Genomic DNA, 57,671 nt, shown 5'->3' with positions numbered 1-57,671 from the left:
GCCCGTGGGGCAGCAGCAGCGTCACCGCGGACCGCTGGCCCCACTTCTGCTCGGACGACGCGATGTACTCGTCGACGACCGTCTGCGCGCCGTTGGCGAAGTCGCCGAACTGGGCCTCCCACAGCACCAGGGCTTCGGGACGGGCCTGCGCGTAGCCGTACTCGAAAGCAAGCGCCGCCAGTTCGGACAGCATCGAGTCGTACGGTGAGAAGCTCGCCGCCTGCGGGCCGAGGGAGCCCAGCGGGGTGTGCTCCGCGCCGGTGCGCCGGTCGGTCAGAACGGCGTGGCGCTGGCCGAAGGTGCCGCGCCGCGAGTCCTGCCCGGCCAGCCGCACCGGGACGCCCTCCAGCAGCAGGGAACCGATCGCCAGGGTCTCCGCGGTGGCCCAGTCGACCGTGCCGGTGTCGAGCATCTCCGCACGCCGGCGCAGCTGCGGCAGGACCCGCGGGTGCACGGTGAAGCCCGGGGGCAGGCCGGTCTGCGAGGCGATCACCCGCCGGGCCGTCGCCTCCTCGATCGCGGTCCCCGTGCCCAGGACGGCCGCCGGTCCGGCTCCGGTGCCGGGAAGGTCCCCGGCCGGTGCGGGAGCGGGCAGCGCCCGGGTCTCGGCGAAGGCCCGGTCCAGGTGATCCCGGTAGTTGCGGCGGGCGCCCTCCACCTGCCGTTCGCCGATGTCCCCGCGGCGGACCAGGGTCTCGGCGTACAGCGTGCGCACCGAGGCCCTGGCGTCGATGCGGTCGTACATCACGGGCTGGGTGATGGACGGGTCGTCGACCTCGCTGTGCCCGTGGCGCCGGTAGCAGATCAGATCGACCACGACGTCCTTGTGGAACGTCCGGCGGTAGTCGAAGGCCAGCCGTGCGACGCGGTCGACGGCCTCCGGGTCGTCGCCGTTGACGTGGAGGATCGGCGCCTCGACCATCCGTGCCACATCGGTGGCGTAGGTGCCCGAGCGGCCGTTGGCGGGCAGCGTGGTGAAGCCGACCTGGTTGTTGACGACCACGTGGACCGTCCCGCCCGTGCGGTAGCCCGGCAGTTGCGACATGTTCAGGGTCTCGGCGACCACGCCCTGGCCGGCGAAGGCCGCGTCGCCGTGGACGGCGACCGGCAGCACGGGGAAGGGACCGTCCTGGTCCGCGGCCCTGTCCTGCTTGGCGCGCACCACCCCCTGGGCCACCGGTCCCACGATCTCCAGGTGCGAGGGGTTCGCCACGACCGAGACGGCGATCGTGCCGCCGTCGAGGGCCTGGTAGGTGCCCTCCGCACCCAGGTGGTACTTCACGTCCCCCGATCCCTGCACCGACCGGATGTCCACGGCGTCCTCGAACTCGTGGAAGAGCTGCGCGTAGGACTTGCCGACGATGTTGGCCAGCACGTTGAGCCGGCCGCGGTGCGCCATACCGATGACGGCTTCCCGCACGCCGTCCTTGATCGCGCGCCGCAGCAGGGCGTCGAGCAGCACGATCGCCGACTCGCCGCCCTCCAGCGAATAGCGCTTGTGGCCCACGTACTTGGTCTGCAGGAACGTCTCGAAGGCCTCCGCCGCCCCCAGCCGGTAGAGGATCTGCAGTTGTTCGGCCCGGTCCGGCCGGTGCTGTGGGCTTTCGGCCCGCTGCTGGATCCAGCGGCGTTCGCGGGCGTCCTGGATGTGCATGTACTCGAAGCCGACCATGCGGCAGTAGGACTCCCGCAGGGCGTCCAGCACGTCCCCCAGGCGCATCGTGGCGTGCCCGGCGAATCCGTCGACGGCGAACTCCTCGGCCAGGTCCTCGTCGCGCAGCCCGAATGCCGCGATGTCCAGCTCCGGATGCCCGGCGGCCGGCCGTGGCGTGAGCGGGTCGGTGTCGGCCACCAGGTGGCCGCGTACCCGGTACGCGTGGATGAGCGCCGCGACCCGCACCGCCCTGACCGCCGCCTCGTCCCCGTCGTCGGGGCGGTGCGCCGTGGCGGTGCGTACCTGCTGGGCCGGCAGGGTGGCCGGGGCGGCGAAGAAATCCCGCCACGTCTGATCCACCGAGGCGGGGTCGTGCAGGTACTGCCGCCACTGTTCGTCCACGACCCATGCGTTGAGCCCGAATTCCAGGACCTGGGGCACCGGTCGGCCGGTGCGTGACATCGACTCCACAGCGAAGAACGCCTTCTTTCCTCATTCGGAGTTGACCTGGCCGACCGGATCCGATCTGGAACGATCTCCTCGGCCACGTCGCACCGGCAACGCTAGGACGCCGGGAAGGTCGTGACAGAGGGGCTGATATGACGCAACTGCCTCATGTTCGGACATCGGTCCGCAGGGTCCCGGCGGTCCCGGCGCCTACGGCGTGGTCGTCCCGGTGCGGTAGAACTCGGCCGCGGTGACGCCGGCGGCCAGCCCGCGCTCGGCGGCGACCGCGGCGATCGCCTCGTCGCCGACGGTGAGGTCGGCCTGGCCGTCCGTGGTGAAGTACGGCGCGATGAACGTGTCGTAGTGGGCCCGGGCCTCCTGCGCGGTCTGTCCGCCGAGGAACGTCTGCATGTGCCGCACCGTGGTGTCGGGGTCGTCGTGGATCACCCGGAGGGCGCGCCGGTGGGCGCGTACGACGGCCTGGACCGCGGGGGCGTCCGGTGAGATGAAGGTCGGGTCGACGGCCACGCCCACGGTGGGGATCCGGAAGTGGTCGCCGACCCAGGCCAGCACGTTCCAGCCGTGCTCTGCGGCCACCGCCTCCGGTGCCATGGTGCTGCCGACGTAGGCGGCGTCGATGCTGCCGTCGGCGAGGTGGCGCAGGTCCATGCCGTAGTCGCCGGGAGAGCGGACGACCGTCTGCAGGTCACGGTCCGGGTCGAGGCCGGCCTTTTGCAGCACGATCCGGGCGAACACGCCGGGCGCGGTGTGCGGGGCGTGGACGGCCAGCCGTCGGCCGGCGAGGTCGGACAGGGACGTCAGGCCGGGACGGGCCAGGAACCAGAACAGCGGGCGATGGGTGTTGACGCTGAGCGCGACCCACGGGGTGCCGTTGGCCAGCCGTGACAGCAGTGCCCGGCCCAGTCCGATGGTGGCGCAGCGGCGCAGCCGCTCGTCGTCCCAGGTGCAGCCGTCGCGCAGCGCGACGTGGACGCCTTCGTCGGTGTAGAAGTCCTGCTGGTCGGCGATGTAGGCCGCCAGCTCCTCGTGCAGGCCTCGTCCGACGTAGGCAAGGTCGATCGTGTGCATGAACGTTTTTCCTTGATCGTTTAAGGGTGTGGCCGTGGGGACGACGGTCGGCGGGGGCCTCAGTACATGGCCATACCGCCGTTGACCGCGGCCGTGGTGCCGGTCATGAAGGAGTTCTCCTCGGCGGCGTAGAAGGCGACCGCCTGGGCGACGTCGGCCGGGTGGGCGAGGCGGCCCAGGGGGGTGGCGGCCACCTGCCGCTGCCTCGTCGCGTCGTCGAGGACGGCGTCGGCCGTGCGGGACTCCACCGGGCCGGGTGAGACGACGTTGACCGTGATGCCCTGCGGGCCGAGTTCCTGGGCGAGGTACCGGGCGAACTGTTCCATGGCGGCCTTGGAGACGCCCAGCGCGATCATGCCCGCCCGCGGTCGGCGGCTGAGTCCGGTGCCGATGTAGACGAGGCGTCCGCCACCGCGCCCGGTCATGACCGGCAGGACGGCCTTGGTGACGGCGAACGCCGCGTGCATCTCGGCGTCGAGCTTGCCGCCCAGCTCCTCCCAGGTCATGTCCTCGAACGACTTGACCGCGTACGGGATGAGCGCGTTGTGCACGAGCACGTCGACGCCGTCCCAAGCCGCTCGGACCTGTCCCACCATCCGCTCGACGGCCGCCTCCTCGCGCACGTCGGCCTGCACGGCCATGGCCTGCCCGCCCGCGGCCTCGATGTCGGCCACGACCTCCTCGGCCGCCTTGTCGTTGCTGAGGTAGTTGACCGCCACGCGCATGCCGCGCGCGGCCAGAACCCGCGCCGTCGCCGCGCCGATCCCGCTGCTGGCCCCGGTCACCAACGCCACCCTGCCGGTCGTCCCGGTCATGGGGTCACCTCCTGATCGTCGTCGCGGGCCGTCGGGATGACGGCCCGGGGTTGTTCGTCGTCGGCGCCCCGGGCTTCGGGGCGGATCGCTCCGTGCAGCACGGTGTCGACGGTCACCCGCAGCAGATCGGCGGCGGTCCAGTCCAGTTCGTGCGGCAACCGTGAGGTGAGCAGACGCTCCAGCGCACCGCGGGTGATCTCGCTCAGCAGTTCGGGCGGCGCATGCAGCAGGCCCTGCCGGTGCCCCTCCAGGAACAGGTCGTCGAGCCGCCGGTAGACCACCGCGTCCACCCGCTGCTCCACGTACTGGCGCAGCATCGCGTCGCCGCCCCGCCCCGTCGCCAGCTGAGGTGCACCGATCCGCCCGAGCTCGCTGCCCGCCGCGATCAGGAACCGCTGCACCCGCACAGCGAACGGCTGCCCTGCTGCGTCCTCGGTCGCCGCCACCAGCGTGCGGTCCACCGCGGCGAACTGGCGGTCCAGCACCGTGGCCAGCAGGCTGCGCTTGTCGGGGAAGTGACGGTAGATCGTCTTCTTGCTCATCCCGAGCTCACGAGCGAGATCGTCCATGCTCGCCCGCGCGAAACCCGCCCCGAAGAACAGCCGGCCGGCCGCCTCCACGATCACGTCCGCACGCCGCTCGTCACTGGCGGAAACTTGAGAAACTGGATTAGTTTCCATAGTTCCCATCGTTGCCCTCCGTCTCTTGGGCTGTCAAGGCATGCCGTACGTCCCAAGTGCCTGCCGGCGAGGTCTGGCCGGGGGCGCTACCCGGCGGTGGCGAGCCCGATGAGCAGCAGGGCGATGTCGTCCGTCCGGGGCGCGGTCTGCCGTGCGTGGTCGATCAGGGCCGTGGCGAGCCGGTCCATGGGCTGGGTCGAGGCCCGGGCGAGCTGGGTGGCGAGCCCGGACATGGCGTCGTCCATGTCGACCCCGGGAGTCTCGACGAGGCCGTCGGTGTACAGGGCGAGGAGGGTGCCGGGGGTCAGCGGGATCTCGGTGGGGGGGTAGTCCGCGTCGGGGTCGATGCCGAGTAGCACGCCGGGTCGGAGCGGAAGGACCTCGGCGTGGCCGTCCGGGTGACGCACAACGGGCGGAGGATGACCGGCGGTGGCGAGGACGGCCCGGTGGCGGGCGAGGTCGAGGTGGGCGTAGAGGCAACTGACGAAGCGGCCCGGGTCCATGGCGACCAGCTGGCGGTTGGCCTGCGCGAGGGCCTGTGACGGCGTGGCCCCCGAGGCGGCGTGGGAGCGGATGGCGGGGCGCACCCGGCCCATGAGCGCGGCGGCGGTGACGTTGTGGCCCTGGACGTCGCCGATGACCGCGGCTGCGGTGGTGTCGTCGACCCGGACCAGGTCGTAGAAGTCGCCGCCGATGTCCATGCCGCGGACGCTGGGCAGATAGCGGGCCGCCACATCCAGTCCAGGAAGGTCGGGCAGCGAGTCGGGGAGCAGGGCCGCCTGCAGGGTCTTGGCGAGTTCGTTGCTGGTGTCGTACAGGCGGGCCCGTTCCAGCGCCTGCGCGATCAGTCCCGCGAGCGCGATGAAGACGACCCGCTGCTGGTCGGGAAAGGGGTGGGGCTGGTCGAAGGCGAACACGCACGAGCCCACCGGACGCCCGGAGGCGATCAGCGGCAGAAACGCCCAGGCATGCAGACCCTTCTGGTGCGGGGCGGGCGGGTAGGCCCGGGACAGCTCGTCGAAGGAGGCGAAGAAGCTGGGCACGCCGGTGGCGAGGACCTGGACCGCGGGTGCCGGGTGGGTCAGCGGCACGCCGTCGAAGTGTTCGAGCAGCGAGGGGTTGTAGCCGCTGCGGCCGATGACCCGCATTCTGCCGTCCTCGGCCGCGAGCAGGGCGACGGTCCGGGCTCCGAACGCCGGCAGCATCTCCTCGGTGACCAGATCGACCACGTCTGAGACGCCCACGGTTTCCGACAGGGCGGCGGCCAGGTGCAGCACCCGGTAGATCTCGCCCAAGCGGATCGGCTCGCCCTGGAACGTCTCCGTCATGGTGGGCCCCGGCTGCGAGTCCCCGCCCGGACCGGTCGGCGATATGCGGACGCTCACCCCCGAGCCGTCGGGATAGAGCTCGAACGCGAGCCACTGGTCCGGCGGGTGCATGGCGGTGTAGTAGCCGGGCTTCCGGCTGACCACGGTGGCGCGGAAGTGGTCCTCGAAGGCCGGGTCGGCGCACCAGGGCAAGGACTGCCACGGACGCGTGCCGATCAGATCGTCGGGGCTGCTCGCGCCCAGGAGGGCGGCGGCGGTGGCGCTGACGTAGGTGAACCTGCCCTGGAGGTCGAGGGAGCAACTGCCCCAGGGCAGCCGCTCGACGAGGTCGGCCGCGGCGAGCGCCTCGGCCGGCCCTCGCTTGCCGGCGGGCGGCTGCACCAGGGTGCGGGGTGTGGGTCCCGGGCCGACGGCGTGGCCGGTGTCGGCGGCGTCGCGCAGGAACCGCGCCAGACGCCGACCGGAGGCACGGACCCGTTCAGGGCTCGGGCCGTCGGTACTGGTGGCGCCGGCGCCGGGCCAGAACAGCAGCAGTGCGCCCCAGACCGTGGTTCCGGTGAGGAGCGGTGCCGCGGCCACCGCATGGTGGTAGGGCAGGGCGATCGCCGTGCGGGGATAGCGACGGGCGAGCTCTTCCGGGTCGCCGAGCCAGACGAGCCGCCGCTCGCGCACCGCGTCGGTCACGGGAAAGCGGCTCGCCAGCGGGACCCCGAACCAGGGCGCGAGATACTCCGCCGGGATGCCTGCGGTCACCTCCAGCCGCAGGGTCTGCCCGTCGGACGCCGGCAGGAAGACCGCTCCCGCGTGCACGCCCGTGTCGCGCACGGCGAGCTCCAGCAGCCGGTCCAGCTCGGCCCGGCGCAGTGACCCGGCGGTGGGTGAAGGGGAGCGGTGCCCGTCGGGCTGCGCCGCGCCGCCTTCCCGCATGGCGCACATACCAGTACCGTACGTCCGCACCCGCCGACCCCGCGCGGAGGCCGCTGCCGATTCCCGTCCCGGAGGCTGTTCCCCCTGGCGATCTGCTCGCCCCGCTCGTGTCAGCGTTCGAGGACGAGGGCGAGGCCCTGGCCCACGCCGATGCAGAGGGTGGCGACGCCCGTGCCGGAGCCGCGGCGGGCGAGCTGGTGGGCGACGGTGCCGGCGAGGCGGGCGCCGGAGGCGCCGAGGGGGTGGCCGAGCGCGATGGCGCCGCCCTGCGGGTTGAGGATCGCCGGGTCGAACTCCGGCCATTCGGCGAGGCAGCCGAGGACCTGGGCAGCGAAGGCCTCGTTCAGCTCCAGTACGTCGAGGTCGGCGAAGGTCCGGGCGGCCTTGGCCAGGGCCCGGTCGACGGCCTCGACGGGGGCGAGGCCGAAGTAGTCGGGGTCGATCGCGGAGACTCCGGTCGCGCAGACGCGTGCCAGCGGCTCGCGGCCGATGGCCTTCACACCCTCCGCGTCGGCCAGCAGCAGGGCGGCGGCGCCGTCGTTGAGGGGGGAGGCGTTGCCCGCGGTGACCGTGCCCTGCTCGGTACGGAAGGACGGCTTGAGCCTTGCCATCGCCGCGAGGGAGGCGTTCGGGCGTACGCACTCGTCGGCCGCGAACAGCTGGGGGTCGCCGGTGCGCTGCGGGACCGGGACGGGCACCAACTCGGAGTCGAACAGGCCCTGCTCCTGGGCGGCTGCGGCCTTCTGGTGGCTGTGCAGGGCGAACTCGTCCTGCTGCTCACGGCCGATCTTGTGCTTCTCGGCGATCAGCTCGGCCGACTCCCCGAGAGGGATGGTCCATTGCGGGTTCATCGCCGGGTTCACCATGCGCCAGCCCAGCGTGGTGGAGTACAGCTCGGCGTGGGGCGCCGGGAACGGCCTGTCGTTCTTGGGCAGGACGTAGGGGGCGCGGGTCATGGACTCCACGCCGCCGGCGATGGTGACGGAGGCGTCGCCGACAGCGATGGCGCGGGCGGCCTGGATGACGGCTTCGAGTCCGGAGGCGCACAGCCGGTTGACCGTCGCCCCGGGCACGCTGGTGGGCAGGCCGGCGAGCAGGGCGGCCATGCGGGCCACGTCGCGGTTCTCCTCGCCGGCGCCGTTGGCGTTGCCGAGGTACACGTCCTCGATGCGCGCAGGGTCCAACTGGGGTATGCGGGAGAGGAGTTCGCGGATGGCGTGGGCAGCCAGGTCGTCGGGGCGCACCGAGGCCAGGCCGCCGTTGTAGCGCCCGATCGGCGTGCGCACGGCGTCGACGATGTAGACGGGGTTCACAGCAGGCCCTCCGTGACGGTCAGCTTGGCGTCGGTCTTGGCGGTGATCTCCTCGACGTCGACGGAAGGTGCGCACTCGACCAGCACAAGCCCCTCGTCGGTGACGTCGAGGACACCGAGATCAGTGATGATCCGGTTCACGCAGTGCTTCCCGGTCAGCGGCAGCGTGCACTCGGTGCGGATCTTCGGCGAGCCGTCCTTGGCAGTGTGCGTCATGACGACGATGACCGTGCGGGCGCCGTGGACCAGGTCCATCGCACCGCCGATCCCCGTGATCATCTTTCCGGGGATCGCCCAGTTCGCCAGGTCCCCCTGCTCGGAGACCTGCATGGCACCCAGCACCGCGACGTCGATGTGGCCGCCGCGGATCATCGCGAAGGACAGTGCGGAGTCGAAGAAGGAGGCGCCGGGCAGGACCGTGACGGTCTCCTTGCCGGCGTTGATCAGGTCCGGGTCGACCTCGTCCGCACCCGGGTAGGGGCCGGTGCCCAGGATGCCGTTCTCCGACTCGAGGATCACCTCCACCCCTGGCGGCAGGTAGGTCGGGATCAGCGTGGGCAGGCCGATGCCGAGATTGACGTACTGGCCGTCGCGCAGCTCACGCGCGGAGCGGGCGGCCATCTCCTCACGAGTCCAGGCCATCAGCTGGTCACCGTCCGCCGCTCGATCTTCTTGTCCGCCGCCTGCTGCGGGGTGAGGGCCAACACCCGCTGGACGAAGATGCCGGGCAGGTGCACGGCGTCCGGATCGATCTCGCCGGGCTCGACCAGCTCCTCCACCTCCGCGATCGTGAGCCTGCCGGCCATGGCCGCGAGGGGGTTGAAGTTGCGGGCGGACTTGCTGAACACCAGGTTTCCGTGCCGGTCGCCCTGCGCTGCCCGCACCAGCGCGAAGTCGGTGCGGATGCCGCGCTCGAGCACGTACTCGGTGCCGTCGAAGACCCGCACCTCCTTGGCCGGAGAGGCCAGTGCGACCCCGCCGGAGCCGTCGTAGCGCCAGGGCAGCCCGCCCTCGGCGACCTGCGTGCCCACCCCCGCCGGGGTGTAAAAGGCGGGGATGCCCGCGCCGCCGGCGCGCAGCCGTTCGGCGAGCGTGCCCTGTGGGATCAGCTCCACCTCCAGCTCACCGGCCAGGTACTGCCGCGCGAACTCCTTGTTGGCCCCGACGTACGATCCTGTCACCCGTCCGATCCGGCCCGCCGAGAGCAGTACCGCCAGGCCCGAATCCATTGCCCCGCAGTTGTTCGAGACGACAGACAGCCCGCCGACCCCCCGCTCGAACAGGGCCTGGATCAGCACGTTCGGCACACCACTCAATCCGAACCCGCCCACGGCCAACGATGCTCCATCCGGCACATCCGTCACGGCCTCCAGGGCCGTACTGACCAATTTCCCCATGCTTTTCGGATCTCCAGATACTCGCGTGAATTCTGTGGCGTAGTGTTTTACGCCGCCGACATGTCCGCCCGATGTGCATTCAGCCTGCCGGGCCGTCCACTGAGACCTGGTTCCACGGTCCGATGCCACGGCGCGCTCGGCCATCCCGCAGATCGGCGATATTGGCAGCGATTCAAGTGCTGTGCTGTCGGCCGCTCTCGCCTGAATCGGGTATTTCACGTTCCTGCGAGAACGAGATGCCGAGGTGACAGACGGGCGACTCCGTACGCCACCAGCGCGAGCCCGAACACCTGGAGGGTCAGCCACCAGCCACCACGCAGCCTTTCCCCGTAGAGGGTGACGCCGAGCGCCACACTCACCGGTGTGTCCCCGAGGGTCAGGGCAGGCTGGGAGGCGACCAGCGGTCCGGGTTGCATGGCGTTCTCCAGCAGGAAGGCACCCATATCCCGGCGGCCGAGGGCGGCGGTCGAGGACTTCGTGAGCGCGGCAGTGAGGGAGTAGGAGACGGCGGCGGCCAGGCCCATGCACGCGGCGCGCGCCGCGCCGTCGGTCAGCCTGACCGCGACGCTGCACAGCACCACCACGGCGAGCAGGCAGCAGGTCAGCGCCGCTGTCCACCGAGCCGCGGGGATCCCGGGAGTGCCACCGGTCGGCGCGGCCGCGAACAACGCCAGGCCCAGGCCGCCCCCGATGCTGCCGACGGGCACCCAGCCGGCCCGGGGCGACGGGCGCCCGAAGACGATGCTCGCGAGCAGCAGCACGAATGGCAACTGCATCATGAAGAGCGGCTGTACGACCGCCAGGGCGCCGGTGGCCAGCGCGGCGCCCTGGAAGATCGCCGAGAGGGTGACCCCACCTGTGCCGAGCAGTCAGACCGGTGTGCGCAGCAGGTCCCACATCAGGCCGGTGCGCAGACCGCTGGACTGCGGGACAACGGTGGCGGCCCGGCGCTGCATCACGGTCCCCAGTGCGTTGGTTGCCGCCGCGAGCAGAGCGAAGATCGGCGACAGCACGGTCAACAGCGTGGGCTCCTGTCCCGTGATCGCTGCGATCGATGATCGATCGATCGATCGTGGGTGTGGGTCAGTGCTCGGCGAGAAGACGCATCAGTTGGGCATCCAGGTCGACATGTACGTCCTCGGTGCCGGGTGACACCACCCCATCGGTGCGTTGCAGGAACTCCGTCACGACCGGCCAGGGGAACATGAGGTCCGCCGTCCCGCGGGTGGCTTTGGTCACGGGAACGGGCAGCACTTGTTCACCGAATCGGGAGGCACCCTGGCCGTGAGGTGTTCGATGTTCACGAGAATCGACAGCGCGCAGCCCGGTCAGTGCTTGCCGAAGAAAATCTCCTTCACCTCGCGGATCGCGTAGTACACGAGGACGTAGCCGGCGAGCGGGTCCGCCCACCACCAGCCGGCAAGTGAGTTGAGGGCGAGGCCGGCCAGGACGGCAGCTGCGAGCAAGCCATCGATCAGGGTGACCCGGCCCTCGGCCCTCAGCACTGGGTTGTCCAACGCGGCCCCGGTGCGGGCCTTGCCCGCCGCGAGGGTGAACATCAACGCTGCGGTGATGGCGGTCCAGGCGATACCCAGGGGCGAGTGGTGCGGGCGGAAGCCGGCGGCCAGCACCCACGTCGACTGGACCAGGAGATAGGCGGCGAGGAGGGCGAAGCCGATCCCGATCAGCTTCAGCGCCCGCCTCTGCCGGCCCTCACCGCTTCCTGACAGCTCCCAGATGACCGCGGTGGAGGCCCCGATCTCGATCAGGGAGTCGAGGCCGAACCCGGCCAGGGCCACCGACCTGGCCGTGATCGCGGCTACGGCGAGCACCACGATGCCGATCACATTCCAGGCGAGGGTGGCGTACTCCAGGGCAAAGCCGCGGCAGAGCAGGGTCTGGCGGGCGACATCATCGGTGGTGGTCACGGCACGAGTCTCCCTGAGCCCTCCGCAGCTGCCGATGGCGAGGCGCTCCGTGTGCTGCTGACCCTTGTATTCCCGGTTCGGCACCCCTTGGCCTGAACCCTCGTCGCTCGTGAGTGCGGACCCGTCGGACGCCGTTCCGGTGACCTCGACCGGCACATCCGCCTGACAGAGGTCCGGATCCACGGTCCAGCCCGTGGACACCCACCGCATCGCGCAGACGAGTGATGTCCGTCGAGAGCCGGAGGCCCCGGGCGCGGAGCCAGTCCCACGAACAAGGTATTTCACCGCCGGCACCGGTTATCCCCAGCGGATTCCGTTGACCCCGGTCGTCCGGGCCGCCGAGAGTCTTGCTTCCACGCAGACGGCGGGACTGGGGAAATTCATGAAGACATTCGTGCATCGGGGGCAGATCACCAAGGTGGTCTTCGGCAGCGGTACGCGCAGCCGTATCCCCGAGGAGGCCGACGCTCTCGGATGCCGTCGGGTGCTCGTCCTGAGCGCACCCGGTCAGGTGGGCCAGGCGGCGGAGGTGCACGACGTCCTGGGCGGGGCCGCGGTGGGCACCTTCACGGAAGCCGCTCCGCACACTCCCGTCGAGGTCACGGAGAACGCGGTCGCCTATGCCCGGACGGTGGGAGCGGACTCGGTCCTCGCCGTCGGCGGTGGCTCGACCATCGGCCTCGGCAAGGCGATCGCCCTGCGGACCGGGATGCCGCAGCTGGCGCTGCCCACCACCTACGCCGGCTCGGAGATGACACCGATCCTCGGCGAGACCGAGGGGCACCGGAAGACGACCCGCCGGCTGCCGCAAGTGCTGCCGAGGACCGTGGTCTACGACGTCGACCTGACGCTCACGTTTCCCGCGGCGGCGTCGGTGGTCAGCGGCATCAACGCGATGGCGCACGCCGTGGAGGCCCTCTACGCACAGGACCGGGATCCGCTCGCCTTCCTGATGGCCGGTGAGGCGCTCGAATCCCTCACCCGGTCCCTCCCGGTCGTCGCGCAGCGTCCGGACGACGGCGAGGCGCGGGCCGATGCCCTGTACGGGGCGTGGCTGGCGGGCACGTGCCTGGGCACGGTGGGCATGGCCCTGCACCACAAGGTGTGCCATGTGCTGGGCGGCACGTTCGGGCTCGCGCACGCCGAGACCCACGCGGTCGTCCTGCCGCACGTGGTCGCCCACAACGCGGCGGCGGCCCCCGAGGCCATGGCACGCATCGCGGGTGCGCTGTCGGCGCCCGACGCGGCGAGCGGTCTCTTCGACTTCGCGCGACGGCTCGGCGCCCCCGGGGCACTGCGGGACCTCGGCATGCCGGAGTCGGGCATCGAGCAGGCGGCCGAACTCATCGTGCGCGACGGCTACTGGAACCCGCGGCCGGTCGAACGGGCCTCGGTGCACGCCCTCCTGACCGATGCCTGGGCAGGGCGGCGGCCGCGCACCCCACCCGGCGACGGACCTCGCCCGAGCGAGTCCGCGACCCACAACTCAACCATCACGGGAGCGCGTCATGCGTGATCTGACCAGCGACACCATCACCGAGGCCGTGATCTCGGCCATGCGGGAGACCAAGGACCCCCGCGTGGCCGAGATCCTGGAGTCAGTGGTGCGGCACCTGCACGCTTTCGTCCGCGACGTCGGCCTGACGGAGGACGAGTGGGCCCGGGCAGTGGACTTCCTGACGCGCACCGGGCAGACGTGCACCCCAACACGGCAGGAGTTCATCCTGCTGTCCGACGTGCTAGGCGTCACCATGCTGGTCGACAACCTGACCAACCGACGCTCCGGCGAGGCCACGGAGAACAGCGTGCTGGGCCCGTACTTCAGGGAGGACAGGCCCCAGCAGGCCGCATCCGCCGACATCTCCGGCGGGCTGCCCGGTACCCCGCTGTTCTTCGAGGGACTGGTCGTGGACCACGACGGGGCACCGGTGGCCGACGCGGCGGTGGACGTCTGGCACAGCGACTCGGACGGCCACTACGACATGGAGGTACCCGGTCTGGACGAGCCGGCCATGCGCGCGCTGTTCCGTACCGACGACGCCGGGCACTTCGGCTTCCGTTCCATCCGCCCGTCCAGCTACCCGATACCCGGCGACGGCCCGGTCGGCGAACTCATGAGTGCGACCGGCAGGTCGCTGATGCGTCCCGCCCATGTGCACCTGCTGATCGAGGCTCCGGGGTTCCAGCGCGTGACCACCATGCTGTTCCCCTCGGACGACCCCTACCTCGACACCGATCCGGTCTTCGGCGTCAGGGAGTCCCTGGTCGAGCGCTACGACACGTACGCGGCCGGCACCGGCCCCCGCGGCGGAGCGACCGAGGCGCCGTACACCCTGCTGCGCCGCACCTTCGTCCTCGAACCCCACGTCACGGGCTGACCCCCACCGCGCCACCACGACGAGAGCCGCTCGTCCGTGCGGACGACCGGCGTCGAACACTTCATCACACCGCGGGGTCCGGCCCCGCCCTCACGGAGGTCCTCAGATGAGTGAAACCGTTGATGTCGTCTTCGGGTTCCGAGCCACGATGAGCCGGCTCGCCACGGGAGTCAGCGTGATCACCACATGCGCGGGCAGCACGCCCATCGGCATGACGGCGAGCGCCGTCGCCGCGCTGTCCCTTGAGCCGCTCCAGCTGATCGTGTGCATCGGCAACCAGCTGTACACGCGGACCGCGATCGCCGAGCACGGCCGCTTCGCCGTCAACGTCCTGGGCGAGGACAGCGAACACCTCGCACGGAACTTCGCCGTCTCCAAGGCGGACAAGTTCGCGGGCGTGGAGACCATCGACGACCACGGCGTGCCGGTGCTGAGGGAGGCCATCGCGGCTGTCGTGTGTGACGTCTCCGCCGCGCTGCCCGGTGGCGACCACACCATATTCGTGGGCGACGTCCGCCACTTCGAACACCGCGTGGAAGGCCGTCCGCTGCTCCACTTCGGCGGAGACTTCGGCGCGCTCAGGCCCCACTGCTGACGCCGGCGGCCCGGCGAAGGCTGCCGTGACCCCCGGCCCACCACGGCTCCCGGCCCCCGGCGTCCGGCTCGTGCAGGCGAGCCGGACGCCGGGGCCGCACTCGTTCCGACGACCCCATCGAAGGTGCCATGACCAGCTCCGTGCCGGCCTTCAAGCTGCGCCCCGCCGACCAGCCCCCGCACCTGCTGACCCGGCCCCGGCTGCTGCGCCGGCTGGACGCGTCGACCGAGCCCGTCGTGGTGGTCTCCGCGCCCGCCGGCGCCGGGAAGACGGTGCTCCTGAGCGAGTGGGCGCAGCGCCCCGCAGCCCGCGGCGGGTGCGCCTGGCTCAGCCTGGACGCGTACGACAACGCCCCGGGCCGGCTCTGGGCGGGCATCCTGCGGGCGCTGCGGCACGTACGGCCGGAACTGCCCGTCCACCCACACAGCGGCGCGTGGACGCTCGATGCGTGGCCCGAGGAGATCCTGCCGGACCTCGTGAGCGGACTGCACGGCCAGGGACCCCTCACGCTGATCCTCGACGGGGTGGAATCGATCACGGACGCCGACGCGGTCCGCAGCCTGTCGGACTTCCTGACCAGGCTTCCGCATGGCTTCCGTGTCGTCCTGTCGACGCGTCACGTTCCGGGCGGGCCGGTACCCGCCCTGCGCGCCCGGGGCGCGGTCGCCGAACTGGATTGGGAGGACCTGGCCTTCACTCCGGAGGAGGCCGAGGCCGTGCTCACCGAACTGCTCGGGGCCGCTCCGGACGCGGAGACGTCGAGCGCGGTGTACCGGACCACGGAGGGGTGGGCGGCGGCGCTGTGCGTCATGGGCCGTACCCTCGCTCGCCCGTCGGGCATCGCCGGTACGGCCGCCGACCTGGCCCGCGGCGGGCGAGCGGTCACCGAGTACCTGGCCACCGAGGTGCTGTACCGGCTCACCACCGAGCAGCGCGAGTTCCTCCTGCGCACCAGTGTGCTCGACGAACTGAGTGCCGGGCCGTGCCGGGCCCTCGCCGGGGACCGGGCGGGCGTACTGCTGCGCGAGCTCGCGCGGACCGTCCAGCTGCTGGTCCCGGTGGCCGCCGAACCCTCGGCGTACCGGCGCCATCCCGCACTGTCCGCGCTGCTCTTCGACCTGCTCGGAGCCGAGGGGCGGGAGACCGTCGCGTCGATGCACCGGACGGCGGCCCGGTGGTACGCACAGCACGGCGGCACGACCGCGGCCGTCCGGCACTGGGTGCGGGGCGGCGACGAGGCCGCCGCCGTAGGGTCGGTACTCCGCGACTGGGAGAAGGCGATCTCGGCGGGCCGCAGCGGTGAGGTCGCGCAGTGGCTGGAGCTCCTGCCGCGCCGCACGGTCGCCGCGGACGCGAGACTGTGCGTCGTGGCGGCGATGGCGGCCCTCTCGGAGGGCGCTCCGGAGACGGCCCGGCGCTGGCTCGACGTGGTCCGGCTCAGGGAGCCGGGAGCGCAGACCTTCGGGGAGGGAAGCACGGTGTCCGACGCGGCAGCCGTCGCCCGGGCGGTGGCCTGCTGGCTGCAGGGGCAGATCCTGACCGGCGACCGGCTCGCCGAAACCGCCTTCGCCGGCACCGTCCCGCTGACGTCCTGGCGCGCTCTGGCCTGTACGGCCCGCGGTACCGCTCTGCTGTGGACCTCTCGGTACGAGGAGGCCGAGGCGCTGCTCGGCGAGGCGACCCGTGACGCACATGCCGCCGGGCACGGCCTGACGCTCGTCCGCGCGCTGGGGCTGCGGGCGCTGTGCGCCCTGCTGACCGGACGCCAGGAGCCGGCGCGCATGTTGAGCGACGCGGCCCTGGCCGCGGCCGGGACGGCCGGGCTGGAGCGGCACTTCGTCGCCGCGCCCGCCTACATCGGCCGGGCCGGCCTGCTCCTCGACGAGGGGCGGGCCGACGAGGCCGAGCGGACCCTGGCCGAGGCGGGAGCGGCGCTGGCCGACTCGTCCAGGACCGGCGGCGAACCCCAGATGCACGCCTGGTACCACGTCACACGGGCACGGCTTGCCGCTGCGCGGCACGACACGGCCGCCGCACGGGAGGCCCGCGAGACGGCCGAGCGGGCGGCGGCCCGGTGCGAGTCACCGGGAGTGCTCACCGAACTCCTCGGACGGGTCGTGCAGGACACCGTCGTGGGGCTCGTCGGGTCCGGGTCCCGGGAGCTGTCGCTGCGGGAACGCCGGGTGCTCCGCGCCCTGTGCGGTCCGCTGACACTGCGTGAGATCGCCTCCGAGTTCTACGTGTCCCACAACACCGTCAAGACACAGGTACGGGCGATCTTCCGCAAACTCGACGCGCACGACCGGAGCGAGGCGGTCGCCAGGGCCCGGGAGCGCGGCATGCTCTGACCCGGGCCCCGGCGTCCGGCTACCGGGCGTTCCGGCGCGTGCCGTCCTGTCGCCGGGCGTAGTCCGCCTGGGCCAGGTACGCGGTCTCCGGTTCCCCGTCGCCGGTCACGCTCTCGATGCCGCAGACCTTGCGGGCGAGGTCCGCCATGGTCCCGGTGGGAGACATCTCGGCACGCTTCATCGTGAGGCTCCGGATGGCCAGCAGGGGCGTGCCGTTGAAGTTCTCGAAGGTGCTGATGCGGTCGCCCCAGTCGGACAGGAACATGTCGCGGATCACCCGGCTGATCTTCAGCCGGTCGTGCGGCCTGCCGACCGGCCCGGTCTGCAGCGCCGCCAGCCACGGCCGCAGCTCGGGGCGCTCCCACTGCCCCTCGGTGGGGTAGATGAGCGCGGCGCGTCCGGACAGGTCGACGAGTTCGTGCGTCAGGTCGGTGATGTGCTCGATGTAGTAGGCCCGCCCGAAGTCGAACATCAGGACGTTCGGCTTGTAGATGCCGCCGGGAGTGAAGAACCCGTCGTCCTCCGAGGCGATCACGTGCGCCTTCAGCGTCTGGAGGAAGCCGGCGAACCGGGCGATCCTGGCCTGGACCGGAGGCAGTTGGTAGGTGCCGATGTGCTCGGTGATCAGCAGGGCCAGGCCGAGCATCAGCTCCGCCTTCACCATGGCACGCACCAGGGAGTGGTAGTGCAGCCAGTCGAAGACGCGCTGCGGGTACAGCGAGGCGTGCTCGGGGTTGCCGATGTGGAAGACCCGGTTCCAGGGGATGAGCACGTCCTCGAACACGATGATGCTGTCCAGCTCGTCACCCTGCGAGGCGAGCGGGTGCTCCACCTCCTCGCCGTCGCGGACGTTGCTCTCGCGGCAGATGATGGTGACCCCGGGGGTGTTGGGCTTCACGGCCCCGTAGATGATCTGCTCCGCCACGATGCCCGGGCGGTAGAAGACGCCGATGTGGATCCAGTCCCCGAAGGCCGCGCCGGTGCTGATGGACTTCACACCCCGCACGGTGATGCCCTCGTCCGAGGTGGCGATCACCCGCAGCGCGGGGGACTGGGCCTGTGCGGAATCGCGCGAGCGGTCCGCCTGCGGGTCGACGAAGGCCGGGGTCGCGTTGAGGTCCCCGTCCCGCATCACGTTCCAGAAGTCGAGGATCCCGCCGGTGAGGTCCCGCCCGTCGGTCCCGACGGACTGGCTGCTCCAGGGCTCGGGGTCGTCGACGTAGGTCAGCAGGACGTAGTTGTTGACATCCGGCGTACGCGGTATCGCACCGCCGCCCAGCTCCCGCTGCACCGTCTCCAGGTAGCGCCGCTTGCGCAGCAGGTCCTCCTTGGAGCGGTGCTGGAACCAGGTCATGGACCGCCGGACCCCGTCCTCGTCCAGGAACGTCATGACGTCCTGGAGGTCGGGGCGGTGGTGCAGGTCGTAGAAGTCCGCGATGCTGCGGGCGTACGCCCTGGTCTTGGGGTGCGTGGACACATCGGCGACGAGTTCGTCACCCACCCACACCGTGCGGCCGTCGTTCAGCGCCGCCAGGTATTCCTTGCCTGTACGCACGTCGTGCTCCTCTCGGGGGCAAGAGATCTGGACGACCAGGAACATGCGGCTCGGCGGGGTGAGCCGACGGTGCGGAACCGACAATCACCCGGGTGAAAGCGCCTGGCGCACAGGGACGGCCGTTGAGGGCGATGGGGCCGTGCGGCATGCTGACCCCATGCGCAGCACAGACCCCGCGGGTGACCGGCCCGGTGGGCGTGGGAACCGGGCCGTGAACGGCCTGCGCCTCAGGGGACGGGGCCGCGAGCTGGCGGCCGTCCGCGCGGCCCTGGACACGGTGCGGGGCGGGCGGGGTGCCTGCGTCGTCGTGGAAGGCGCGGCCGGCGTCGGCAAGAGCCGGCTGCTGGCGGAGCTGGACGGCATGGCACGGCGGTCCGGGTTCGACGTGGTGTCCGTACGGGCCGACGAACTCGACCAGTACGCCGCCGGGGCGGCCCTGCAGCTGGCCCTGCAGCCCTCCGACGGCTCCGCACGAGCCGCCGCGGCCACCGACGACCAGCGGCTGTGGCTGCTGGACAGCATCACGGACGACCTGGAGGACCGTGCCCAGCGCGCCCCGGTGGCGGTGCTCGTGGACGATGCGCAGTGGGCGGACGCGGCCACGCTCCTGGTGCTGCGCACCCTGCCCCGGCGGCTGGCGGCTTCGCGGATCCTGTGGGTGCTGGCGATACGGCCGGAGGCGGAGCGGCCGACCGTCGCCAGGGTGCGAGAGGATCTCGAACGTCTCGGAGCCCGCTGGCTGACCCTCGGCCCGCTGCCGCAGGAGGAGTTGCAGCACATCGCGGCCGACGTCCTCGGCGCGCAGCCGTCACTCGGGCTGGCCGGGCTGCTGCGGGGCGTCGCGGGCAATCCGTTCCTGGCGATCGAACTGGTGCGCGCCTTCGTCGACACGGACGCCGTCAGGGTGGAGGCGGGGGTGGCGAGCCTGGTGCACGACGGTATCCCCGTCGGGTTCCGGCGGAGCGTCGCCGCGCGTCTGGACCGGCTCCCGGAGGACGCCGTGCGCCTGCTCCAGGTGGGGTCCGTCCTCGGCCGGGAGTTCGACCTCGGCACGGCCGCCCGCATGCTCGGCAGGGAGGTGGGCAGCCTGCTGGCGGGTGTCGAGGCGGCCCTGAACGCCGGTCTGCTCTCCGGCGAAGGGCCGCGGCTGGCGTTCCGCCACGACCTCATGCGGCAGGCCGTCCACGAGAACCTGGCACCGGCCGTACGCGTCGCCCTGCACCGGCAGGCCGCCGACGTGCTGCGCGGCATCGGGGCACGATCGGCCGAGGTGGCCTGGCACGTCGTCCTGTCGGGCGGCCCGGTCGACGACGACGCCGTGACCTCGCTGACCACCGCGGTACGGGAGCTGTCCTCGTCGGCCCCCGACGCGGCCGCGGACCTCGCCCAGCAGGTCGCCGGGCTGCTGCCCCCGCACGACCCACGGCGCATCGCCCTGCTCACCGACGCCGCCGAGCACCTCGGCCGGACCCGCCGGGTACACCAGGCCCTCGACATGGTCGACGCCACCCTGTCGGACCGGCTGGAGCCGCTGCAGGAGGCGCGTCTGCGCCTGGTGGCCGCCGAGATCCACCAGGCCACGGGCGACGACGCCGCCGCGATGACGCACCTCCAGCGGGCTCTCGCCCTTCCCGGGCTGCCGGCCGACCTGCGGGTCCGGCTGCTGAAGACCAAGGCCACCGGCCACGTCTACCTCGGCGACATCACCGCAGCCGAGCAGACCGACATCGGACTGGTCGAGGCCTCCTACCGCAGCGAGGACCCGGCCGTCGTCGTCAGCGCCATGGTGTTCCAGTCGCAGACGTCCTTCTACCGAGGGCGTCTCGCCCGCGCCCTCGAACTCGCCGAGGAGGCCACGGCGCGTTCCGGCACCCAGACCGGCGTACTCCACCTGCGGCCACCGCGGATTCCCGCGCTCTGGCTGGCCACGGTGCTGACCGCCACCGACCGGCTCGCGGAGACCGGGCGGGTGCTGCGGGAGGGGCAGCGCGAGGCGGAGGCGATGGGCCTGGGCTGGTCGCTTCCCCACTGGCACGCGAGCCGGGCCTGCGCGCTGTTCGAACAGGGGGCCCTGGACGACGCGGCCGTGGAGGCCGAGGCCAGCCTGATGGTGGCCGAGGAGCTGGAGATCACCCAGCCGACTCCACAGGCCCGCTCCGTACTGGCACTGGTGGAGATCCGACGCGGTGACCTCGCCAGAGCCGGGGACCATCTCCGTGCCGCCGAAGCCGGATCCGGCACGAGCACCCAGCGGTTCGGCCCGTGGGTGTCGCTGGCGCGCGCCTGTCTGGCCGACGCGGAGGGCCGGGACGCCGCGGCGGCAGCGGCGCTGGACGCCGGCTTCGCGAACGCCGAGCCGGCACAGCTGCTCGCGGTGCCGCCGTCCCACTGGCCCTGGATCGTGCGCACGGCACTGCGCGGCGAGGACGTGCCGGTCGCGCGGGCCGTGTCCGGCGCCCTGCGCACCCTCGCCGGACAGGACGACAGCCAGCGGATCATCGGGGCCGTCCGAGCCCATGCGGACGGACTGCTCCACCACGACCTGGGTGCGCTGGAGTCCGCCGTCACCGGTTACCGGAGCACAGGCAGGAGGCTGGCCCTGGCCGGCGTCTGCGAGGACCTCGCAGGCCTGCTGGCCGCCTCGGGCGACACCGCGTCGGCGATCCCCTACCTCGAGGAGGCGGGCGAGCTGGCGTCGGCCTCCGGAGCCGTGCGCGATCACGAACGGATCACGCGGAATCTCAGACACTTCGGCGTGCGCACGGCCGCCCCACGGCACCACACGAGCGGCACACCGGGATGGGAGGGCCTGACCGAGTCGGAGCGGAAGCTCATCCCGCTCGTCGTGGAGGGGCTCACCAACCGGGCCATAGCCGATCGGCTCTACGTGTCCGTGCACACCGTCAACACGCACATGAAGCACATCTTCGCCAAGCTCGGTATCAACACCCGGGTCGAACTGACCCGGCTGGCGATCGAGCGGGGCTGAAACCCCGGGGGGCGGACTGAGCGACGCCCGCGGCGGCGGGCGCGTGCCGAGAATCCCGTGAACGAGCGATGCCGGCGCCCCGGGCCCGGGGGATGCTGGTCGCGACGGCGCCGCAGGTACGGCGCCGTCGGGGATCCGGACATTCACTTCCCTATTTCCGGAGGGAAGAGCGGAAACCGCCGACGCGGCCGGACCGATCCGGCATGGAGAAATTCGCCCGGGCCGAGCCCCGAATGTGCCACATATCGCATTAATGAGACATTGTGACGTGGACTCAGGCGGTTGTACGTTTCACCTGTGATGAGAATTTCAGCAGTTGCATTCATCGGTGCCGTGGCAGTCGCATTCGGAACTTTCGCAGCGACCGTGTCCCCCTGGTGGTGGCCGGCCGCCCTGCTTTTCGCGGCACTGACGGGCGTGGGTTCCTACGATCTCCTCCAAAAACGTCACTCGGTGCTGCGCAACTACCCCGTGCTGGGACATGTGCGCTTCATGCTGGAGTCGATCCGGCCGGAGCTGCAGCAGTATTTCATCGAGCGCAATTACGACGGCCGACCCTACGACAGGGATGTCCGCAGTCTCGTCTACCAGCGCGCCAAGGGCCTGGAGGCCGAGCAGGCGTTCGGGACCGAGCGGAACGTCTACGCCGAGGGGTACGAGTACTTCGAGTCGTCGATGAGGCCGCGCCCGGTGCAGGCAGAGCAGCCGAAGGTCCGCGTCGGCGGTCCGGACTGCACCAAGCCCTACGACATGGCACTGCTCAACGTCTCGGCGATGAGCTTCGGTTCGCTGTCCGCCAACGCCGTCCTCGCCCTGAACCGGGGTGCCGCCCTCGGGGGATTCGCGCACGACACCGGTGAGGGCGGCCTGTCGGAATACCACCTGCGTCACGGCGGCGACCTGGTGTGGGAGATCGGCACCGGATACTTCGGCTGCCGCACCGTGGACGGCCATTTCGACCGGGCGCGGTTCGCGGACAAGGCCGCTCACGACAGCGTGAAGTGCGTGTCCCTGAAGCTGTCCCAGGGAGCCAAGCCCGGCATCGGAGGGGTGCTGCCCGGGGAGAAGGTCACCGCCGAGATAGCCCGGGTACGCGGAGTCCCCGAGGGCCGGACCGTCGTCTCGCCCCCTTACCACGAGGTCTTCGGCACGCCACGGGAACTGGTCCGGTTCCTCGCGGAGATGCGCGAGCTGTCCGGGGGCAAGCCGGTCGGCTTCAAGTTCTGCGTGGGTTCCCGGCGGGAGTTCCTGGCGGTGTGCAAGGCGATGGTCGAGGAGGGCACCGCGCCGGACTTCATCATCGTGGACGGAGCCGAGGGCGGCACCGGAGCCGCCCCGTTGGAGTTCGCCGACCATCTGGGCAGCCCCCTCACCGAAGGGCTCGTCACCGTCCACAACGCGCTGGTCGGCGCGGGCCTGCGGGACCGGATCAGGATCGGCGCCAGCGGCAAGGTGGCCACCGGAGCCGACATCGTCAAACGCATGGTGCAGGGCGCCGACTTCACCAACGCGGCTCGCGCCATGATGTTCGCGATCGGATGCATCCAGGCGCAGAGCTGTCACACCAACACCTGCCCCGCCGGGGTCGCCACACAAGACCCGCGCCGCGCCCGCGCGTTGGACGTCGATGACAAGTCGGTCCGGGTCCAGCGCTTCCAGTCCGCCACGGTGAACAGCGCCATGAGGATCATCGCCTCGCTGGGCGTGAGCGGACCGGCCGCGCTGCGCCCGGACATGCTGCGCCGGCGCGTGGATCCGGTCACGGTCCGCTCCTACGCGGAGCTCTACGAATGGCTGGCTCCCGGGCAGTTGCTGATCGAGCCGCCGGAGTCCTGGGCCACGGACTGGAAGGCCGCCGATCCTGATCGCTTCACCGCCTGACCGGTCCCGCGGCGGTGAACGGGTGAAGAACGGGTGCGGCCCGGACGAGCGAAACGCAGGAGCCCCGGAACTCACCGTGCAGGCATCTCGTTCCGGACCGAGCCCGGTCCGGAACGAGATGCCTGCGCCTTCCGTGCCAGGTGATCCTCCTGGCCGACCGCGAGCCACGCCGAAAGCCAGGGCTCCAGTCCCTCTTCGAACGTCTGCCCGGCGTCGTCCTTGCCCGGGGCACCGTCTCCGGCGTTCATCGTGCAACACACTCCTGACTCCTCGGCCGGCTCAGCCGACCCGCCGGAATTCCGTGAGCCGGTTCCGGACCCAGGGGTAGAAACGGTCGAAGCGGTCGTAGGCGTGGCTGCCGCAATGCCCTTCCGGCGCTCTCCCGGCCGCGGGGAAAAGGGCGGCACTCGCGGAACCGCGGGCAACGAAGAGAACACCTGCGGCGACTGCGAGAAGAACAGCCACGACCGCTGTGCGACGTACGGGTTTCTGCATGGTCATTTCTCCTTGCTCCGGCGAACGACGGCAGGATCACTATGCGCCGCAGAAACGGCAGGGGGCGTCGCGCAATCTGGTGATCGGGCGGTGCGCGGCCGTATCAGGAAAAGGAACGGCGGGACCGATCACCAGATCATGCGATGCGCCTCGATTCCGGGCCGTGCCATTCTGGCCGGATGGAAAAGGGTGTTGTTCGGGTCGGCTGCCCGGGAATGAACGGCCGCCGATGAGTGATCAGACGAAAGTGATCGTCCTCGGCGTGATCGCCCTCGTCGTCGGGGTCGGCCTCGTTCTCGCGCTGCAGCCGGCCTGCACGTTCTGACGGCGGACGTCTCAGCTCCGCCCGGCGCCGAACTCGCCGGTTCCCCGCGCGGTGTTCGGCGCGGGCCACCAGGCCGCGTCCGAGATCGGGGTCGCCGGTGAGCCGGTGAGCCGGGGAACCACGTCGGTGACCACGGAGACCTCGCCCCGCTCGATCGCCTGGTACCAGGAGATCCAGGTCTCGATCTGTTCCCCGCTCATGCCCAGCCGCCAGCGCCGCGCGAAGGCTTCCTCAAGGGTTTCGGGTTCGTAGCGGTAGGGCCGGCCGGTGGCCGCGGCGATCCGGGTGACCGCTTCGCCGAGAGTCAGCGCCTCGGGCCCGGTGATCTCCAGGGTCGCGCCGTCGTACTCCGAGCGCGGACCGTCATCGAGGGCGACGGCCGTGATCACGTCCGCGATGTCCTCGTGGGTGACGAAGGCGGCCCGGCCGGTCGTCGCGGGGCCGCGCACGAGGAGTTCCGCGTCGGCGAGGGCCGCGGGCGTCGACGCGTAGAAGCCTGCCCGGAGGATCGTGTGGCGGATCCCGGCGCCGGCCAGGAACTGTTCGGTCAGCCACTGGTCGCGGGCGTTGAGATAGGTGGCGGCAGGCGCCGCGCTGACGAGCGACACGTACAGGACCCGGCGCACGCCGACCGCGATCGCAGCCTCGACCGCGGTGGCGTGTTCCTCCAGCCGGCGGCCGTTGCGGTGTCCGGAGACCAGGACGAGGGCCGACGCGCCGGCGAGCGCCCTGCGCATGCCCGCGGCGTCGGCGTAGGCGGCCGGACCGCGTCGCCGGGCGCCCGGCAGGTCGGGCATGCGGTCGGGACTGCGGCCGACGAGGAGCTGCGGGACCCCGTGGCCGGCGAGTCGGGCCGCGATCCGGCTGCCGAGCGCACCGGTGACCCCGGTGACCGCCACCGTGGCGTGATTCTTGTCAGACACCTTTTTCCCTCCACCCCGGGCCGATGTACATCCCGGCGTTCTTGTCTTCGCTCATGTCCGGCAAAGAGAGCAATGGGCTACGCCGCATCCTCCGGAGTGAGAGGGGGCCGGAGGCCCCCGCCAAGCGGGCGGTGCCGCCCGGCGCCGTCCGCTTGGTCACGATCCCTGTCTCACGATCCGTGTCGCGCGTGCCGGGGACCGAGGTGTTCGGTGCCTGCGCCGACCGGTGTCCGGCTGCGCCGGTCGTGCAGGGTGAAGTCGGCCCGAACGGCCACACCGGACTGCAGCAGCTTCTGGTGGACCAGGGGGTCTCGTCCGGGGTGCGACGCGACGACGCTGATATACCCCTCGGGAAGGCCGGTCACGGCGTACTCGCCCTGTGCGTTCGTCGTGGTGCGCACCAACTGCCGGCCACCGGTGTCCATGACGGTCACCGCGGCATGGCGGACGGGCTGCTGTTCGGTGTCGCGGACGGTGCCCTCCAGCATCGGCAACAGCTCGCCGAAGTGGTGCGGGCGGACCGGCAGCGGGGTGGGGACGGGTGCCTCCACGGTGGGGTCCTCCACCGGCGGCTCGGGAATGTCCTCCTGCTCGTCCTCGGCCCCCAGCGCCGCGGCTGCGCAGTGGTGCCGCCACGCGTCCAGGCCGAGCAGCGCCGCTCCCGCGGTGATCCACGCGCAGAGCACGAGGACCGGTCTCAGCACTCCCGCATCGTCGAAGTACATCACCCCCCTCAGGGCGTCGACCGCGTTGCCCAGCGGCATGACCGCGTGCAGCCCCTGGAAGAACCGAGGCAGCAGCGGGACGGGGACCAGGCCGCTGGACGGAACGCTCAGCACGACGTACAGGCCCAGACCCGCGAGCGGGAAGAAGTGCCGGACGAACGGTGCCATGCCGAGGGAGAAGGTGGCCACGGCCGTCGTGAGCAGGAAGGCGATCCCCAGGGCCGCGGGGTCGTCGGGGAAGAAGTCCAGTCCGACGCCGACGAGGAATCCCACCATGCTGAAGAGGCCGGCGGCGCCCGCGATCGTGATCAGCTTCCTGCGCCGGGTGAAGGTCACCGCCCGCAGCAGGGCCGTGGCGAGGATGTAGCCGGGGACGTTCCAGGCGATCCCGAAGTAGACCAGGGTCGTGCCGGTCCCGTCCTTGTCGACCGTGGGGGCCACGTCGGTGACCGTGAGCTTCTGGTGGTTGTGCGCCGCGAGCCGGCCGAAGCCCTTGTCCAGCGCCTGCTCCAGGGCCGAGCCGTTGGCCTCGGCCACGTACAGCACGGCGTGTTTGCCGTCGGCGGCGAAGCCTGCCACGGCGTCCCGGTCCAGCACCGCCCGCCGGGCGTCTCCGGCGTCCGCCACGGCGGTCACGTCGAACCCGGCCGGGTGCTCCCGCCGCAGCACGGTGTCGACCTTGCGTTCCAGCGCGAGATCGGCCACCGCGATCCTGGCGTGGTGGGGCTGGGGCTGGTGAAAGGCCAGCGGGAAGCAGAACAGCAGGCCCAGGAAGAGCAGCACCGGGATCGTCAGGGTCTCGACGAGGACCCGGGCCCCGGAAACGCCCCCGGCCCGCTCGGTCCGGGGCTTCACAGAACCACCCCTCGGCCGCCACGGCGAGCCGTGCCGCCGAGCCCGCGGGGCGCACGGGCAACCGTACGCCCGGCAGTCCCGAAGCCGCCTCTCCGGTGCAGGCCGGCCTGCAGTATTCGCGGTCCGAACAGTTTCACGGCGCCTCTCTCGACTGTCCCGCGCCCGGGCATCGTCAGGGCGCCATCTCGTTAACGTACCGATCGGAACATCTATGTCTGCTGGACCTTACGCGTACCGATCGGTACAGTCAAAGCGTGTCGCGCCCCGTCAATGCTGAAAAACGTGCCGAACTGCTGAAAAAGGTGGTGCACCACCTCCAGCACCACGGCGTCGCGCAGATGTCGCTGAGTCCGCTCGCCCAGTCGATCGGCACCACCAAGCGCATGCTGCTGTACTACTTCGGCAGCCGCGAGAACCTGCTGGCCCAGGCGCTGGCCACCAGCCGCCCAGACGCGCACGCCATGTTCGACGGCGTTCGGGACAGCGCGGAACTGCGTGCGGCGGCGCACACGCTGTGGGACGCCATGACGGTCGGGGAGCAGGCCGGGCCGGTGCGCATGCTGCTGCAACTGCTCAGCCTCGCCGCCACCGATCCGCATCAGTACGGCGCCGTCGCGGCCGAGACCGTCGAGGTCATGATCGGGCCCATCGCCGCGGCCTACGTCCGGCTGGGGCACCCGCCGCAGCAGGCGCGGACCGCGGCCACGCTGCTCGTCTCCGGACTGCGCGGTCTGTGTCAGGACCGCCTGGTGACCCACGACGCGGGCCGTACCGACGCGGCCGCCCACCGGCTGATCAAAGACGCGGTCGCGGCGGCCGACTGATCCGGTGCCCCGTTCCCGCCCGGTGACACGGCCGCACGGCCGACTCCGGACGGTGCCGACGGGAGTGATCCGGGAGCGCTCGGGGAAGGAGTCGGGGTGACGCCGCGGGGCGGTTCGGGCAGGTCCGTGCATCCGTGCCGACGTGCCAGGGCCCCTCGGCGGCAGCGGCACCCGGTGCTGAGCATCCTCGGCGGAAACGAAGGTCGACATCGTGCTCCGGAGACATCGCACGGCTCCGGCCCCACCTGCCGGTACGGACGGTGACGCCGGGCTCTTCACCCCCGACTCCGTGACCTGGCAGATGCACGGCGACCCCATGATGTGGGTCGCCGGCATCCGGGCGCTCTACCTCCAGGCCCTGCACCCTCGCGCGGTGCGCGGTGTCATGGAGAACTCCGACTTCCGCCGCGACGCCTGGGGCCGGCTCATGCGGACCGCGAACTTCGTCGGGACGACGACCTACGGCACCACCGAGGCCGCCGAGCGGGCCGGAGCGCGGATCCGGAAGATCCACAGCATGCTGGGCGCGACGGACCCGGACACCGGCGAACGGTACGGTGTGGACGAACCCGGCCTGCTGCTGTGGGTGCACTGCGCCGAGATCGACTCCTACCTGCACGTCGTCCGCCGCTCCGGCTTCCCGCTCACCGACGCGCAGGCCGACCGCTACATCGCCGAACACCGGGTCAGCGGCCGCCTGGTCGGCCTCGATGCCGCCGCCGTGCCGGGCGACCAGGCGGAGATGGCAGCCTACTTCGAGAAGGTACGACCGCAGCTCGCCGCCGGTGCCGACGCACACGCGGTCGACGACTTCCTGCTCCGCCCGCCGACCCACCCGCTCCTGATACTGGCGCGCGCAGCACTGTGGCGGCGCGTGGCCTGCCTCGCGTACGCCTCTCTGCCGCCGTACGCCCACGAGCTGTACGGCAGACCGGCCCCTCGACCCGCCGTCGTCACCCGCCGACTGCGCGCCACCGGCACCCTGTTGCGCTGCGTTCCCGCACGTCTGCGCTGGCAACTCCCGCCCAAACACATCCTGCGCGCCATGGCGAGGCTCGGCCCGGACGCACGCCCCGCACCGTACAAAGTCGGGCGATAGACAGCCATACTGGGCGAGCAGGGGGGTGTCACGGACCGCGACGGGGGGCGACGGCGCGCGATGGCTGACAGCAGGCTGGTCCAGGGGCGGTACCGGCTGCTCGACCTGATCGGGCGGGGCGGGATGGGCGAGGTGTGGCGGGCCCGCGACGAGTCACTCGGCCGGCAGGTCGCCGTCAAGTGCCTCAAACCGCTGGGCCCGCACCACGACCAGGCGTTCACCCGTGTGCTGCGGGAGCGGTTCCGGCGCGAGGCGAGAGTCGCCGCCGCCCTCTCCCACCGCGGGGTCACCGTCGTCCACGACTTCGGCGAGTACGACGGCATCCTCTACCTGGTGATGGAGCTGCTGGAGGGCCGCAACCTCAGCCAGCTCCTGGAGGACGACAAGCACCATCCGCTGCCCGTCGGCGACGTCGTCGACATCGCCGAACAGGTCGCCGCCGCCCTCGCCTACACCCACCGGCAGGGCATCGTGCACCGGGACCTGAAGCCGGCCAACATCATGCGGCTCACCGACGGCACGGTGAAGATCTGCGACTTCGGCATCGCCCGCCTCGGCCACGACATCGGTTTCACCTCCCGGCTGACCGGCACCGGCATCGCCATGGGCACCCCGCACTACATGTCCCCGGAGCAGATCGGCGGCACCGAGGTCGACCAGCGCAGCGACCTGTACTCGCTGGGCTGCGTCCTCTACGAGATCGCGACCGGGGCGCCGCCGTTCGACCTCGACGACGCCTGGGCGATCCTCGTCGGCCACCGCGACACCCCGCCCGCCCCGCCGCGCAGCCACCGCCCCGAGCTGCCCGGCTGGTTCGAGCAGGTCGTCCTCGACCTGCTGGCCAAGCGGCCCGAACAACGGCCGTACGACGCCGGGGAAGTGGGCCGCCGGATCATCTCCGGGCGGACGACACCCACCTACGTCCCCACCGTCGTCACCGCGCAGCCCCGGCTCCGCACCACGGAACCGGGCGCCCGCGAGCCCCGGCTGCCTTCCTGGACCCGGGGCATGACCACCGGCCACAAGGCGACCGGCGCCGCCCTGCGCACCACCCCGCCCGACCCTGGCGCCGGCCTCACCGGCGAGTGGACCGCCCGCCCGGCCGGCGGCGTCGCGGAACCGCTGCCGGCCGTCCCCGGCCCCTCCCCGGAGACCCTCGCCCTCCTCGCCGGCCGCCACAACGCCGGGCTCAGCCTGGGACGGCTCGGCCGCTGGGCCGAGGCCGGTGACGTGCACCGCGCCGTCGCCGCCGAACGCACCCGGCTCCTCGGCCCCGACCACCCCGACACCCTCGCCAGCCGTCACGAGATCGCCTTCATCCTCAGCCGCACCGGCCGTCCCGCCGACGCGCTGCGCGAGTACACCGAGGTCGCCGCCGCCCGCGAACACGCCCTCGGCCCCGACCACCCCGACACCCTCGCCACCCGCCAGGAGACGGCCTACGTGCTCGGCCGGTTGGGCCGCCATTTCGACGCCCACCAGGTCTACACGGCCGTCCTCGCCGCCCGGCAGCGGCTGACCGGCCCCGACCATCCGGACACCCTGCGCTGCCGCCACAACCTCGCCTTCAACCTCAGCCGGCTGGGCCGGCCGGAGGACTCGTACCGCATGGCCCACGAGGTGGCCGCGGCCCGCGCCCGGGTGCTCGGCCCGCTCCACCCCGACACCCTGGTCACGCGCTACGAAGTCGCCTACGCGTTAGGCCAGTTGGGCCGCTGGGAAGAAGCCCTGCAGACCTACCGCGAGGTGGCCGAGGCCCGCGGGCGCGCCCTCGGCGCCGACCACCCCGACACCCTCGCCGCCCGCTACGAGGTCGGCATCAGCCTGGGCCGCCTGGGCCGCAGTGCCGACGCGCTCGCCCTCTACCGCGCCCTGGTCGACGACCGTGCCCGCGTCCAGGGCCCGGCCCACCCCGAGACCCTGCGCGCCCGCCACGGCCTCGGCGTCAACCTCGGCCGCCTGGGCCGCTGGGAGGAGGCCCTGGCGGAGTCGCGCGACGTATGCGCGATCCGCGAACGGGTGCTCGGCCCGGACCATCCCGACACGCTGGTGAGCCGCCGCGAGGTGGCGGTGAGCCTCGGCTGGCTGGGACGCTGGGCGGACGCGCTGACGGAGTACAGGAGGGTGGCGAGCGCCCGGGAACGAGTCCTCGGACCCGACCACCCGGACACCCTCGCCAGCCGCAACGACGAGGCGCACTGCCTGGAGCAGTTGGGCCGGGGGGCCGAGGCGGTCGAGTTGTACCGGAGGACGGCGGTGCAGCGCCGGCGGAGGCCCTCCGACGGACGGCTGTGAAAACGCCCCGTGAGGGGCGCGGGGAACTGCGACCGGCCGCACACGACCCGCACCCCAAAACCGGCCCTCCTCGCAGAGCGAACCGGCACGCCTCTTACCCACCTAGATCATCGTGTGTTACGAAGAACCATGCCCGCTGCCACGGAACCCTCCCGCACCTACGACGCCATCATCGTCGGCGGCGGCCACAACGGCCTCGTCGCGGCGGCCTACCTGGCCCGGGCCGGCCGCACGGTCCTGGTCCTGGAGCGGCTCGGCCGCACCGGCGGCGCCGCGGTCTCCAGCCGCCCCTTCGCCGGCGTCGATGCCCGACTGTCGCGCTACTCCTACCTGGTCAGCCTCCTGCCGAGGAAGATCGTCCGCGACCTCGGCCTGAACTTCCGCGTCCGCGGCCGCACCATCTCCTCGTACACGCCCGTGGAACGCGGCGGGCGGCCGACCGGCCTGCTGATCGGCGGCGGCGAGCGGCGCATCCGCGAGGCCTTCGACCGGCTGACCGGAGCCAAGGCGGAGTACCAGGCCTGGCAGCGGTTCTACGGCACGACCGGCCGGGTCGCCGAGCGCGTCTTCCCGACGCTCACCGAACCGCTGCCCTCGCGCGAGGAACTCCGCCGCCGCATCGACGACGAGGCGGCCTGGCGGGCCCTGTTCGAGGAGCCGATCGGGGCCGCGATCGAGGAGAACTTCGCGGACGACCTGGTGCGCGGGATCGTCCTCACCGACGCGCTGATCGGCACCTTCGCCGACGCCCACGACGCCTCGCTGCGCCAGAACCGCTGCTTCCTCTACCACGTCATCGGCGGCGGCACCGGCGCCTGGGACGTACCGGTCGGCGGCATGGGCGCCCTCACCGACGCGCTGGCCGCCGCCGCGCGCTCGGCGGGCGCGGTGCTCGCCACCGGCCACGAGGCGGTACGAATCGAGACGGACGGCCGGAGCGCGGAGGTCGCCTACCGCACCGCGGACGGCGAAGGCGTCGCCGCCGCCCGGCACGTCCTGGTGGGCGCCTCCCCGCAGGAACTCGCCGCCCTCACCGGCGACCCGGCCCCGGAGCCAGCCGAGGGCGCCCAGCTCAAGGTGAACATGCTGCTCAAGCGGCTGCCCAGGCTGCGCGACACCGCCGTCGACCCGCGCGAGGCGTTCTCCGGGACCTTCCACATCGCCGAGGGCTACGGGCAACTGGCCACCGCGCACGCCCAGGCAGCGGCCGGCCGGCTGCCCGAGGCCCCGCCGTCCGAGATCTACTGCCACTCCCTGACCGACCCCACTATCCTCGGCCGTGACCTGGCCGAACGCGGCTACCAGACGCTCACCCTCTTCGGCCTGCACACCCCGGCCCGGCTCTTCGCCGCCGACAACGACGCCGTACGCGACGAACTCGTCAAGTCCACCCTCGCCCAGCTCGACGCCCACCTCGCCGAGCCGATCGTGGACTGCCTGGCCCTGGACGCCGACGGCCGCCCCTGCATCGAGGCGAAGACCCCCCTCGACCTCGAACGCGACCTGCGCCTGCCCGGCGGCAACATCTTCCACCGCGACCTCTCCTGGCCCTACGCCCAGGACGGCACCGGCCGCTGGGGTGTGGAGACCCGGCACGCCAACGTCCTGCTCTGCGGGGCGGGCGCGGTGCGCGGGGGAGGGGTGAGCGGGGTGCCGGGGCACAACGCGGCGATGGCGGTCCTGGAACAGCCGGCCGACTGACCCCTGGCCGGAACACGGTCAAAGAATCTGACGGGGCATCAGAAAACCTCTTCCGTCGACCGCACGACTGCGGCATCCTGCGCGCATGCAGACGGAGCTGAGCAAGACCCTGGGAGTCGAGCACGCCGTCTTCGGCTTCACGCCGTTTCCCGCCGTGGCCGCGGCCATCAGCCGGGCCGGCGGCTTCGGAGTGCTCGGCGCGGTCCGCTACACCGCCCCCGAGGACCTCAAACGCGACCTCGACTGGATCGAGGCGCACGTCGACGGGAAACCGTACGGGCTCGATGTCGTGATGCCCGCCAAGAAGGTGGAGGGCGTCACCGAGGCCGACGTCGAGGCGATGATCCCGGAGGGGCACCGGCAGTTCGTGCGGGACACCCTCGCCAAGTACGGCGTACCCGAGCTGGCCGACGGCGAGGCGTCCGGCTGGCGCATCACCGGCTGGATGGAACAGGTCGCCCGCACCCAGCTCGACGTCGCCTTCGACTACCCGATCCGGCTGCTCGCCAACGCCCTCGGCTCCCCGCCCGCCGACGTCGTCGACCGCGCCCACGACCAGGACATCCTCGTCGCCGCCCTGGCCGGCAGCGCCCGGCACGCGGTCAAGCACCGGGACGCGGGCATCGACATCGTCGTGGCCCAGGGCTACGAGGCAGGCGGCCACACCGGCGAGATCGCCACTATGGTCCTCACCCCGGAGGTCGTCGACGCCGTCGCCCCCCTGCCCGTCCTCGCGGCCGGCGGGATCGGGAGCGGCCGGCAGGTGGCCGCCGCGCTCAGTCTCGGCGCTCAGGGAGTATGGCTGGGCTCCATGTGGCTGACCGTCACGGAGGCCGACCTCTCCTCGCCCGCCGTGACCCGCAAACTGCTCGCCGCCGGCTCCGGCGACACCGTCCGCTCCCGCGCCCTGACCGGCAAGCCGGCCCGCCAGCTGCGCACCGAGTGGACCGACGCCTGGGACGACGCGAACGGCCCCGGCACCCTCCCCATGCCCCTCCAGGGCCTGCTCGTCGCCGAGGCCCTGACCCGCATCCAGAAGTACGAGGTCGAGCCCCTGCTCGGCACCCCCGTCGGCCAGATCGTCGGCCGCATGACCGCAGAACGCAGCGTCCAGGCCGTCTTCGACGACCTCACCCGGGGCTTCGAACAGGCCGTCGACCGCATCAACCGCATCGCCGGAAGGAGCGGCAAGTGACCAGCACGCCCCCCGCCGGGTTCTGGGCCCAGGCCACCAGCGATCCCGACCGCACGGTGCTCGTCGCGCCCGACGGCGAGGAATGGACCGCCGGCCGCCTGCACGCGGCCGTCAACCAACTCGTCCACGGGCTCCGGGCCGCGGGCCTGGAACGCGGCGACGCCTTCGCGGTCGTGCTGCCCAACGGGCCCGAGTTCTTCACCGCCTACCTCGCCGCCACCCAGGCCGGCCTCTACCTCGTCCCGGTCAACCACCACTTCGTCGGCCCGGAGATCGGCTGGATCGTCGCCGACTCCGGCGCCAAGGTGCTCATCGCCCACGAACGGTTCGCCGGCCCGGCCCGGCACGCCGCCGACGAGGCCGGCCTCCCGGCCACCCACCGGTACGCGGTCGGCGAGATCGAGGGCTTCCGCCCGTACGCCGAACTCCTCGACGGACAGCCCGGGTCGGCACCCGCGGACCGCGAACTCGGCTGGGTCATGAACTACACCTCGGGTACGACGGGCCGCCCCCGCGGCATCCGCCGTCCGCTGCCCGCCAAACGCCCCGAGGAGGCCTACCTCGGCGGCTTCCTCGGCATCTTCGGCATCCGCCCCTTCGGCGACAACGTCCACCTGGTCTGCTCACCGCTTTACCACACGGCCGTCCTCCAGTTCGCGGGCGCGTCCCTCCACATAGGCCACCGCCTGGTCCTCATGGACAAGTGGAACCCCGAGGAGATGCTCCGCCTGATCGACACACACAAGTGCACCCACACCCATATGGTCCCCACCCAGTTCCACCGCCTGCTCGCCCTCCCCGAGGATGTGCGCGCACGCCATGACGTCTCCTCCATGCGGCACGCCATCCACGGCGCCGCCCCGTGCCCGGACCACGTCAAGCGGGCCATGCTCGACTGGTGGGGTCCCAGCGTGGAGGAGTACTACGCGGCCAGCGAGGGCGGCGGCGCCTTCGCCACCGCCGAGGACTGGCTGAAAAAACCCGGCACGGTCGGCAAGGCCTGGCCCATCAGCGAACTCGCGATCTTCGACGACGACGGCAACCGGCTGCCGCCCGGCGAACTCGGCACCGTCTACATGAAGATGAACACCGGCGGCTTCGCTTACCACAAGGACGAGGCCAAGACGGAGAAGAACCGCATCGGCGACTTCTTCACCGTCGGCGACCTCGGCTACCTCGACGAGGACGGCTACCTGTTCCTCCGCGACCGCAAGATCGACATGATCATCTCGGGTGGCGTCAACATCTACCCCGCCGAGATCGAGTCCGTGCTCCTCTCCCACCCCGCCGTCGCCGACGCCGCCGCCTTCGGCATCCCGCACGACGACTGGGGCGAGGAGGTCAAGGCCGTCGTCGAACCCGCCCCCGGACACGAGCCCGGCCCGGACCTCGCCGCCGGCCTGCTCGCCCACTGCGCCGGACAACTCGCCGGCTACAAGTGCCCCAAGACCGTCGACTTCATCGCCGAGATGCCCCGCGACCCCAACGGCAAGCTCTACAAGCGGCGGCTGCGGGACCCGTACTGGGAGGGACGCGCCAGGCCGGTGTGACCGGCCGGGACCGGTGACCCGGCGCGTCAGGTGCCCGGCTGGTGCCGGGCCTCCAGGAACCCGGCGAGGCCGGCGGCATCGGTGCCGAGCTTGCGATAGACGCTGGACAGCAGCTGCCGCACACCCTGCTCGGTGAGCTGCAACTCCTTGGCGACCACGCCCACCGCGTGCCCCTGGACGGTCAGTTCGGCGGTCCGCAGCTCCGCCGCGGTGAGCGTGTCCACCTGCGCGTACCGCAACGGCAGCGGCCGCAGCCCGGCCGCCGACAACTCCTCCCGGGCCCGGGCGGCGAGCGCCCCGGCCCCGCAGTGGACGGCTCCCTCCAGCCCCTGGTAGAGCCGCTCGGCGGCCTCCTGGAGCCGGCCGGCCAGGGACAGCGCGGCACCGTGGCCGATCTGGGCACGGGCGAGTTCGTAGGCGGCCGGCGACTGCTCCAGCAGCTCGACGGCCTGCGCGTACAGGTCGACCGCCTGCGGCCCGCCGGTCACCTCGGCGAGTGTGTGCAGGGCCTGCCCGACGGTCGAGGCGGCACCGAACTCCCGGGCCCTGCGCACCGCTTCCTCGGCCTGGCCCACCGCCTCCTCGGGTGCGGTCGGGGCGAGCGCGGTCGCGAGCCGCAGCTGCCACGGGCACCAGGCCGGGTTCCGCCAGCCCCGCCCGTCCAGCCACTCCCCGACCTCGGACAGCAGCCGCGCCGCCTCGGCGTGCCTGCCCTCGGCGAGGAGGAGTTCGGCGTAGACGGTGCGGGGGTCGGGGTAGATCACGGCGTTGGGAGCCGTCGCACCGAAGTGGTGCTCGTCGGCGAGCGCCCGAGCGTCGGGGACGCGCCCACGGGCGAGCAGCGTCTGGATCAGGATGCCCACGGCGAACCATTGCGCGGGCACGGCCCCCTCCACCTTGTCGGCGATCAGGAGACCTCCCCGTACCAGTTCCTCGGCCTCGGCCAGGCATCCGCGGCGGTAGCGGATGTAACCGGCGAGGGTCTGGCCGAGAGCCAGGTGGGAGCCGCGCCAGCCCTTGGCGACGCACTCAGCGATCCCCTTGCTGAACAACTCCTCGGCCCGTCGCGGCTGGTCTCCGTACATGAAGACCAGTGCGACCGAGGCGGGGACCTCGAAACCCCGGTTCTCGTCGGTCCAGCTCATGCCGCCGTCCAGAGCCCGCTCGGCATGGGCGAGAGTGCTCTGTCGTGGTTCGCCGCGCAGAACGGCATCCCAGGCCCGCAGTCCCAGGATGTAGCGCTCCTCGAGACTGCGACCCGGCAATTTCTCGGCAAGTCGTGCCAGTGTCCGGGAGCGTGCCGGTGAGTCGTGGTCGTCGGCCTGGAACATGCCCCAGACGAACTGATCCGCCTGCATGCGCAGTTTGACGCGCGGATTGGGGGCCTGCCTCGCCTCCTCGGTTGCCACGCTCACGGCCTCGGCAAGCTGATCGGTGTGGGCCAGAGCCTGTGTCAGCCGGAAGACTATGGAAGCGCGCAGATCGGGCTCGACGTCGGACTCCGCGAGCGCTTGGCGCAGGTACCGGACAGTGGCGGTGGGCTCGATCAGGAACGTGGAGCACGCGAGTTCATGGAGGACCGCTGCACGGTCCTCGGGCAGGGGCGGTTCCCGCAGCGCACGGGTCAACAGGCGCCGGGCGGCCTCGGTGGCCCCGGCGCCAAGGTACGCGCGAGCTGCTTCGCGCAGACACACCACCGCCTCCGAGTTCCCTTCGCACGGAACCTCCAGCAGATGCCGGGCGGCGGCGGTAGGACCGTGCCCCGCGGCCAGGACGGCCTCCGCGGCGGCGTTGTGCATGCCGACCCGGATTGCCTGCGGGCGGATGGACCGGTAGATCGTCGTGGTGATCAGCGGGTGCATGAACTCAAGAGAGCCGTCGATCTCGTGTCCGTAGGACAGGATCCGGGCCGCTCGCAGCTTTTGGATCGCCTCGGCCGCCTCCTCCTCGCCGAGGACCGCGATGGTCGCGGCGAGCTGTGGCGAGAAGGGTGAACCCAGCACGGCCGCGGCGTGCGCGAAGCGGACGGTCGCCGTGCCGAGCCGTTCGAGCTGCTCGATCAGTCCCGGGCCCTTGATCGCCGCGGCGAGCTCACGCATCGTGAGCAGGTCGTCCTCGGTACCGTTCACCTTCCGCTCGGCGAGCTTGATGGCGAGCTCCACGGTCTCGAAGGGGCTCCCGCCGGTGGCCGACCAGCATTCCTTGCAGAACTGGTCCTGGGCTCCCTCTCCGACTTCGGCCCTGACGATCTGGGCCACACCTTCGGCGGTGAGCAGCTCGAGTTCGTGGGGGCGGTCACCGTGGTGCCCCACGACTGTGCGCAGTTCGCCCCCTTCAGGCGGCAGGTCGTCGGGCCGGTAGGCGACCACGAGCAGCAGCGGGAGGTCGTCGACCCGCGGCACGAAGGAGGTGAGCCACTTCAGGGACTCTGCGTCCGCCCAGTGCAGGTCGTCCAGGAGCAGGACTACGGGCGCCTTCTTCACCGTGAGCCGCGTCATGACCCAGTCCAGCCCCTCGCGGACCCCGGTGGGATCCGGAGCCGGAGCGTGCCCCCTTGCTTCCAGGCCGAGCACGGCGGCGACGGTGTCGTACCAGCTTCCCAGGAAGGCGCGGAGTTCCGACTCGTCCATCCGCGCCAGCGAGGGTTGCATCAGCTGGCGTACCACGCGGAACGCCGAACCCTGTTCTCCCTCGCCGCCTCTGCCCGACAGCACGGTGAATCCGCCCGCCGCGGCCTTCGCGCGTGCTTCCGTCATGAGGGCTGTCTTGCCCAGCCCGGCCGAGCCCGTGAAGGCGAGCAGTCCCTTGCGTCGTACTCGCGGTGCGCCGCCGGCGGTGCGCCGCAACTCCCGGAACGCCGCATCAAGGGCCTGAAGTTCCCGTCGACGCTCGATCAAAGTCTTTTGATCCATGACCGGTTGCCGCGGCTCCGTCGCCATATGCCGTACCGCTTTCTTTCGTTCGGCCCGGGGACAGTCGAGGGTACGCCTTGTCAGGGTGTGAGCAGGCCGGACTGAGTACTATCGGGTGAATCATGAACTGCAGAAGGGATAATGTCCGCCTTTCGGGTAGGAGGTTTTGATGGCCGCCACTCTCAGATGCGGTCGCCGCAGTGCGTCAGGTACTCCTACGACACGACGCTCACCGATGTCACATCCGCGTAGCGGGGTACGCTGCGGGACCAGTGATAACACCCGCGGATCCAGCCGATCATGCCTTCCACGTAGCCGACTCCCGCGGGGCTGAGTTCCGGTTCGACCTCGGCGTAGAGCTCCTGGAACTCCTCGATCGTGCTGTTGATCTGCCGGATGGCGAGGATAACGGCAGTCTGCAGAGAGCAGCGGTTCTCGCGCTGGTGGGCCAGGGCCAAGTTGATCATCCCGCCGGATCGCTGTTCCTTCACCGCGGAGAACAGGTCCGGTATCCACACCGCCGCGTCGGCGGAAAGCCGACCCAGTCGCTGCACCACGGGGTGGTGCAGTTCGGCGGGGGACAGTTCGCCCGGCTGCGCGGCTTCGCACAGCGGGTAGAACGGCTCGACCCCTGCGATCAGGGATCGTATGGAGGTGCAGTCCCCGGACCGTAGAAGGTAGGGCTGGGCCTGGGCCACCGCTTCGTACAACAGACCGTGCACATATTCCCGGCTCTTCCAGGCCCACCGCGCGGTCTGCGCGGGAGTACACCGCTCCCGGACCTGCCGGTAGAGATCCGCCAGGGCTGCTCCAAGGGGAGTGCCGGGTGGCCGGCCGTCCCGCAGAATCGCGATGCTTTCGAACAGCATCGGCAACAACAGGCCCGGAGAGTGTTGACCGACGTCCTCCGCCAGGTCGTCGAAAACGAACTGGTAGGCAATCTGATTGGCCACGATCTGGAGGAGATCGGAATCCACGTCGGCGCAGATGTAGGACGCGAGTTCGGCGGGGCGAGTGCGGGCGATCATCGTCGCCACGCCGGGCTCGTCCGTCAGCCCCCACACACGCAGCCATACGCCGACGCCGGCCGCGGCTTCGGCCTCATGGGGGTTGCGCAGAAACGGGAAGGGCATGCGGAGATGGGCGTCGATCAGGTCCCCGAGGTTGGCGACCCGGGTTCCGTCCGATGCACCCACCGTGACTTCCTCACGCGTTGTCGACACTGTGGTCACCTGCCGTTCGGGAGTCCGGAGCCTGTCGAGCCTGTCGGGTGCAGACCGCGCGGCGCGGGAGCGGAGGGCGGGACGACGCCTCCGGCGGCCGGTGCGGGCGGGTCTCGCGGAACATGACGAGCGAGCGCGGCCCCAGCGTGATCGCGGGGCGCGGTGGCCGGTCGGCGTACCCGGGCAGATGGCGCAGGCGGACGCGGCCGGCGATGGTCGCGAGCGCCACGGTGATCTCCACCATGGCGAACTCGTCGCCGAGGCACTTGCGGTTGCCCGCGGAGAACGGCATCATCGCGCGCCGCTGTGCGGAGGTGGGCCTGCCCGGCAGCCAGCGGTCGGGGTCGAAGCGCTCGGGGCCGGGGAACCACGACGGATCGTGGTGGAGGAGGTAGGGGCTGTAGAGCACGGTGGCTCCGGCGGGCAGCCGGCGGCCGGCGAGTTCCGTCTCCCGGGTGGCCACGCGGGTGAAGAGCCAGCCCGGGGAGGAGTGCCGCAGCGTCTCGGAGACGACGCACCGGGTCTGGACGAGGTGCGGCAGGTCGTCGGGGCCGGGCCGGCGGCCGCCGGGCAGGACGGTGTCGAGCTCGGCGTGCAGGCACTGTTCGGCCTCGGGATGGCGGGCCAGCAGACTGAAGGCCGCGGCGAGCGACAAAGCCGAGGTCTCGGCGCCGGTGAGCAGCAACGTGATCAGGTCGTCGTGGATCTCCCGGTCGGTGCGGGCGGGGGTCTCGCCGTCGCCGTCGGGGGCCGCCAGCAGGGTGCCCAGGACGTCGTCGCGGGCGGTGCCCCGGCGGCGCTCCGCGATCACCGCGTCGATGATCGCGTGCAGGCGGGCCAGTGCTCGCCGGTAGCGGCGGTTGGCCGGGGTCGGGAGCCGGAACAGCGCGTCGATCGGCACGACCGTGCGGACGAAGAGGCCGCGGACGACGTCGGCGAGGCAGTGCCGCACCTGGGCGGCGGTCGTGTCGTCCAGCGAGTCGGAGAGCAGGACCCGGCTGATCACGCGGGTCGTGAGGGTCATCATCGCCTCGGTGACGGGAACCGCTCCGTCCGCCTGCCATCCCTCGCACACCGACGCGGCCTCCTCGGCGACGAGTTCCGTGTAGGCGGCGGCGTGGGAGGGTCGGAACGCCGGCTGCAGCAGCCGGCGCTTGTCCCGGTGCGCGGACTGACGGCAGGTGACCAGTCCGTCCCCCATCAGATGGCCCAGCCTGTCGTACAGCGGACCCCCCTTGTCGAAGGTGTGCGGGTCCATGAGCACCTCGTGGGCCAGCTCCGGATGGCACACCATCCAGGCACGCCGGGGGCCCAGCCGTATCTCGACCAGATCCCCGTGGGCGGGCAAAGAATTGAGAAACGCCAACGGGCGACGGTATAAGGCGATACCGTGGCCGAGGAGTGGGAATATGCCGGGAGCAGTACCTGTCGTCCACGTTCGTTTCTGTTCAGACGCGGCACCGTTCATGGAAACCTCCTGCCCAGTACGACATGTGAAATGAACGAACCTGCTTCGAGGCTGACAGCCCGAGACAAGTCCTGCCCAGTTCAATCACGTCCGGGTTTCCGGAAACCTTTCTCCAAAGGGGCGCACAGGGGCACGTCGAAGCAGAAAGCCCATGGCATGAAGACCTCTTGATGCGTGACGCATCGATTGTGATTCCTTTTGTCACTCCAGTGCGGTTCCATCCCGTGCCGCCTCCCGGGACCGGCGGGAAAGCCACGGCGGCCGAGCGGACCCGTCGGTTTTCGCCGTCGGCCTTCGCGGTCGCTTGACCTGTCACGGCCGCGGGCCGAGGATCATGAGTCATGACGCAGGGACAGGGCAGCACGGTGGACGGGGTGCTGCGGCGCAGCGCCCGGCGCACCCCCGCGCGGGTGGCGGTGCGGTACGGCGAACGGCGCTGGACGTACGAGGAACTCGACGACGCGGTCTCGCGCGCGGCGAGCGTCCTGCTCGGCCGGGGCCTCGACCGCGGTGACCGGGTCGGCACCTACGGACACAACTCCGACGCCTACCTGATCGCCTTCCTCGCCTGCGCCCGCGCCGGCCTGGTGCACGTCCCGGTCAACCAGAACCTGACCGGCGACGACCTCGCCTACATCGTCGGCCAGTCGGGCAGCTCGCTGGTGCTGGCCGACCCCGATCTGGCCGGCCGCCTCCCCGACGGCGTACCGGCGCTGCCCCTGCGGGACGCCGACGGCTCGCTGCTGGCCAGGCTCGCGGACGCGGCGCCGTACGACGGGCCCGAGCCGCGCACCGAGGACCTCGTGCAGCTGCTGTACACCTCGGGGACCACGGCGCTGCCCAAGGGCGCGATGATGACCCACCGGGCACTGGTGCACGAGTACCTGAGCGCGATCGCCGCCCTCGACCTGAGCGCCGGGGACCGGCCCGCCCACGCGCTGCCGCTCTACCACTCCGCCCAGCTGCACGTGTTCCTGCTGCCCTACCTCGCGGTGGGCGCCACCAACATCATCCTCGACGGGCCCGACGGCGACACCCTCTTCGACCTCGTCGAGGCCGGGGACGTGGACAGCCTGTTCGCCCCGCCCACCGTGTGGATCGGGCTCTCCAACCGGCCCGACTTCGCCACCCGCGACCTCGGCGGACTGCGCAAGGCCTACTACGGGGCGTCGGTCATGCCGGTGCCCGTCCTGGAACGACTGCGCGAACGGCTGCCGGAACTTGCCCTGTTCAACTGCTTCGGGCAGAGCGAGATCGGACCGCTCGCCACCGTCCTCGCCCCCGAGGAGCACAAGGGGCGACCGGACTCCTGCGGCCGCACCGTTCTGTTCGTCGAGGCCCGTGTGGTGGACGAGGACGGCGCGGACGTGCCCGACGGCACCCCCGGCGAGATCGTCTACCGCTCACCGCAGCTGTGCGAGGGCTACTGGGACAAGCCCGAGGAGACCGAAGAGGCCTTCCGGGACGGCTGGTTCCACTCCGGCGACCTCGCGGTGCGCGACGCCGACGGCTACTACACGATCGTCGACCGCGTGAAGGACGTCATCAACTCCGGTGGCGTGCTGGTCGCCTCACGACAGGTCGAGGACGCCCTCTACACCCACGAGGCGGTCGCCGAGGCCGCCGTGATCGGGCTGCCCGACGAGCGGTGGATCGAGGCGGTCACCGCCGTCGTCGTACCGCGCGGCGAGATCGACGAGGCCGGCCTGATCGCCCACGTGAAGGAGCGACTGCCGGCCTTCAAGGCGCCCAAGCGGATCCTGTTCGTGGACGCGCTGCCCCGCAACGCCAGCGGAAAGATCCTGAAGCGGGAACTGCGGGACCGGTTCGGCCCCGCCTCCTGAGGACCCGGGACGCCGCGCCCGGCACGACCCAAGAAGTCTGGCTCCGCACCCGGCGCGGCTTCCGGCACCACGTCCGCCGTTCACCGATGGCGTGCGCAGGGCAGACATGCGCTGCTGCCTCCCCGTCCCCCTCCGCCCACCCGCGGGCGTCCATCCGGAGCTGGCCGCCCCCACCGAGGACCGCGCCCGGCACACCGCCCCGCCCGCCTCAACCGCACCGCGGGCGAGGGCGACGCCTTCCCCCGCGAGGTCGGCGTACCGGACGGAGCCGGCCACCATCCGCTGACCGTGCGGGAGGCCCTCTTCCCGGTGAGCCCGGCGCAACGCCTCGCCCGGCGGCAGGCCGGGGGACTGTGGCCGTACCACGCACCGGGCCGTACCGTCGCCGACCGCGACAGTGGGGCCGCCCGCCACCTGTCCGGCATCGGCCGCCTCGTGCCGCCGTCCGCCCAGTCCCGTTCGCCCCGAGGGATGACGGCGGTCCCGAACCCCCGCCCGGATGTGGCCCGGCGAAGGGGCACCTTCGTAGCGTGGGCACATGTCGACCCTGTGGGAACTCATGCACGACTGCATCCCTGACGACCACGCCCGTCAGGTCACCTCCCGCTACTACCTCGACGAGGCGATGCGCTCCCCGCGGGCACCGGACCGGGTGGTCGATCTCGGCTGCGGCAGGGGCACGTCGGCGGAGCTCTTCCGCACACACGACTCCGGCGTCCGCTGGGTGGGAGTCGACATCCGCGATTCACCGGAGGCGGAGGCCGCCCAGCGCACGGGCGCGCGCGACAGCATGGTCTACTTCGACGGCGTCAACCTGCCGTTCCGCTCCGCCGCGGTACCGCTCGTCTACTCCCACCAGGTCTTCGAACACGTCGCCCGACCCAGGGAACTGCTCGCGGAGGTGCGCAGGGTGCTGCGGCCGGGCGGGCTGTTCATCGGCAGCACCTCCCAGTTCGAGCCCTACCACTCCTTCAGCCTGTGGAACTACACGCCGTACGGATTCCGGGTGCTCGTCGAAGACGCCGGGCTCACCCTGGAGGAGATCCGGCCCTCAATCGACGGCGTGACACTGATCATGCGCACCTACCACGGCTCACGGAGGAAGGAGTACGGCCGCTTCTGGCGGACGGAGTCGCCGCTCAACACGGAGATCGACGCCTGGGCCCGCAAGAGCAAGCGGGAGACGGCGCTGGTGAACCTCCGCAAGCTCACGTTCTGCGGCCAGTTCGCGTTCCGGGCGCGCAAGCCGGCCCCGCCTGGCTGACACCGGGGGCGTTCGCCGAAACCCGTTGCGGCACCGCGCCTCCGTCCCCGAAGATCGGCGCCATGCCCACCTTCACCGCAGCCGACGGGACCCGCCTCGCCTACCACGTCAGAGGGGAGGGCGAACCACTCGTCGTGCTGCCGGGCGGCCCCATGCGGGCCTCCGGCTACCTCGGGGACCTCGGCGGGCTGACCGCGCACCGCCGGCTGGTCCTCCTCGACCTGCGGGGGACCGGCGACTCCGCCGTGCCCGCCGACCCGGCGTCGTACCGCTGCGACCGGCTCGTCGACGACGTCGAGATGTTGCGCGCGCACATGGGCCTCGACCACATGGACGTACTGGCGCACTCGGCCGGCGCGAGCCTGGCCATCCTGTACGCGGCGGCGCATCCGCAGCGGGTACGGCGGCTCGCGCTGATCACCGGCAACCCCTCGCCCCTCGGGCTGCTCGGCACCCCCGAGGACCGGCTGGCGGCGGCCCGGCTGCGGGCGGGGGAGCCCTGGTTCGAGGAGGCCTACCCCGCGCTGGAGGCGTGGCTGACCGGCTCCGGCGAGTTCGACGAGGTGTTCATGCCGTTCTTCCACGGCCGCTGGGACGACGCCGCCCGGGCCCATGTCGCGGCCACCGAGAAGCAGAGCAACTTCGAGGCGGGCGACCGCTACTTCGCCGAGGGCGCCTTCGCCCCGGACGCCACCCGGGCCGCCCTGCGCGCCCTCGCCGCCCCCGTCCTGGTGTACGCCGGTGAACTCGACGGCGGCCCCAGCCCCGCTCTGGCCCGGCGCGTCGCCGAGGCCTTTCCGGTCGCCGAGGTCACCGTGCAGCCCGGCGCCGGCCACTACCCCTGGCTCGACGACCCCGAGTGGTTCGTCCGCCGTACCGTCGCCTTCCTGGACGCCTGAGCGGCCCTCGGGCCCCGTGCGCCGCAGGCCGTCAGGAGGCGGTCGGAGGACCTGTCCACCGCCCGGGCCGGTACATCCGGGCACGGACCGCCCCGCGGCGGTCCGTGCACCCGCAGGGGCTACCGGTCGGCGGCCACCGCCACCTCCCGCGCCCACCGGTAGTCCGCCTTGCCGCTCGGCGACCGCTGGATGGCCTCGGCGATCACCAGCTGACGGGGCACCTTGTACCCGGCGAGCCGGCTGCGGCAGTGCGTCTGGATGTCCGTGAGGGAGAATGGCTCGGCACCCGTGCGCAGCTGCACCACGGCCGCCACGTGATTGCCCCAGGTGGCGTCGGGCACCCCGGCGACGAGCGCGTCGTACACGTCCGGGTGCGACTTCAGCGCCTGTTCGACCTCCTCCGGGTACACCTTCTCGCCCCCCGTGTTGATGCACTGCGAGCCGCGGCCGAGGACGGTGACGACACCCTCCTCGTCGACCGTCGCCATGTCGCCGAGGAGCACCCACCTGCGGCCGTCCTTCTCGAAGAACGTCTCGGCGGTCTTCACCGGGTCGTTGTAGTAGCCGAGCGGGACGTGCCCGGTCTGCGCGACCCGGCCGGTCTCGCCCACGGCCACCGGTTCGTGGGTCGCCGGATCTACCACCAGGGTGCGGGAGTTGACGCGGACGCGGAAGCCGCTGCCGGCCCCGGAGTCGTCGGTCGCGGTGCCGTTGAAACCGGACTCGGAGGACCCGAAGTTGTTCAGCAGCACGGCGTTCGGGACGAGCTCGCTGAACTGCCGGCGCACCGTCTCGGAGAGGATCGCGCCCGAGGAGGAGACGCTGAACAGGGCCGAGCAGTCGGTCCCCTTCAGCGGTCCGCCGAGGGCGTCGACGAGCGGGCGCAGCATCGCGTCGCCGACCAGCGACATGCTGGTGACCTTCTCCTTCTCGACGGTCCGCAGCACCTCCTCGGGCACGAACTTACGGTGGATCACCACCCGTTGCCCGAAGTTGAACCCGATGAAGGTGGTGAGCGTGGACGTGCCGTGCATCAGCGGGGGAGTGGGGAAGAAGGTGATCCCGCTGCCGCCCGCCGCGACCCGCTCGGCCAGCTCCTCCGGCCGGCCGACCGGCTCCCCGGTCGGCGCGCCACCGCCCAGCCCGGCGAAGAACAGGTCCTCCTGACGCCACATCACGCCCTTGGGCATCCCGGTCGTGCCGCCGGTGTAGATGATGAACTGGTCGTCCGCCGAGCGCGCGGGGAACCCTCGTCCGGGCGACCCGGCCGCCTCCGCCTCCGTGAAGGCGAGGGCCTTGAGCCCCCCGTCCACCGGCTCACCCACCCGCACCAGGTGCCGCAGCCCCGGCGTCCGGGGCAGGGCCGCCGCCACCCGGTCGTCGAACTCCGCGTCGAAGACCAGCGCGACGAGATCCGCGTCCCGGTAGAGGTACACCAACTCCTCTTCGACGTACCGGTAGTTCACGTTGACCGGTACCACCCGCGCCTTCAGGCAGCCGAGCACCGTCTGCAGGTACTCCACCCCGTTGTAGAGGTGCAGCCCGAGATGCTCGCCGGGCTTGATGCCGCTGTCGACGAGGTGGTGGCCGATGCGGTTGGCGGCGGCGTCCAGTTCCGCGTAGGTCAGCCGGCGCTCCGCACCCGTGCCGGGGTGGTCGACGTACACGAGCGCCTCGCGGTCGGCGGCCACGTCCACGACCGACTCGAACAGATCGGCAAGGTTGTACTCCACCGCTCCTCCTGACCCCGGCGACCGTGACGAAGAAAGGCGCACCCGTCCGTTCGCCGGTCATCAGAGCAAAGGGCGCGGCAAGTGTGAAGGGTTCGCGCGAAGAAATCTGACTGCCTGTCAGAAAACCCTTGAAGTGCCTCCCCGGCTACTGCAACCTGTTCTCGTTCTGGTGGAGGGGAGGCGATCCCCTCCGGAGGGGAGAGGGTCCATGGCTGGGACGGAACACCTCACCGTGCGGCGCGAGGGCGCCACACTCGTGCTCACGCTCAACCGGCCCGAGGCGAAGAACGCGCTCTCGATCTCCATGCTGGTCGGCCTGTACGACGGCTGGATCGAGGCCGACGAGGACGACGGCGTCCGCTCGGTCGTGCTCACCGGGGCCGGGGGCGCCTTCTGCGCCGGGATGGACCTCAAGGCACTGGCCGGGCAGGACATGGCGGGCGAACACCTGCGCGACCGGCTGAAGGCCGATCCCGACCTGCACTGGAAGGCGATGCTCCGTCATCATCGCCCGCGCAAACCGGTGATCGCCGCGGTCGAGGGGTACTGCGTCGCGGGCGGCACGGAGATCCTTCAGGGGACCGACATCCGGGTGGCGGCCGAGTCCGCGACCTTCGGGCTCTTCGAGGTCCGGCGGGGGCTCTTCCCGATCGGCGGTTCCACGGTACGGCTCCAGCGGCAGATTCCGCGCACCCACGCGCTGGAGATGCTGCTCACCGGGCGGCCGTACAGCGCCCGGGAGGCCGCCGGCATCGGGCTCGTCGGGCATGTCGTGCCGGACGGCTCGGCGCTGGAGAAGGCGCTGGAGATCGCCGAGCAGATCAACGCGTGCGGGCCGCTGGCGGTCGAGGCGGTCAAGGCGTCGGTGTACGAGACGGCGGAGATGACGGAGGCGGACGGACTGGCCGCCGAACTGAAACGGGGGTGGCCGGTCTTCGACACGGCCGATGCGAAGGAAGGCGCCCGTGCCTTCGCGGAGAAGCGGCCGCCTGTTTACAAGCGTGCGTAGCACTGCACGGGCCTGGGCCGGTCCGGAAGTCGCGGGCCGGTGGGGCTTGTCGCGCAGTTCCTCCCCCCAGCCTTCGGCCGGGGGGATCCCCAGCGCCCCTGACAGGGCGCGCATCCTCCAGCCTTCCGAAGGAGGCAAGCCCCCTATGCCCGACGTCCTCAAAGCCCCTCTCGTCGTCGAGTTTCCCTTCACCCGGTCCCTCGGGCCCGTGCAGAGCGCCTTTCTCACCGGGCTGCGGGACCGGGTCGTCCTCGGTGTGAAGGCCGGCGACGGCCGTGTCCTCGTCCCGCCCGTCGAGTACGACCCCGTGACCGCCGAGGAGATCCGTGACCTCGTCGAGGTCGCGCCCACCGGCACGGTCACCACCTGGGCCTGGAACGACGAACCCCGCCGCGGTCAGCCCCTCGGCACCCCCTTCGCCTGGGTCCTGGTCCGGCTCGACGGCGCCGACACCGCCCTGCTGCACGCCCTCGACGCGCCGGGACCTGACACCGTGCACACCGGCATGCGGGTCCGGGTCCGCTGGGCCGAGGAACGGTCGGGGGCCATCACCGACATCGCCTGCTTCGAGCCGTACGAGGGCGAACCGGCCGCGGTGACGGGGCACGACGGCACGTTCGAGGACGCCGTCCACGGCATCGTCGCCCACGCCCGCCTCGACTACACCTACTCGCCCGGCCGGGCCCAGTCCGCCTACATCGACGCGCTCTCCTCCCGGCGGACCTTCGGCGAACGCTGCCCCTCCTGCCGGAAGGTGTACGTCCCGCCGAGGGGTGCGTGCCCCACATGTGGGGTGGCCACATCGGAACAGGTCGAGGTGGGGCCCGGCGGCACGGTCACCACCTTCTGCATCGTCAACATCAAGGCGAAGAACCTCGACATCGAGGTGCCCTACGTATACGCCCACATCGCCCTCGACGGCGCCGGCCTCGCCCTGCACGGCCGGATCGGCGGGATCCCCTACGACCAGGTGCGGATGGGGCTCAGGGTCGAACCGGTGTGGACCGAGGGGGCCCGATTCCCCGACCACTACCGGCCCACAGGTGAGCCCGACGCGGACTACGAGACGTACAAGGAGCTGCTGTGATGCGTGACATAGCACTGGTCGCCTTCGCGCAGACCGACCACCGCCGCACGAGCGATGACCTCTCCGAGGTCGAGATGCTCATGCCGGTCCTGCACGACGTGCTCGGACAGACCGGCCTGAAGACCGCCGACATCGGCTTCACCTGCTCCGGCTCCAGCGACTACCTCGCCGGCCGCGCCTTCTCCTTCACCCTCGCCCTCGACGGCGTCGGCGCCTGGCCGCCGATCTCCGAGTCGCACGTCGAGACGGACGGCGCCTGGGCCCTGTACGAGGCCTGGACCAAGCTGCTCACCGGGGACGCGGACACCGCGCTCGTCTACTCCTACGGCAAGTCCTCACCCGGCTCGGTGCGCGACGTGCTGACCCGCCAGCTCGACCCCTACTACCTGGCCCCCCTGTGGCCGGACTCCGTCGCCCTCGCCGCCCTCCAGGCCCGGGCGCTCATCGACGCGGGGGAGACCGACGAGCCCGCGCTGGCCGCCGTCGGCGCCCGCAGCAGGACGGACGCGGCAGCCAACTCGCACGCACAGCTGCGGGGTTCGGTGCCGCAGGGGGACTACGTGGTACGACCGCTGCGCACCGGCGACTGCCCGCCGATCGGCGACGGCGCCGCCGCCGTCGTCCTCGCGGCGGGGGAACGGGCCCGCGAGCTGTGCGACCGGCCCGCCTGGATCCGGGGCATCGACCACCGCATCGAGGCGCACGGCCTCGGCGTCCGCGACCTGACCGACTCGCCGTCCGCGCGGCTCGCCGCCGAGAAGGCCGGCGCCTTCGAACGGCCCGTGGACACCGCCGAGCTGCACGCGCCGTTCAGCTCGCAGGAGATCGTGCTGCGCAAGGCGCTGCGGCTCGGCGACGACGTGCGGGTCAACCCCTCCGGCGGGGCCCTCGCCGCCAACCCGATCATGGCGGCCGGGCTGATCCGCATCGGCGAGGCCGCCGCCCGCATCCACCGCGGCGAGTCCGACCGCGCCCTCGCCCACGCCACCTCCGGGCCCTGCCTGCAGCAGAACCTGGTCGCCGTACTCGAAGGGGATCCGCGATGAGCAAGGAGCCCGTGGCCGTCACCGGGATCGGCCAGACCAAGCACGTGGCGGCCCGGCGGGACGTGTCGATCGCCGGGCTCGTCCGCGAGGCCGCGCGACGCGCCCTCGACGACGCCGAACTGGACTGGGCCGACGTCGACGCCGTGGTCATCGGCAAGGCGCCCGACTTCTTCGAGGGCGTGATGATGCCGGAGCTCTACCTGGCCGACGCGCTCGGAGCGGTGGGCAAACCCATGTTGCGGGTACACACAGCGGGCTCGGTGGGTGGGTCGACCGCGCTCGTCGCGGCCAACCTCGTCGCCGCGCGGGTCCACTCCACCGTGCTGACCCTCGCCTTCGAGAAGCAGTCCGAGTCCAACGCCATGTGGGGACTGTCCCTGCCGATCCCCTTCCAGCAGCCGCTGCTGGCCGGGGCGGGCGGCTTCTTCGCGCCCCACGTGCGGGCCTACATGCGGCGCAGCGGCGCCCCGGACACCGTCGGCTCGCTGGTCGCCTACAAGGACCGGCGCAACGCGCTCAAGAATCCCTACGCCCACCTCCACGAGCACGACATCACCCTGGAGAAGGTCCAGGCGTCCCCCATGCTGTGGGACCCCATCCGCTACTCGGAGACCTGCCCCTCCTCCGACGGCGCCTGCGCCATGGTCCTCACCGACCGCGCCGGAGCCGCCCGTTCCACGAAGCCGCCGGCCTGGATGCTCGGCGGCGCCATGCGCAGTGAACCCACCCTCTTCGCCGGCAAGGACGCGGTGTCGCCGCAGGCCGGGAAGGACTGCGCCGCCGACGTCTACCGGCAGGCGGGGATCGCCGACCCGCGCCGGGACATCGACGCCGTCGAGATGTACGTGCCGTTCTCCTGGTACGAGCCCATGTGGCTGGAGAACCTCGGCTTCGCCGAGGAGGGCGAGGGCTGGAAACTCACCGAATCGGGGGTCACCGAACTCGACGGTGACCTCCCCGTCAACATGTCCGGCGGCGTCCTCTCCACCAATCCGATCGGCGCCTCCGGGATGATCAGGTTCGCCGAGGCCGCCCTCCAGGTGCGCGGCCAGGCCGGAGAACACCAGGTGGACGGCGCCCGGAAGGTGCTCGGGCACGCCTACGGCGGCGGCTCCCAGTTCTTCTCCATGTGGCTCGTCGGCGCCACGGCCCCCGACAACTGAAAGGACCCGTTCACGTGGCCTGTCGAGTGCCGGAACCGAAAGCTAGGCTGGCCGCGGACGACGAACTCGGGAGGAGCACGGACGTGGCCGAGAGCACCATCCAGCAGCAGCGGGCAGTGGGCTGGGACAAGCCGGAGCTGGACCTCAGCGGGGCCGACTGGCAGTCCAGCAGCAGGGGCCTGGGGGATGTCCAGATCGCCTTTGTCGAGGGATTCATCGCGATGCGCAACAGCGGCCGCCCGGAGAGCCCTTCCCTGATCTTCACCCCCGCCGAATGGGGTGCCTTCGTGTCGGGGGCCCGGGAGGGCGAGTTCGACCTGACCTGAGCGCCTGCCCCCGGTGCCGCCACTGCGGCAGAGAGGTGAACCAGGGGGTGTTCCGCAAGGATTTCCGGACACGTGACCGGCAGCGCCCTCCCGGGGCCACCGCCTGAGACAGGCTGGCCCCGGACGGGGAAGGACGTATTCCGGAGGTGAGGAACGATGAGCGCTGCGCCGGTCATCGCCGCGGCGGACGGGTCGGACGACAGCCTGCGCGCCCTGGACTGGGCCGTACAGGCGGCCCGGCAGCGGGACGCGCCGCTGCGGGTGGTGCACGTCCGTCAGTACGCCGCCTGGGGGCAGCCCGATGTCCTGGTCGCCGGCGAACCGGACGAGGGCGGCGACCCCGTGCTCGACGAGGTCCGGGACCGGTTGTCCAGCGGCGCCGTCGGGCTGACCATCGAGTACGTGGCCCTGGAGGGCGCCCCGGGCGCACTGCTGCCCGAACTGGGCGCCGACGCACAGCTGTTGGTGCTCGGCTCGCGAGGCCGCGGCGGCTTCGCCGGCCTGCTGCTCGGCTCCAACGGCATGGCCGCCGCCCGCGACGCCGCGTGCCCGGTGGTCGTCGTGCCCCGGCCGGGACGCAAGGTGCCCGAGGAACTGCCCGCCGAGCCCGGACCGCGGGTCGTCGTCGGCCTGGACGTGGACAGCCCCGACGACGCCACCCTCGCCTTCGCCTTCGCGGAGGCCGCCCGGCGCGGCGCCCGGCTCCAGGTGATCGCCGCCTACCCGTGGCCCGCGCAGAGCTGGTTCGCCGCCGGGGAACTCGTCCCGCCGGCCGGCGGCCAGGACGAGGTGGAGCAGGAGACCCGCACCCTCGCCGAGGGCTTCCTCGCCCCATACCTCAAGGACCGCCCCGACCTGCGCGCCGACGTCCTCGCGCTGCCCGGCGACGCGGCAGGCCTGCTGGTGTCCGCCTCGAAGGACGCCGCCCTGGTCGTCGTCGGCCGGCACCGCAGGCGACTGCTCGCCCCGGCCCGCATGATGGGCTCGGTCACCCACGCCGTACTGCTGCACGCGGCCGCCCCGATCGCGGTCGTCCCGCCCGCGCCGCAGGAGTGATGTCAAGCCCCTTCGCCCAGTTACCGTCAGTAGGGAGCGGATCACCGAAGTCCGGCGTACGCTGAGCTGCCTGCAAGTCACGGTGCGCGCCCGCTCCCCGCGCTCGCGTAACACCGTGGCGGGGGGTGGTCATGGGACAGCGGGTCCTGCGGAACCGGCGGACGCTCTACGAGCGCGACAGCGAACTGTCCGCCGTCGACGAGGCGTTGGCCGAACTCACCGGCCTGCGCGCGGACGGCGCGGTACCGGGCGACAGGCCGCTCGGCGCGCTGCTCGCCTTCGCCGGCCGGGCCGGCATCGGGAAGACCACCCTGCTCGCCGAGGTGCGTCGGCGCGCCGCCGCCCGGGGCTGCACCGTGCTCTCCGCACGCGGCGGCGACCAGGAACAACGCGTCGCCTTCCACGTCGCCCGCCAGCTCCTGCAACCCCGCCTCGCCGGCGCACCGGAGGCAGAACTCCGCGCCTCGCTCGGCAGCTGGTACGACATCGTCGGCCCCGCCCTGGGCCTGTGCGCCCCCACCGAGGGCGCCCCGCCCGACCAACAGGGCCTGCGCGACGGCCTCGACTGGGTGCTCACCCACCTCGCCGTGCGCCAGGCCCCGATGGTCCTCGTCCTCGACGACGCCCACTGGGCCGACCCCGAATCCCTCGGCTGGCTCGCCGCGTTCGCACCGCGCGCCGAGCAACTCCCGCTGCTCGTCGTCGTCGCGTACCGGCCCGACGAACTCCCCGAGCACGCCGACACGTTCCGCGGCCTGCCCGGCCGGGCAGGCGGCCGCCCGCACGGCCTCGAACCGCTCAGCGCCGACGCCGTGGCCGGCCTGGTCCGCGAGAGCCTCGGCGACCACGCCGACGACGCCTTCTGCCACGAGTGCTGGGCCGTCACCGCCGGCAACCCCTTCGAGGCCGTCGAGCTGACCGCCAAGGTCCACGACCGTGGCCTGGACCCCACCGAGGCCGGCGCACCCCTGCTGCGCGACCTCGCCGCCGCAGTCAAGGGCAGCGGGCTCATCGCCCGCCTCGAACGCCTGGGCCCCTCCACCGTCCGGTTCGCCTGGGCCTGCGCCGTCCTCGGCACCGAGATCCATCCCGCGCTCGCCGCCGCCGTCGCCGGCCTCGGCCACGAGGAGGCCGCCGACTCCGCCGACGCCCTGCGCGGCGCCCGCGTCCTCACCGGCGCCGAGACCCTGGAGTTCGTCCACCCCCTGATCGCCACCGCCGTCTACCGGGCCATCCCGCCCGCCACCCGGGTCGCCCTGCACGGCCAGGCCGCCTGGTGCGTGACCGACGACGGCCAGGGCGCCACCGCGGCCGCCCGCCACCTCCTGGAGACCCACCCGGAAGGCGACACCTGGGTCGTCCGGCAACTGCGCGCCGCCGCCGGCGAGACCCTCCGGGCCGGCGCCCCCGACACCGCCCGCGCCTACCTCGCCCGGGCCCTGCGCGAACCCCCGCCTCCGAATCAGCGCGCCGCCGTCCTGCACGAACTGGGCAGCGCCTCCCTCCTCACCGAGCCCGCCACCACCGTCAACCACCTGCGTGCGGCCCTCCAGGAACCCATCGCCGAGCCCGCCCTGCGCCACCAGATCGTCTACCGCCTCTCCCAGGTCCTCGCCCACAGCGACCACCTCGCCGAGGCCTCGGAGACCCTCGCCCGCGAGATCCAGGTGACCGGCGACGCCCGCGTACGGCTCCGGATGCTCTCCGAACAGTTCATGTGGGACGCCTTCCGCGCCGACGAACCCGACCACCCCTCCCGCTCCCGCCGCCTGACCCGGCTCGCCGACCGCCTGCGCGGCCGTGACCTCACCGAGCGGTACGTCATCGGGCTGCGCACCTGGGACGCCATCCAGCGCGGCGAACCCGCCGACGTCGCCCTCCACCACGCCGAGCGCGCCCTGGCCGGCGGCCTCGGCTGGGCCGCGTCCGACCGCGGCTTCGAGGTGCCCGTCCTCGTCGCCCTCGCCTTCATGTACGCCGACCGGCCCGACCGCACGGAGGAACTCTTCGCCGCCGGGGTCGCCGACTTCGAACAACAGGGCTGGCGCGGCGCCCACCTCTCCTTCGCCTACACCCTCCTCGGTTACGTCCGCTACCGCCGCGGCCGCCTCGCCGAGGCCGAGGAGCACGCCCGCTCCGGCCTGCGCCTCGCCGAGCGCGTCGGACCCCGCACCCCGGCCCTCTGGTACGCCGTCGGCATCCTCGTCCAGACCCTGCTGGCCCGCGGCCGCCTCGCCGAGGCCGCCCGCCTCGCCGAGGACCACGCCTTCCGGGAGCCCTTTCCGGCGGCCGTGGTCTTCCCCGACGCCCAGACGGTCTACGGCGAACTGCTGCTCGCCCGCGGCCTCCCGAAGGACGCGGCGGCCGAGCTCGCCGCGGCGGGGCGCCGCCTCGAACCGCGCGGCATCCGCAACCCCTCCTGGTGCCCCTGGCAGCTCCACCTGGCTCGCGCCGAGGCCCACGACGCCCCGGAACGCGCCCTCACCACCGCCCTGGCCGCCCTGACCCACGCCCGCCGCTTCGGCGCCCCCTCCGCGATCGGCCAGGCCCTGCGCACCGCGGCCGACGTGTCCACAGGCGAGGCCCGCCTGGCATACCTGCGCGAGTCGGTGACCCACCTGGAACGCTCCCCGGCCGCCTACGAGCTGGCCTGCGCCCTGGTGTCCCTCGGCACGGAACTCCGCGACGCCGGACTGCTGCGCAGGGGCCTGGACACCGCCGTCCGGTGCCAGGCGGACGGCCTGGCGCTACAGGCCCGGGCGGAGCTGGCCGCAGTGAGGGAGCAGAGCGACGGCACAGCCCCTTAGGGGCGCGAGGCTGTATTCGATTTGAGGCTCCGCCGCGTGGGCGCGACCAGCCACGACGGCACCGCACCCGCCGAAGGGCCGCACCCGCCGAAGGACCGCGCCCGCCGAAGGGCCGCAACCCACGACGGCCGCCACCGCCGCCCGGCCGGGCACCGCCGAACACCACCGTCGTGACCGGTCACCGTCGCGACGGATGAGGCACGACGGTGGACGCGGCGGGTCCGAGAAGCGCCGGCCGACCCGCAGCCGGAACTGATCCCCGCCCCGCAACCCCGGCCCCGTACCATGGACCGCATGTCGTTCCTCCGTCGCCGCAGCGCCACTCCCGCCGGCCCCGAATTCGACGTTCTGGCCATGGACCCGGGTGACTGGCCCGGCAACCTCGGTGCCGGGCTGCTGCCCGCGCCCGACGGCACCTGCCAGGGCGTCTTCCTGCGCTACGACCTCTTCGGCGGCCGCGGCCCCGCGATGATCATCGGCAACCTCCCCGAGGGCTCCCCGGCCCGCGAGGTGGAGGAGGGCGAGATCCCCTTCGAGGTCGGCCAGCTCCTCCTCGCGCTGGAGAACGACGAGGACGTCACCGTCGTCGGCACCGAGGACATGCCGGTGCTGCAGGGCGACAACCTGCTGATCGTGCGCCGTCTCAAGCTCTCCGAGAGCCGGATCTCCTGCGTCCAGTTCGACCGCAGCGACGGCGTCCTGGTGACCATCGCGGCCTGGGACCGCCCGATCACCGACGACCTGTACGCCCTGCTGAAGCCGCTCCCGGCGGAGCTTTTCCAGCAGGGCTGAGGCCCGACCGCCTTCCTTCGGCTACTTCCCGTGGCCGTGGTGCCGTCCGGCCTTCGCGGCCGGCACCACGTCGACGTCGGCCGCGCGGACGAACTCGACCCGGTGGCCGTACTGGATCTCGTAGTACAGGTCCTTGCCGACCACGACCTTGTGCGAGTCGGTGCTGAAGGTGACGGCGTAGTAGTACTCGCCGGGCACCTCGTCACCGGCCACGTACTTCTGACCCGCCGGGATCGTGTACGGCAGCGGTGAGACCGACTGGGCCGGTACCCCGGAGGGGTACGCGGAGGCCTCCGGGTAGGCGCGGCCGTACACCGGGATGCCGGTCCGGCCCGCCTTCGGCGTGATCACCACTCCGGTCGAGGCGACCGCCGTCGGGGCGCTCCCCGGGTTCTCGAACCAGGCCTTCTGCCCGAGGTACCAGATCGCCGTCCAGTCCCCCCAGGTGTCCGCCACCGTGTACTGCTGGCCGGTGGAGGCCCGTGAGGAGAGGTCGTTCACGTCGGTCGTCGGCGTCGTGCCCATGCCGATGTCCTTGATCAGGGCCGAGTTCGTGTCGTGGTCGGAGTACAGCCGGACCTCGCCGGACCCGTGCGCGGCGCAGGGCTGGCCCTTGGTGACGCAGCCGGTGTACGCGGGCTGGTTCGTGGCGTAGTCCGGCAGGATCGTGACCACACCGCCCGTCACCACCCGGTGCTTCTTGCCCGCCTTGTGCTTGAAGGGGTGGTCAAGCAGCTCGAAGTAGTGCCGCCAGTCCCAGTAGGGGCCGGGATCGGTGTGCATCCCCGGGATCGTGGACGTGGTCGGGCCCGGCACCGTGTCGTGGCCGAGGATGTGCTGCCGGTCCAGCGGGATGCCGTACTGCTCGGCGAGGTACTTCACCAGCCGGGCCGAGGAGCGGTACATCGCCTCCGTGTACCAGGCGTCCGGCGAGGCGAGGAAGCCCTCGTGCTCGATGCCGATCGACTTCGCGTTGATGTACCAGTTGCCCGCGTGCCAGGCCACGTCCTTCGCCTTGACGTGCTGGGCGATGAGACCGTCGGTGGAGCGGATGGTGTAGTTCCAGGACACATAGGTCGGGTCCTGGACCAGGTTGATGGTGGTGTCCCAGGAACCCTCGGTGTCGTGGATGACGATGTACTTGATGCTCTGCGAGCCCGGCCGGTCGGCGAGGTCGTGGTTGCCGTAGTCGTTGTCCCCGAACTGCGCGTAGGGCGCGGGGATCCACTCGCACGACACCGTCGCCGGGCACTCCGTCCCGTCGTCCGCCGCCGTGGTGCGCAGCCCGGTCAGCTTCAGCTGCGCGGTGTCGGGCACCAGGCTCGGCCGGCCGGTGAGGGCGACGAACTGTCCCGCGTCGGTGGTGCGCTGTTCGCCCGTGTGGAGGACGTCGAACACGTCGTCGGCGTACGCCGCCGCGGTCGCCATGTCGTCGGCGCCGGAGAAGCGGGCGATGGCGCCGTACCAGTCCGCCGGATCGGCGCTGAGCGGCTGGTGCAGGTCCCGCTGGGCGGCCGCGAGCAGCGCGGCACCGCCGGCCACGTTCGCCGCCGCGTCGGTGCGCAACCGCTCGGCCGGGATCCCGGTCAGTCCCGCGGCCTTCGTCAGGGTCTTGAGGCGCGCCGGGAGCGCGGAGTTCCGCGGGACCTGCACGCGGGGGTGCAGGGCGGGGCGGGCGCTGTCGCCACGGGCGTCCTCGGTGCCGTCGGCGAAGTGCTCGGTGGCCGTCGCC

Annotated in this window: 43 protein-coding genes (2 of these 43 running past the window's edge); 23 read left to right on the top strand and 20 right to left on the bottom strand. The window is 71.9% G+C overall.

Going from position 1 to position 57,671, the window contains the following annotated elements; translation table 11 throughout:
- From BLW82_RS03190 to BLW82_RS03145, 12 genes are all read right to left on the bottom strand, one after another.
- Window positions 1-2,116 carry the 5' portion of a multifunctional oxoglutarate decarboxylase/oxoglutarate dehydrogenase thiamine pyrophosphate-binding subunit/dihydrolipoyllysine-residue succinyltransferase subunit gene (locus BLW82_RS03190; protein WP_093507822.1) on the bottom strand. It extends 620 nt beyond the left edge of the window, so the window shows 2,116 of its 2,736 coding nt (coding positions 1-2,116); its start codon is at window positions 2,114-2,116; its stop codon lies off the left edge, out of view.
- Window positions 2,117-2,311: 195 nt separating this feature from the next.
- Entirely contained in the window at window positions 2,312-3,190 is an 879-nt protein-coding gene (locus tag BLW82_RS03185; RefSeq protein ID WP_093497363.1) for an ABC transporter substrate-binding protein, read from the bottom strand.
- A 59-nt stretch (window positions 3,191-3,249) separates the two neighbouring features.
- Window positions 3,250-4,005, bottom strand: coding sequence for an SDR family NAD(P)-dependent oxidoreductase (locus BLW82_RS03180; protein WP_093497362.1), 756 nt, complete (start codon window positions 4,003-4,005; stop codon window positions 3,250-3,252).
- On the bottom strand, window positions 4,002-4,694 hold the full coding sequence (locus tag BLW82_RS03175; RefSeq protein ID WP_218162347.1) for a TetR/AcrR family transcriptional regulator: 693 nt from the start codon (window positions 4,692-4,694) through the stop codon (window positions 4,002-4,004). The genes BLW82_RS03180 and BLW82_RS03175 overlap by 4 nt, the downstream gene beginning before the upstream one ends.
- Before the next feature lie 77 nt (window positions 4,695-4,771).
- Window positions 4,772-6,949, bottom strand: a complete 2,178-nt coding sequence (locus tag BLW82_RS03170) for a SpoIIE family protein phosphatase (RefSeq protein WP_256215615.1) — start codon at window positions 6,947-6,949, stop codon at window positions 4,772-4,774.
- A gap of 101 nt (window positions 6,950-7,050) precedes the next feature.
- Window positions 7,051-8,253: a thiolase family protein gene (locus tag BLW82_RS03165; RefSeq protein WP_093497360.1), complete on the bottom strand. Its 1,203-nt coding sequence runs from the start codon at window positions 8,251-8,253 to the stop codon at window positions 7,051-7,053.
- Window positions 8,250-8,894 (bottom strand): CoA transferase subunit B, encoded by a 645-nt coding sequence (locus tag BLW82_RS03160; protein ID WP_093497359.1) that lies wholly within the window; start codon window positions 8,892-8,894, stop codon window positions 8,250-8,252. The genes BLW82_RS03165 and BLW82_RS03160 overlap by 4 nt, the downstream gene beginning before the upstream one ends.
- Window positions 8,894-9,649, bottom strand: coding sequence for a CoA transferase subunit A (locus BLW82_RS03155; RefSeq protein ID WP_093497358.1), 756 nt, complete (start codon window positions 9,647-9,649; stop codon window positions 8,894-8,896). The genes BLW82_RS03160 and BLW82_RS03155 overlap by 1 nt, the downstream gene beginning before the upstream one ends.
- A 215-nt stretch (window positions 9,650-9,864) precedes the next feature.
- Window positions 9,865-10,428 (bottom strand): hypothetical protein, encoded by a 564-nt coding sequence (locus BLW82_RS03150; protein WP_371131286.1) that lies wholly within the window; start codon window positions 10,426-10,428, stop codon window positions 9,865-9,867.
- Window positions 10,429-10,518: 90 nt separating this feature from the next.
- Window positions 10,519-10,668 carry a hypothetical protein gene (locus BLW82_RS46160; protein WP_371131285.1) on the bottom strand — a complete coding sequence of 50 codons (150 nt, stop codon included), beginning with the start codon at window positions 10,666-10,668 and terminating at the stop codon, window positions 10,519-10,521.
- A 64-nt stretch (window positions 10,669-10,732) separates the two neighbouring features.
- Entirely contained in the window at window positions 10,733-10,888 is a 156-nt protein-coding gene (locus BLW82_RS44195) for a hypothetical protein (protein WP_177232813.1), read from the bottom strand.
- A gap of 89 nt (window positions 10,889-10,977) precedes the next feature.
- Window positions 10,978-11,577 (bottom strand): cation diffusion facilitator family transporter, encoded by a 600-nt coding sequence (locus BLW82_RS03145; RefSeq protein WP_093507820.1) that lies wholly within the window; start codon window positions 11,575-11,577, stop codon window positions 10,978-10,980.
- Window positions 11,578-11,959: 382 nt separating this feature from the next.
- Here BLW82_RS03145 and BLW82_RS03140 point away from each other — a divergent pair, with 382 nt between their 5' ends.
- The 4 genes from BLW82_RS03140 to BLW82_RS03125 all read left to right on the top strand — a co-directional run bounded on the left by BLW82_RS03140 (window position 11,960) and on the right by BLW82_RS03125 (window position 16,898).
- A complete protein-coding gene (locus BLW82_RS03140) occupies window positions 11,960-13,093 on the top strand; it encodes a maleylacetate reductase (RefSeq protein WP_093497357.1) in 1,134 nt (377 codons plus the stop codon).
- Complete coding sequence (locus BLW82_RS03135) at window positions 13,086-13,955, top strand: dioxygenase family protein (protein ID WP_093497356.1); 870 nt, start codon at window positions 13,086-13,088, stop codon at window positions 13,953-13,955. The genes BLW82_RS03140 and BLW82_RS03135 overlap by 8 nt, the downstream gene beginning before the upstream one ends.
- 106 nt (window positions 13,956-14,061) lie before the next feature.
- Window positions 14,062-14,550 (top strand): flavin reductase family protein, encoded by a 489-nt coding sequence (locus BLW82_RS03130; RefSeq protein WP_093497355.1) that lies wholly within the window; start codon window positions 14,062-14,064, stop codon window positions 14,548-14,550.
- A gap of 128 nt (window positions 14,551-14,678) precedes the next feature.
- Window positions 14,679-16,898: a helix-turn-helix transcriptional regulator gene (locus BLW82_RS03125; RefSeq protein WP_093497354.1), complete on the top strand. Its 2,220-nt coding sequence runs from the start codon at window positions 14,679-14,681 to the stop codon at window positions 16,896-16,898.
- A gap of 19 nt (window positions 16,899-16,917) precedes the next feature.
- Here the strand turns inward: BLW82_RS03125 and BLW82_RS03120 are convergent, their stop codons facing one another.
- Complete coding sequence (locus tag BLW82_RS03120) at window positions 16,918-18,453, bottom strand: 4-hydroxyphenylacetate 3-hydroxylase family protein (RefSeq protein WP_256215614.1); 1,536 nt, start codon at window positions 18,451-18,453, stop codon at window positions 16,918-16,920.
- 157 nt (window positions 18,454-18,610) lie between these two features.
- On the opposite strand from BLW82_RS03120, the gene BLW82_RS03115 reads away from it, so the two are divergent.
- Window positions 18,611-21,442: a helix-turn-helix transcriptional regulator gene (locus BLW82_RS03115; protein WP_177232812.1), complete on the top strand. Its 2,832-nt coding sequence runs from the start codon at window positions 18,611-18,613 to the stop codon at window positions 21,440-21,442.
- 297 nt (window positions 21,443-21,739) lie between these two features.
- Window positions 21,740-23,323 (top strand): FMN-binding glutamate synthase family protein, encoded by a 1,584-nt coding sequence (locus tag BLW82_RS03110; RefSeq protein ID WP_256215613.1) that lies wholly within the window; start codon window positions 21,740-21,742, stop codon window positions 23,321-23,323.
- Window positions 23,324-24,154: 831 nt separating this feature from the next.
- Here the strand turns inward: BLW82_RS03110 and BLW82_RS03105 are convergent.
- On the bottom strand, window positions 24,155-25,066 hold the full coding sequence (locus BLW82_RS03105) for an NAD(P)H-binding protein (protein ID WP_093497350.1): 912 nt from the start codon (window positions 25,064-25,066) through the stop codon (window positions 24,155-24,157).
- A 170-nt stretch (window positions 25,067-25,236) separates the two neighbouring features.
- Window positions 25,237-26,646, bottom strand: a complete 1,410-nt coding sequence (locus BLW82_RS03100) for a carboxypeptidase regulatory-like domain-containing protein (protein WP_256215611.1) — start codon at window positions 26,644-26,646, stop codon at window positions 25,237-25,239.
- Window positions 26,647-26,900: 254 nt separating this feature from the next.
- On the opposite strand from BLW82_RS03100, the gene BLW82_RS03095 reads away from it, so the two are divergent.
- The 6 genes from BLW82_RS03095 to BLW82_RS03070 all read left to right on the top strand — a co-directional run bounded on the left by BLW82_RS03095 (window position 26,901) and on the right by BLW82_RS03070 (window position 35,310).
- Window positions 26,901-27,470, top strand: coding sequence for a TetR/AcrR family transcriptional regulator (locus BLW82_RS03095; protein ID WP_093497349.1), 570 nt, complete (start codon window positions 26,901-26,903; stop codon window positions 27,468-27,470).
- Between the two features lie 301 nt (window positions 27,471-27,771).
- Window positions 27,772-28,569 (top strand): oxygenase MpaB family protein, encoded by a 798-nt coding sequence (locus tag BLW82_RS03090; protein WP_093507818.1) that lies wholly within the window; start codon window positions 27,772-27,774, stop codon window positions 28,567-28,569.
- Window positions 28,570-28,629: 60 nt separating this feature from the next.
- Window positions 28,630-30,864, top strand: a complete 2,235-nt coding sequence (locus tag BLW82_RS03085; RefSeq protein WP_093497348.1) for a serine/threonine-protein kinase — start codon at window positions 28,630-28,632, stop codon at window positions 30,862-30,864.
- Between the two features lie 129 nt (window positions 30,865-30,993).
- Window positions 30,994-32,565, top strand: a complete 1,572-nt coding sequence (locus tag BLW82_RS03080; protein ID WP_093497347.1) for a phytoene desaturase family protein — start codon at window positions 30,994-30,996, stop codon at window positions 32,563-32,565.
- Between the two features lie 85 nt (window positions 32,566-32,650).
- On the top strand, window positions 32,651-33,760 hold the full coding sequence (locus BLW82_RS03075; protein WP_093497346.1) for an NAD(P)H-dependent flavin oxidoreductase: 1,110 nt from the start codon (window positions 32,651-32,653) through the stop codon (window positions 33,758-33,760).
- On the top strand, window positions 33,757-35,310 hold the full coding sequence (locus BLW82_RS03070) for an acyl-CoA synthetase (RefSeq protein ID WP_093497345.1): 1,554 nt from the start codon (window positions 33,757-33,759) through the stop codon (window positions 35,308-35,310). The genes BLW82_RS03075 and BLW82_RS03070 overlap by 4 nt, the downstream gene beginning before the upstream one ends.
- 26 nt (window positions 35,311-35,336) lie before the next feature.
- On the opposite strand, the gene BLW82_RS03065 is transcribed toward BLW82_RS03070, so the two are convergent.
- The 3 genes from BLW82_RS03065 to BLW82_RS03055 all read right to left on the bottom strand — a co-directional run bounded on the left by BLW82_RS03065 (window position 35,337) and on the right by BLW82_RS03055 (window position 40,913).
- Complete coding sequence (locus BLW82_RS03065; RefSeq protein WP_093497344.1) at window positions 35,337-38,249, bottom strand: ATP-binding protein; 2,913 nt, start codon at window positions 38,247-38,249, stop codon at window positions 35,337-35,339.
- Window positions 38,250-38,437: 188 nt separating this feature from the next.
- Window positions 38,438-39,418: a (-)-alpha-amorphene synthase gene (locus BLW82_RS03060; RefSeq protein WP_256215610.1), complete on the bottom strand. Its 981-nt coding sequence runs from the start codon at window positions 39,416-39,418 to the stop codon at window positions 38,438-38,440.
- Between the two features lie 10 nt (window positions 39,419-39,428).
- Window positions 39,429-40,913 carry a cytochrome P450 gene (locus BLW82_RS03055; protein ID WP_093497343.1) on the bottom strand — a complete coding sequence of 495 codons (1,485 nt, stop codon included), beginning with the start codon at window positions 40,911-40,913 and terminating at the stop codon, window positions 39,429-39,431.
- 341 nt (window positions 40,914-41,254) lie between these two features.
- Here BLW82_RS03055 and BLW82_RS03050 point away from each other — a divergent pair, with 341 nt between their 5' ends.
- The 3 genes from BLW82_RS03050 to BLW82_RS03040 all read left to right on the top strand — a co-directional run bounded on the left by BLW82_RS03050 (window position 41,255) and on the right by BLW82_RS03040 (window position 44,920).
- Window positions 41,255-42,757 (top strand): acyl-CoA synthetase, encoded by a 1,503-nt coding sequence (locus BLW82_RS03050; RefSeq protein WP_093497342.1) that lies wholly within the window; start codon window positions 41,255-41,257, stop codon window positions 42,755-42,757.
- A 538-nt stretch (window positions 42,758-43,295) separates the two neighbouring features.
- On the top strand, window positions 43,296-44,021 hold the full coding sequence (locus BLW82_RS03045; protein WP_093497341.1) for a class I SAM-dependent methyltransferase: 726 nt from the start codon (window positions 43,296-43,298) through the stop codon (window positions 44,019-44,021).
- A gap of 62 nt (window positions 44,022-44,083) precedes the next feature.
- On the top strand, window positions 44,084-44,920 hold the full coding sequence (locus tag BLW82_RS03040) for an alpha/beta fold hydrolase (RefSeq protein WP_093497340.1): 837 nt from the start codon (window positions 44,084-44,086) through the stop codon (window positions 44,918-44,920).
- 119 nt (window positions 44,921-45,039) lie between these two features.
- Here BLW82_RS03040 and BLW82_RS03035 read toward each other — a convergent pair whose 3' ends face one another.
- A complete protein-coding gene (locus tag BLW82_RS03035) occupies window positions 45,040-46,653 on the bottom strand; it encodes an acyl-CoA synthetase (protein WP_093497339.1) in 1,614 nt (537 codons plus the stop codon).
- Between the two features lie 208 nt (window positions 46,654-46,861).
- Here BLW82_RS03035 and BLW82_RS03030 point away from each other — a divergent pair, with 208 nt between their 5' ends.
- The 8 genes from BLW82_RS03030 (at window position 46,862) to BLW82_RS02995 (ending at window position 55,939) form a co-directional block, all read left to right on the top strand.
- Window positions 46,862-47,662 (top strand): crotonase/enoyl-CoA hydratase family protein, encoded by an 801-nt coding sequence (locus tag BLW82_RS03030; RefSeq protein ID WP_093497338.1) that lies wholly within the window; start codon window positions 46,862-46,864, stop codon window positions 47,660-47,662.
- A gap of 145 nt (window positions 47,663-47,807) precedes the next feature.
- The gene (locus BLW82_RS03025; RefSeq protein WP_093497337.1) at window positions 47,808-48,749 is read left to right on the top strand and encodes a Zn-ribbon domain-containing OB-fold protein; all 942 of its coding nucleotides are present in this window, start codon (window positions 47,808-47,810) and stop codon (window positions 48,747-48,749) included.
- Complete coding sequence (locus BLW82_RS03020; protein ID WP_177232810.1) at window positions 48,749-49,795, top strand: thiolase domain-containing protein; 1,047 nt, start codon at window positions 48,749-48,751, stop codon at window positions 49,793-49,795. The genes BLW82_RS03025 and BLW82_RS03020 overlap by 1 nt, the downstream gene beginning before the upstream one ends.
- The gene (locus BLW82_RS03015; RefSeq protein WP_093497335.1) at window positions 49,792-50,958 is read left to right on the top strand and encodes a thiolase domain-containing protein; all 1,167 of its coding nucleotides are present in this window, start codon (window positions 49,792-49,794) and stop codon (window positions 50,956-50,958) included. Before BLW82_RS03020 ends, BLW82_RS03015 begins: the two co-directional genes overlap by 4 nt.
- Window positions 50,959-51,041: 83 nt before the next feature.
- Entirely contained in the window at window positions 51,042-51,284 is a 243-nt protein-coding gene (locus BLW82_RS03010; RefSeq protein WP_093507816.1) for a DUF397 domain-containing protein, read from the top strand.
- Window positions 51,285-51,440: 156 nt separating this feature from the next.
- The gene (locus BLW82_RS03005) at window positions 51,441-52,340 is read left to right on the top strand and encodes a universal stress protein (protein ID WP_093497334.1); all 900 of its coding nucleotides are present in this window, start codon (window positions 51,441-51,443) and stop codon (window positions 52,338-52,340) included.
- Window positions 52,341-52,471: 131 nt separating this feature from the next.
- Window positions 52,472-55,147, top strand: coding sequence for an ATP-binding protein (locus tag BLW82_RS03000; protein ID WP_093497333.1), 2,676 nt, complete (start codon window positions 52,472-52,474; stop codon window positions 55,145-55,147).
- A 294-nt stretch (window positions 55,148-55,441) separates the two neighbouring features.
- Window positions 55,442-55,939: a glycosyltransferase family protein gene (locus BLW82_RS02995; protein WP_093507815.1), complete on the top strand. Its 498-nt coding sequence runs from the start codon at window positions 55,442-55,444 to the stop codon at window positions 55,937-55,939.
- A 21-nt stretch (window positions 55,940-55,960) separates the two neighbouring features.
- Here BLW82_RS02995 and BLW82_RS02990 read toward each other — a convergent pair whose 3' ends face one another.
- Window positions 55,961-57,671 carry the 3' portion of an N-acetylmuramoyl-L-alanine amidase gene (locus BLW82_RS02990; protein ID WP_093497332.1) on the bottom strand. The gene runs 308 nt beyond the window's last position, so 1,711 of the gene's 2,019 nt are visible here — the last part of the coding sequence; its start codon lies off the right edge, out of view; its stop codon occupies window positions 55,961-55,963.

Source organism: Streptomyces sp. Ag109_O5-10 (assembly GCF_900105755.1).
Lineage (GTDB): Bacteria > Actinomycetota > Actinomycetes > Streptomycetales > Streptomycetaceae > Streptomyces.
The sequence above is the reverse complement of the archived record's forward strand: the minus strand, read 5'-3'. Positions and strand labels throughout refer to the sequence as shown.

What these genes read in the sequence shown, in the direction of transcription:
- BLW82_RS03185 (WP_093497363.1), bottom strand. Translation starts at nt 3,190, where the DNA reads ATGCACACGATCGACCTTGCCTACGTCGGACGAGGCCTGCACGAGGAG.
- BLW82_RS03180 (WP_093497362.1), bottom strand. Translation starts at nt 4,005, where the DNA reads ATGACCGGGACGACCGGCAGGGTGGCGTTGGTGACCGGGGCCAGCAGC.
- BLW82_RS03175 (WP_218162347.1), bottom strand. Translation starts at nt 4,694, where the DNA reads ATGGGAACTATGGAAACTAATCCAGTTTCTCAAGTTTCCGCCAGTGAC.
- BLW82_RS03170 (WP_256215615.1), bottom strand. Translation starts at nt 6,949, where the DNA reads ATGTGCGCCATGCGGGAAGGCGGCGCGGCGCAGCCCGACGGGCACCGC.
- BLW82_RS03160 (WP_093497359.1), bottom strand. Translation starts at nt 8,894, where the DNA reads ATGGCCTGGACTCGTGAGGAGATGGCCGCCCGCTCCGCGCGTGAGCTG.
- BLW82_RS03155 (WP_093497358.1), bottom strand. Translation starts at nt 9,649, where the DNA reads ATGGGGAAATTGGTCAGTACGGCCCTGGAGGCCGTGACGGATGTGCCG.
- BLW82_RS03150 (WP_371131286.1), bottom strand. Translation starts at nt 10,428, where the DNA reads ATGATGCAGTTGCCATTCGTGCTGCTGCTCGCGAGCATCGTCTTCGGG.
- BLW82_RS03140 (WP_093497357.1), top strand. Translation starts at nt 11,960, where the DNA reads ATGAAGACATTCGTGCATCGGGGGCAGATCACCAAGGTGGTCTTCGGC.
- BLW82_RS03135 (WP_093497356.1), top strand. Translation starts at nt 13,086, where the DNA reads ATGCGTGATCTGACCAGCGACACCATCACCGAGGCCGTGATCTCGGCC.
- BLW82_RS03130 (WP_093497355.1), top strand. Translation starts at nt 14,062, where the DNA reads ATGAGTGAAACCGTTGATGTCGTCTTCGGGTTCCGAGCCACGATGAGC.
- BLW82_RS03125 (WP_093497354.1), top strand. Translation starts at nt 14,679, where the DNA reads ATGACCAGCTCCGTGCCGGCCTTCAAGCTGCGCCCCGCCGACCAGCCC.
- BLW82_RS03115 (WP_177232812.1), top strand. Translation starts at nt 18,611, where the DNA reads ATGCGCAGCACAGACCCCGCGGGTGACCGGCCCGGTGGGCGTGGGAAC.
- BLW82_RS03090 (WP_093507818.1), top strand. Translation starts at nt 27,772, where the DNA reads ATGCACGGCGACCCCATGATGTGGGTCGCCGGCATCCGGGCGCTCTAC.
- BLW82_RS03085 (WP_093497348.1), top strand. Translation starts at nt 28,630, where the DNA reads ATGGCTGACAGCAGGCTGGTCCAGGGGCGGTACCGGCTGCTCGACCTG.
- BLW82_RS03080 (WP_093497347.1), top strand. Translation starts at nt 30,994, where the DNA reads ATGCCCGCTGCCACGGAACCCTCCCGCACCTACGACGCCATCATCGTC.
- BLW82_RS03075 (WP_093497346.1), top strand. Translation starts at nt 32,651, where the DNA reads ATGCAGACGGAGCTGAGCAAGACCCTGGGAGTCGAGCACGCCGTCTTC.
- BLW82_RS03065 (WP_093497344.1), bottom strand. Translation starts at nt 38,249, where the DNA reads ATGGCGACGGAGCCGCGGCAACCGGTCATGGATCAAAAGACTTTGATC.
- BLW82_RS03055 (WP_093497343.1), bottom strand. Translation starts at nt 40,913, where the DNA reads ATGAACGGTGCCGCGTCTGAACAGAAACGAACGTGGACGACAGGTACT.
- BLW82_RS03050 (WP_093497342.1), top strand. Translation starts at nt 41,255, where the DNA reads ATGACGCAGGGACAGGGCAGCACGGTGGACGGGGTGCTGCGGCGCAGC.
- BLW82_RS03045 (WP_093497341.1), top strand. Translation starts at nt 43,296, where the DNA reads ATGTCGACCCTGTGGGAACTCATGCACGACTGCATCCCTGACGACCAC.
- BLW82_RS03040 (WP_093497340.1), top strand. Translation starts at nt 44,084, where the DNA reads ATGCCCACCTTCACCGCAGCCGACGGGACCCGCCTCGCCTACCACGTC.
- BLW82_RS03030 (WP_093497338.1), top strand. Translation starts at nt 46,862, where the DNA reads ATGGCTGGGACGGAACACCTCACCGTGCGGCGCGAGGGCGCCACACTC.
- BLW82_RS03025 (WP_093497337.1), top strand. Translation starts at nt 47,808, where the DNA reads ATGCCCGACGTCCTCAAAGCCCCTCTCGTCGTCGAGTTTCCCTTCACC.
- BLW82_RS03020 (WP_177232810.1), top strand. Translation starts at nt 48,749, where the DNA reads ATGCGTGACATAGCACTGGTCGCCTTCGCGCAGACCGACCACCGCCGC.
- BLW82_RS03015 (WP_093497335.1), top strand. Translation starts at nt 49,792, where the DNA reads ATGAGCAAGGAGCCCGTGGCCGTCACCGGGATCGGCCAGACCAAGCAC.
- BLW82_RS03005 (WP_093497334.1), top strand. Translation starts at nt 51,441, where the DNA reads ATGAGCGCTGCGCCGGTCATCGCCGCGGCGGACGGGTCGGACGACAGC.
- BLW82_RS03000 (WP_093497333.1), top strand. Translation starts at nt 52,472, where the DNA reads ATGGGACAGCGGGTCCTGCGGAACCGGCGGACGCTCTACGAGCGCGAC.
- BLW82_RS02995 (WP_093507815.1), top strand. Translation starts at nt 55,442, where the DNA reads ATGTCGTTCCTCCGTCGCCGCAGCGCCACTCCCGCCGGCCCCGAATTC.